Below are 40,880 nucleotides of genomic sequence, written 5' to 3' on the forward strand. Positions count from 1 at the left end.
CTTCATGACCATATTCTTTATCCACCCCACTCTCTAACCTCCCAACATGTACATCGTTTCCGCTACACCCGTTGTAGCATCTGGAGCATCATCATGAGCATTCTTGCCCTCACGTTGGTAGCTCGTCATAGCCTTGTAGTAATCAGGCCATCTATCACGCCAGTTAACCGGATAATAGATATGCTGCATGACCCACGTTGCATTTGATGTGATACGGGCCACTTTGTTTTTGGATTGATGGAACCAGCTCACATCAGTACGATTACTCTTAAGCTCGGTTTCCAGGATCCTCTTTACATTCCGCGCAAAGGATCGACCGCCGCTATTAGATTCAATGCGCTCTTTATTTACCTGAAAATCAAAAAGAGCCTGCGCTGTGGCTGGCTCCGTAATCTCCATCGGTTGTTTGGTGTATATGATATCCAGGACATAGGCTTCGCGCAGATACACGCCCCAGATGATATTGCACAGGTAATCATCGCCCTGATCGGCAGAGTCACAATAAGAGTAAATGCCTGTAAACAGTGGTTCGCCATTAGCATCGGCGGGAACCTTCTCGTAAGTCTTGAAGCTACTGTACAGTTTACCCTTAATATCGATTGGTTCCTGCTGATAGTTAGCCGCTGCTATGTCCTCACCCATTGCCCTAACCTTCATGTCATAGGATTCACGGGATAGGATCTCATCACAAAGCATTGTGCCATCATCCTGCAGCGCCTTCATGGTCAGCAGCCGGACCTTCTTCTTCTCCTGGGCAAAGTGTTCTAAAGCTCTCCCTGCAAGATCACCAGAAGCCCAACGGGTCATGATAATGATGATCTTGCCACCCTCTTCAAGACGGGAAAGCATCGTATTAGTGAACCAGTCCCAATGCTTCTCTAACACATCGGCGTTATTCGCTTCAAGGGCTGATTTGATAAGGTCATCAATCATCAGGATCGTTGCACCAAAGCCAGTAGCCGTACCCGTAGGAGATGTAGCCAGGTAGTTGTTATAGCCACCCTCCAAGCTCCATAGGTTCATAGCACCGTCTCCGCGCTGGATCTTCACTTGCGGGAAAATATCGCTATAGACGATCACATTTGGATCCGCCTTAATGGTGCTGATCCCGTTACGAACCGCTTTAGAGAATGTCGTTGATAGAGTCTCGTTGTATGAGCCTGTCATGACCTTTTCCTGCTGATTCTTACCGAATATCCACTGCGCTAGCATAGAAGCTGTTCTGGATTTACCGTGCCGAGGGGGCTCATTGACAATCAAGATATCATCGTCAGACTCGTAGAAGTCTTGCATTTCGTTACAAAGATCGATCAAAAATTGACGATCATTTTTGTAGAAATCTGGAGCCATTGCCTGGCAGAAATAGAAGAACTCACGCCTTGCTAACTCGATCCGTGCGCCACGCTTGATAACCTCTATATCAACCATCGCTAATCAACTCCCGTAATTGTTCGGCAGTAAGGTCCTTATATGGATTATTGACGTCTACAGAGCCACTGTGCTCCACCTTGTCCTTGAACATCCCTAAGTGGCGCCCCATCTTTTCCAAAGCAGATACCTTGTCATGAAGCTTTAATGCTACTCCGTCTTTTGTCTGCTTGATCTCGGCAACTGCGTCAAGTTTACTGCGCGCTATGTTGTCGGTATCAAACAGTTCAACAGCTTGAACAAAATCGAATATAGGCGTATGTGTCTTGTTACCCTCTTCGTCTGTTTGCTCCTTGTATTCAACTACCCTCTCAGCCGTATTCACTTTTAAGTAGTCGGATATGTTAGCAAACCCGATCTTTGCTAACTCCTGCAGCACCCGATCCGCTGTAATTTCAGTACGTTCCGATCGCTTGTCCATGGCCTTCTCGATGGCTTCTGCAATCTTAGGTTTTCTCAGGTTCTCGTGCCCTATGGCTTCGGCTGTTTTAACGCTGTATCCTGCCCTTATTGCTGCCTGTGTGGCATTGAGGTCAACCAGGTACTCTTGCACGAATGTTTTCTGTTTGGGTGTCAATGCCATCACAATCAGCTCCTTTCATGAATACTTAAGCGGAAACTCGTTATATGTCTTACAAATAGGACATCTTGTAACTGGATCTGGAAAATCATCAAGATCAAACCGTTTTGAAAACCACCTGCTACACTTACCACACTTAATATCAAATTTAGGACTCTTTCCGAATATCATACTGACTGACATGTTCCATCCAACAACATCTCGCGCTCGAACGAATTTCACATGCCATCAGCTCCTTTATGTAAAATAGAAAAAAAAAGAACTTAAACTAGTGCTTAGTAATTCTGGATTATCTTCAAATACCGTTGCTAACCCTGCCCCTAACTTTCTAACCTGAGACTCTTCTAAATCAATCCCTATGAACTCATCAAGTCCATGGATTATCTCATGCAACAATGTCTCTCTCTTGTCTTGATCAGTCATATCCTTATCGATTCGAATCTGCCTTTGGTATAGATCGATCTCACCCTTTCGGGGCTCGAACTTATTCACGCTCTCAACTTCAACTACTTGATACTTCAAATATCCTATTTTCACCTGCTTCAACATTACGTCTCTCTCTCCTTCCATATTGGTAATATTTATGAAACTCTCTCACTATATTCTCGTATTAGAAGATAGGTACATAGAAGGGGGTGAAAAGACATGGTTGAGAGATATAGACCCGGACAGAAACCACCAGATTCTGCTCAGTTTAGAGAAGGTGGTCCTCGCGGCGGCATCGTAGGAAAAACAGAAATTACAGGTATTGAAAACAAACCCCTGCCGCCTACGAGTAAGCCAGGTAATACTTGGGTTCCAGTAGACAAAACTATACACAAAAAATAAGCCGATAGTTGTTCGACTTAAATCTGGAGGTGAAAATATATGTCCACTACAGGCGAAAAACCAGGAGCTGGTTCTTACACTTGCAATAATTGTAATACAGTTGTGTATCTTGATGACAACTCTGATAGACTGCCACCTTGCCCAAAATGTTCTGAAACTGAATATACTCCATAAACCACTAAGCAGCCTCCGCAGGCTGCTTTTTTACTGTAATAAAATACCGACATCTGTTCAGGATGCTTAGTTTCGTGCTACTCCGGCATTAGCCCAGAATACCGCTTGCTCCAAGTTAGTCAAAGCTAGTGCTTGCTCACGACTTTTTGGCACATGCTCGTCAATCAGGATCGCTAACTCCTTGGCTTTCTCTCTGATCTCGGTATAGATTTCAGGCTGCCCAGATTTCGGTGCGTGATAAGTAAAGTTGTTCTCAATTTGTGGATTTGACATATGAATCACTCACTTTCAAAATAAAAATACCGACACCCGTTAAGATGTCGGCTAGAAGGGGGAGGGAAAGGTTAGCGAATAATCCGAACGGCAGGATTTGAACCTGCGACCTCTTGATTCCAAGTCAAGCGGGAACGACCAAGCTTCCCCACATCCGGTTAATGGAATATCGACGTCAGGAATTGAACCTGATGCCTCGGAGTCTGTTCTTGCGGCCGCCTCCGTGCTCTACCGTTGAGCTACATCGATATAAATCAGGGGCAGTAAGCACACTACTACATGTAATCAACTGCCCCTATACATCTATCCCACAGTATCATTTTAACATGTGGATTTTAGCTTTTGTTCCCTTTTTGTTCCCGTTATTTTCCCTACTTTTTCCCACCCTGCTAATATGGCGTATTTCTTTACCGCTAAAGGACGCCAACGATAAAACACACTCTTGGATATATCCATTTGGACTATGGTCTTATCCCAAGTCAATCCCCTGATGTAGTGAAGCCTTAACAGGTTTGCATAATGTCCATGCTGCTCAGACATCACTTCCAGAATCCCATCTATTTGTGCCTGTTCGGTTTGAAGGTCCTGTAACTCGGTAAGTCGATCCAGTACTACGTCAATGTCGTCTCTCAAATCGTATCCTCTAGCCGCAATCACCTTTTGAATCTTACTTCGGACATCTTGAAGCATCTTTCTGTCCTCTTCATCTGCCACATTTACGGGCACGGCCCGTTTCTGAGCCTTAACCCCTGCCGGTAGTCGGGTAAGGTAAGCGCTGGCTGCTTGTTCTAGCTTTTGTTCGTATCCGGTGAGATACATGTAGCTAGGTAGACCTCTCAGTTCACGATGTAAAGCTTGTAACTGGTCGTCCTCGTTAAGTCTACTCACGGTGATTCCAGCACCAATGTTGTAAGTAGACAACACTTGTATGCGTCCAATTAAGTCACCATATCCTGTCAACTGCTCAACTACTTGTTGTTCGTTCGTCACGTAAACAGCCTCCTTCCCGTAACACTTGCATAACTGTGGCTGCTGGAATCCCGTATCGTTTGCTGTACCGAACTGAGAAACGCTCTGGTGATAGGTCTGAATATATCTGACTCAGTTCAAGAATGCTCTTACGGATCTCATCCTGCGTACTTTGTCTGCTCATCTCTCTTCACCTCACTTCTTTGGTGGCGGTTCTGGTAGGAGTATATAAACCTCTCCCACCAGCTTACCGTTTTCGTCATATACCAAGTCCCAAGGGATGTCTTGAAAGTACGGATCGGCTTTATGCATAATGATCTAAGAGGATGTAGTGACAGCCTGCACTCTGATCAGAATGAATGTTATAACGTCGAGTTGGGACTTTCTTTTGATTAAGCCACGATGCCAATCGTTTATTAACCAAACGTAAGCTGCCATTTTTATCACCGCTTATTTCACGGAGTTGCATACCATTATTCCCAACTCGTATAAGCAATTTATTCCCTGTTGAATCAAAGCCAATCTGTAAGCACTGACCAGCTTTACACCCTATCGCATGTGCAGCCCTACGATTCAAATGAATACCTTGAGCATTTATGCCTACAGTGGGATTGGTTGGAACCCCTTCATCGACAAACCATTCAATACTGTTGTTTTCCGGAACTATTGCATCTACCTTTCTTGGTCTACTCATAATTATTTCCTCCGTTTCTTTTTTCAAATTTCCTGATTGGAATTTTAAATATTTGTCCCCGATCCGCAGGAGTATTCGACTTACTTGAACTTGTGAAAGTCTTACCTTTCCAGCAATGTCGCTTTGCGTAATCCCCTCTATTCGCAAAAGCAGAACCGTCTTTTCTATATGGCTGAGATATGATATAAACTCTTGAACGTCAACTCCGCTGAAATCATCCGTACTCGGAATTAAATTTAACAAAGCCACTTCATCCACATTCTTACTGGAAACAGACACAGTCTGATCTAGCGAAGCAACTGACCATCCCTCTAAAAATTGTTTCGCTTCTTCAACTTCCGAAATACTCCAACCACTCATTTTTGAAATATACTCAGCCGTTCCTTGCTCCCATCCCTGCTTCAGAATCGTTGTCAATTTATCTTGAATGGAGCGCGGAACCCGAACGGAGTAACGCTTTTCTCTTAAAAATAGCTGGATACTCCACTTAATCATAGGGAAGGCATATGTTGAAAACGAAGTAACCTTGCCGTTAAAACGATCAGGATCATAATTGCGAAATGCTTTTATCAATCCAATGGTTCCGACTGAGATCAAATCCTCGTAATCGATTCCGGCGTTAAGACTGCTGCGGTATTTATTAGCTACAGAACACACCATTTTCTCGTAATCTCGTATCACATCAACTTCATAACCAAGATGAGGGTTATAACCAATATTCAAAGGGTCTACCTCCCTTCCATCCTCCACCATTTCGCTTTTCGCCCATGCCTCCGGCTATATTCTTCCGCTGCCTGCTGAATCAAAGATAACGTCACACCTGACTCATGATAGATGATCTGCAACAACTCTGAATCAGACGCCTGTTTCCAGTTCATTTAGGCTTCACCTGCTTCTCATAGACCTCTTCCAGCCATTCGGTCATCATCATCATCTGTTTAATCGCTAGCCTGTTGTCCTGATACTTCTTGCATAATGCACCGGAAGAGTCAGCAACCCATTGCCAAAACTCTGGTTTGTCCATGCCGTATTGCATAGCTGCCTGATTAACCTGGCCGATCCACGCCTGCACGTCCGCAAAGAACGCTCCATAGTCCATGGCTACAACTCCTCAATCTTGATATAGATTCCTGGAAGTGCTGCCCAGAACTTCTCCACGATTTCTGAAGCGACTAAAGCATCGTCTTTCCAGTAACCACAATCTGTCATGCAATCCTTTAGCAGCTTTTGCAGGTTGTCTGTATCAGGCTTCGTGGCTTTATATTCTCCGTCTTGATGTTTCCCAGCAATCGGGAAGCACCACTTCACCATAAGCCTAACTGCTTTGTTATATTTTCGATCTGGCGTATGTTGTCCTAGATGGGCCATCAGCTTTGCTCTAGCAGCTTTTAATTCATCAGGCTCATAAAACACAGGCTTATTATTAACGACTGACACCTTCTTTTGCTGATGTGTGACTGTCGGCACCTTTTTCATTGGCATGAAGAATTCAGTCGTCATTGTGCTGTTCCTCAATCATTTCTTCCCAGTCACTTACCATTTGACGGAGATACCCCGGAGCTTCTTCGCTGGAAAACAACTCTTTCCGATCGATAACAAATTTGACGATAAAGTTCCCGTTTAATTTTATTCCGAATTGGAGTTTACCGGCTTTGTCGTAACAGCGCATGAAGTTATTTCCGAATTCGATTGTTTCCGGTGTTTCAACTTCCCAATATTTTTTCCCCACTTTTTTCATCCTCTTTTCTCTTTTTCTTTTTCCTCTTGCGCAACCGCTAAGGCGGTGGGAGGAAGGGGGCGCCGCGAATCAGTGGCGGCGACCTTCTCTCTCCCTACCGGTTACCTTAGTAGATTAGTCATTAAGTTTATACATACAATCACGTGTATATATAAGGGCATCGGCAAGCACCATGAAATTATGGTTGATGCCGTTCGGCACGATGTACATTGACCATGATCATTGCCGTACGGTATAGACCATGTTTTTATGATGGTTGCCGTTGATCGGCAAGAAAATCAATCGGCATTAATCATGGTTGTTGCCGTTGTCATCATCGGATTTAATGACGACATTTCCGTTGTTTCGATCAATCCTGAAACCAAATTTTGTTACCCAACTTCTAACGGTCCGATCAGAAACTTCCTTTCCCGTAGAAGAAAACCACTCTTGCAGATCTTTCACTGTTGGGGGTTCACCCATGTTGCAATTAGCGACGGCGTCTACGAACTCATCTGCCTTGCTCCGGCGCTCCTCCTTGGCTCTCTCCTTACGCTTGCCTGTCGCCTTCTGCCAAGGCGGCTGTGATTCACCTTCTGGATCAATGTCCTTCAGGCTGCCAACGTCATCGACCTTGTGGATCGGATACTGGAACCACATGTTCACCGGTTCAAACTTCGGATATTCCCGAAGCGTACCTTCCACGCGCCATGCTGAACGTATATTGACGCTCTTAATGACTCGTTCGATTTCCGGCATGATATTCGTCATGACCTGTGGTATAGCTCGTTTGGCGTGGTCCTCCATCGCCTTAGCACTTAGCTGATCATCCTGAGAAACATGTTCCTGCAGGTATACCGGATTGAATTTTTCAAAGAGCTGCTGATACATGGCACAAATCGCCTTGTTTTCTTCCTGATTCCTCAAAGCTTCCGTTATATCCAATTCCACCAAGTCAATCAAAGCGTCTGGATCGCGGGCAAATACCCCGCTGCCACTGGCTCTATCCATTGACTTTTTCCCACCTTGTGAACCTTTAGAGTGGTGGTGACAATAGATAACACTTGCGCCCAGCTCCGTTGCCACTTTGTCAAATTGGTTCGTGAAGTGGGCCATCTGATCGGCGCTGTTCTCATCACCGGTTAAGACTTTATAAATAGGATCAATAATAACTGCAATATAATTTTTCTTTGCCGATCGTCGGATCAATTTAGGAGCTAGCTTGTCCATTGGAACTGTCTTACCACGTAGGTTCCATATGTCGATATTACTGATGTTTTGCGGCGGCAAACCCAAGGCCTGATATACCTCTTTGAAACGGTTCAAGGCGCTAGCTGCTTGTAATTCCAAATTGACATATAATACTCTGCCTTGGGCACACTGCCATCCTAACCATTTATCTCCTTCGGCTATTGCAATAGAAAGTTCAATTAATGCAAATGACTTACCAGCTTTAGATGGGCCAGCCATCAGCATTTTATGGCCTTGTCTTAATACCCCATGAATCAATGGAGGGGATAATGGCGGCATGTTGTCCCAATAGTCTGCCAAGCTCTCCGGATCGGGAAGATCGTCATTGACTCCCTCAATCCATTCGTGCCACTCTGTCCAACTCGCCTTACCGATACCAGTATCCACGATGAATTGCTTCTTACCGTTGCGCTCGATCCCCGGCATACGTGAAAGCCTAGAAGGATTTCTGTTTTGATTATCGACTGATAACCCATTCTTTTTGCAGACGTTATATAGGTAATCCACACGCTTGCGATACTCGTCATAGCTGGATGCATCGACCTTGACAATGGCGTGGATACTCTTCCCACCGCTATAGACCATTACAGCGATCGGCAACTCCAACTCACGCATGATTGCATTTTGCTTTTCAATGTCCATAGTGTCTGATTCGACCAAAGCATACCGAAATTCGCTGACATTTTCGTTTTTTACACCTTTTCCGTCTAATGGGTTGAAACGTATCCACGCCCCAGCAGCCGGATCATAATCACCCAAAACAGAGCCTATGTCACCGTTACATTGATTAAGCAATTGAATCAATTCGCCTGCAGTACGATCCCATGCACCCTTGGTGGGTAGATATTTTCCTTCATCGTTCTGCCAGGTATCGGTGACATATCCAACTTGCTCCGACGCTTCAAACAACGTACTAAGGTATGTGGTTAGCTGCTGAACGGGATTCCATAAAGTAGGTTCATGGATTTCCTTGCCTTCAATCCAGTTCTTATCGACCACAACGTATTCACCGGCAATTTCGTCATCCCAACCCAGTTCATGGTGGTCATCACGATCGTACATTGAACGTGGCATCCAACCATTGTCTTTAGCCATTTGCGTGATAGTAGCGCCTGTTACTGGAGAACCGGAACCCTCGAATGTCGTCCATTTTTTGAAGCATTCACCGGGATGATAACGACCTCCATCCCCTTTACTCCAATCATCCCAATCACTGGCTGTATATCCTTCGTATTTTAAGGCCATGCCTACGTTGACCCATTCTTGATAACTTAGATAAGACGGATCGACATGACCAAGCAGGGCAACCAAATCCAGTTTATGTTCCACGCTCGTTCCCCCTTGTTACGCTTAATTTTTCGAACTATGCAGCAATCGAATCCTTAATTTCGTCATCTTATGTCGACATCAGGTACGATAGATTGCGGTTTAAACGTAACTCGGTAATGATAAGTGCTAACATTTACAGGCTCCAACTGCTCCGCAAAGTAGGTCACATTATCAGATAGACCTAAAAAATGCTTTTTATATTGATTATCTCCTGTCTTACATGTCACTGTTACTTGTGTAGATCGGTCATCTTGATTACCAAGTGAACAACGACCCTCAATGGTCAACATGTAACTATCTGTGATTCCATTGTAAAAAACAATTCGTCTATCGATCTCAAAATTATCAGCGGCTTTGGATAAGTTACTCGATGCAATATCAGCATCAGTACAAGCGGTTAAGCTGATTGCCAAAATTAGTAGGATTAGTAAAAGTGAAATCTTCTTCATGTTATACACTCCTTCTTTCGCTCTTTGTGTCTTTAACTAATCTCCTTGAAAAACACCGTAACCATGTCCATCGGAATTTCAATCCATACACTTCCGTCTTCAGTTTCCAACCGCACCTCTCCACCAACAAGCCTAAATTCTTCTACTTGATCAATCCAGATCCCACCTGGTGAGATTAATACGCCATTTTCTTTGACAGTGAAACCGTCACCGTCACATTTATCAAGGCTAAATCCTTTAATGCACTCATATTTTTTCAATTGTCCTGCCTCCTTACCTAAACGTGTCTACTACTCCCAACGATATTCTGTAGGATTAATGTCAGATGGTGTTTTCCAGCCATTAGCTGCTATACGATCAATTAGCTTCCGTGCTGCTTCAAAAGGCCATGTCCCAACGTGCTGAAAACCTCGATTCTCTAATTGACGAATCTGCTTAGGCGTAGTTAATCCCTCAGCCCGACGTTTATCCAGCCTTTCAAGCAATTTTGAAGCCTTGCCGGCATTGTCAATTTGTTCAGGCAGAATACCCAACTTTTCCAAAGTCTTGACTTGTGCATCGGACGGCGGTGCCATTTCCCAACCAAATGAAGGGACATAACTAGATAAGTCCTCAGCCTGAATACTCATTTCGAATTGCAATGGATCAACAAGAGCACGCTTACGGCGCTTCATTTCCTCAAGTTGCTTCGCCAGCGCTTCTTCACGGGCGGAGACAACATCCTCAGTAGCTGTTTTCTCCACGGCTTCCAGATCCAGAGGTATTCCGGCTTCCTCAATCTGCTTTGTCATGGCTTGGGCAACTTCCTCATTCTCAGCAATCAAATGAGCAGGATGGCAAAGTTCATGCCGCTCGGTATGCCATAAGAAATCTAGCAATAATAATTCAGTTTTTCCGGGAAACAATCGGGTACCTCGCCCGACCATCTGACTATATAAGCTGCGAACTTTAGTAGGACGCAAAACAACGACACAATCCACACTTGGGCAATCCCATCCTTCTGTGAGTAACATTGAATTACAAAGGACGTTGTACTTGCCAGCGTCAAAGTCGGCCAATACTTCCGCCCGATCCTGTGACTCCCCATTTACCTCTGCAGCTTTAAATCCAACTTGATTTAATAGATTCGTGAATTTCTGACTTGTCTTAACCAGTGGTAGGAAAACGACTATCTTTCGATCCTGGGCAACTCTCCACATTTCAGCAGCTATTGATTCCAAGTAAGGATCCAATGCGGTACCTAAATCGCTAGATTTGAAATCACCTGCCTGCTGACTTACTGCGGAAAGATCAAGCTTTAGCGGTATTGTCATTGCCTTGATCGGGCTCAGGAATCCTTCTTTAATTGCTTTGGGCAGCGTGTATTCATAAGCCAGGCTCTCAAAATAGGAACCCAGATTTCGCATATCACCCCTGTCCGGTGTGGCAGTTACTCCCAATACATTAGCTTCTTCAAAATACTCCAATACCCGCTGATAACTATCCGACAAGCAGTGGTGCGCCTCATCAATAATGATGGTGTCAAAAAAGTCCTTATCAAACTGTTGTAATCGCTTTTCACGCATCATCGTCTGCACGCTACCAACTACCACCCGGAACCAACTGCCTATGGATGTCTGGTCTGCCTTCTCCGTCGCCGTTTTCAGCCCTGTCGATTTCTCCAACTTGTCGGAAGCCTGATCAAGTAGTTCACTTCGATGGGCTAGGACGAGCACACGCTCGCCTAGCCTTACCCGATCCTCGATTACCTTACTGAATACAATAGTCTTGCCGCAGCCAGTCGGGAGAACCAGGAGCGTCCGTTGGACGCCCTTTTCCCACTCTGTCTGAATCGAATCACGCGATTCCTGTTGGTATGGTCTAAGTTCCATGGCCATTGCAGCCTCCTAAAACTGTCCCGGAACAAAACCGCCGCCTTGTGGTGGAGGAGAAGTTGGGAACGGTGCTTGTTGATTTGAGGGTTGTTGATACTGTGGCGACTGTCCTGCCGGCTGTTCATCAGCAGCATAAAAAGTTTGCACTTCATTATTTGTACGCTCTACGCCATCTCGACCAGTAAATTTATTAATTTTTAACTTCAATTTACCTTTCGCTCCAACAACAGCATTCCAATTCATACGAAGTTTTTCGCCTTTTTTCTTTTGTCCGATTCCAGCGAAAAAGCTTGAAAGGAATCCTTCTGTTTTCGTATGGAGTAATAAAGTATGAAATACAGTAACATCACCCTGTTCAGGTGAGTGAACTGCGATTTCCAATTTCGCTTGATTACAAGCCGGCATCTTCTCACTGCCAGCAAACCGTCCACGTTCAAACTTCATGACCGTAAAATTGTAGTCACCTGCAGGGAGGACAATAAACTCTCCACCATCCTTTTGAATCTCATCGTCCCAACCAAGTTCTCTTTCGTTATTCTGATTCATGTATAATTCCTCCAATGTTAGTTATTTAAAATGGCAGATTAGCTTTGAAATCTTGAATCATCTTATGCACTTGTGTCCAGGCCCCAACGAGCACCCCATTGATAAAGCCTGAATCGTAATTAGTGATCGGCGTATCCATTGGATAGTAGCCCTTTTGGCTAACGACAATTTGGATATCTTTCTCGGTGACTTGATGTTGCATCATCAAATCACGTAATGATGCAGGAATGTTAGGATCAAGTTGCTGACTCGTCTGAGCTGCTAACTGTTGTTGTACAGGCTGCTGTGTTGGCTCCGTCTGAGACTGCGGTTGTGGGCTTGTTTCTACCGGTGGTGGCGTAATCGATGTTGCTGATGTTGTCGTTGTTACTGGAACTGCAGGTGTTGAACTATTAAAAATATGAGCTATTTGGGCATAGTCCAACGGGAACTCGTCCGGCAGACCATGACGGTTTTTCGCATCCCATGCAGGATGATGTGTAGCGTAAACTGTACGAACACCGCCTTGCCCCTTATGCTTGGTACCTTTAGCATCAGCAGCGACACTGAATGTCTTGTAATTGATGAAGAGGACCATATCAGCCCATTCCTTTGCTAAAGCGGCTGTTTTAGCAGTAGTTTTATTTCCAAGCTTTAATTCATAACGATCGTAAGCTCCCATTTCGTCTGGTTGTTCAAATTTTGTAATCTTTGCATGCGCTGTGAGTACAACATTAATGCCGATCTCAACTAAATCTGACAACTTATTTAAGAATTTACCGAACTCTTCTTCGAGTTGAATAAATCCTTCACCATAACCAAAATTAGTAATACTTTGTTTATTCGATCTACTAGTTACAAAATCAATAGCAAGACGCTCGGCCCAGTCGACAGTATCAATAATTAACGACTTATATTTTCCTGATTTTCTTACCCATTCGACTTGCTCAAGCAGCATTGTCCAACTGCTTGGTTTAGGTAAACGATCCACTTCCAAGTTTGAGGTTGATCCTTCCGTGTCGATAAAAATAGGAGAAGGTAACTGTGTAGCTAAAGTACTTTTTCCAATCCCCTCAGGACCATAAAAGACGCCTTTCTGCGCTTTTTTCAATTTCCCACTGATGACTTGCATCAAAATTCACCCGCTTTCCATGTTGGCCCTGGATCTATTTCTCCTGGTGGTTGTTGTAATTGAATGCCTTCTTGTCCTGCTACATAGCCGTCTTCAATGATGATGCTGCATTCCTCGCCAGTACTTACTCGAGTTGCGATAGCCTGCAGACCTTCCTGTTCAAGCCATTGACCAAACTCATTCAGTGAATCAATATCCATTTGCTCCAGCTTATCCAGCAAGATAAATCCGCAATCTGGCTTAAGCTTACGAACAATGGCTGTGGCTACTATCAATTGATCCGATCCGCTCATGTTATCCCATTGCTGACCCTCGTAAATCAACTCACCGTCTGCAACAGATAAGCCTGGTAATGGAAGATTGGCATTAGTCAGCAGGTCAGTTTTTTGCTGGCGAACCGTATTGATTTCAGTAGTTAACTGGTCGTATTGCACTCGGTAATCACTGGCGTCTGTTTCAGCCTTGTCCTTGTCCAGATTCGCCCGTACCTTACGGTTTATCTCATCGATTTGGCGAATGTTAGCTTCAAGTTCGGATGTTGATTCGTCGTGTAGGTCGATGGCATCTGTTTGTGCAATAGTCAGGTCTTTAGTGAGTGTTGCAAGCTTATTCTTTGCCTCGTTCAATAAAGTTTCAAGTCGTTGGAACTCACTAATTGCTGCTGTGTATTCTACTTTTATTTGCTCGACTCGCTGCCTTTTCCGTTGATTCTCACCGTTTCGTACAAGTATCTCTTGCTGCTGCTTGATCAAGTCTGAAGCAGAGATAGGCTCCTTTGGCGCATCCGTAAAATAGGCTTGTTCTTTGGCATACTTCTGCTTTTGATCCGCAATCTGCCCAATGGTATGGCGACGGTTGTAAACCTCCTGCTCCTTGACTTCCAATTCGTGAAGTTGGTTACCTACTCCAATGATTTGAAGAAGGATGTTTGCTTTCTCCTTAGCAGAAGAGTTCATAAACTTAGGAAGGTTAATAGCCAGTTCTTCCACGAAACTATCAAGGAGCTGCTGCCCACCTTTTACTCCATTCGGATCGATAACCTTAAGGTCGCTGTTCTTGCCTTTACGTTCGACCACTAGCCCATTGGAAAGGGTAATACTCAGAAAAGGTGGTACTACCGATCCTTCACGTTCTGCTTGGGAAGGGCGATATTTATTACCACCTAGCCCCCATGCAATAGCGTCCAGAACGCTAGTTTTACCTTGTTTGTTCTTGCCACCGACTATTGTTAGTCCGGATGTTGTCGGCTCTATTTTCACGGCTTTTACCCGTTTGACATTCTCGATTTCTAACTTGTTAATTTTGATCATGCCGATTCTCCTTTTATATGAAAGGCGGCGCTATGGCCGCCCGATTCATAAATTATATTTAAGCGATAACAACGACTTTATTGGCTTCGATCAACTCCGACAATTCTTCTGCCAAATATGTTGAAACAGCATCAATCGCAATATTTCTCCATGCTCCTCCATCAGCCTCAAACAGCGCTGCAGAAGGTCCGTTTTGCATACGGAACACGAATGCAGATTCAGGTTGATTCACATCAATAAATGTCCGATATGGAGCTAATAGTACAGGATTAGGAACTTTTACATCTTCAACCGTAGCAACGCCCGTCTTGGCTACAACCGATTGAGAAACACCGTCGTCTCCAACTTGACGTACAGCCTCTTCCTTGATATTGCCGACAACCTTCAATAGCTTCGTGCGATCCTCGTTTTCCACGAAAACAGATTGCAATTTGATGTTAAAGCTCTCTGCATCGTAGTAACTTCCAAACCTGAATTCTGGCAACAGCGCTTCGGCTTTGATGATTTCACGCCGCGCATAGTCATTGTTATAATAAGAAACGACAGTAACCTGAGTTGGCGAGACTACGTGTACAAGCAATGGAGCTTCTTTATCGAACTCAGATTTCAAGTAATCCACCAGTCCCGATAGGTTGCGAACAACAAGAGCTGCCGGAGTTGGTTCCAATACCTTGTAAAGTTGGTGAGTTGAGTATTGTTGCCCATTCACTTCAATGACTTCCGGTTGACCTTGCTCAGATAAATATTCCAATGCATCACGATTAAACATTGATAATTCCTCCTATTATTTTGGTTTTGGATTAATAGATACGTTTGATTTTGTGGCCTGTGTCGTCGGCTACGTCACCTTCATTATCAATGTAGGTCTGACCGCGTTGCCCTGACTTCAATTCTGCAGCTGCTGGCTTGCCGTCATTATCACGATCCATAATGATAGTGGTCAGAACTTCCTTAGCCGGTGCTAGTGTACTTGTGGCACTGATTGATACCTCAGCTGTTTCGCGGTTTTCATTCGGCTTAATGGTTAACGAGATCGTAATTTTACGAGTTGTCTTAGCCTCCGTGTTAGGATCAGCGATATTGACCAAGACCTTCGCCAGCTCCTGTTTGAAGCGTTCAGAAATGCTACCATCGGCGAGTGATTCTAATTTAATTTCAATGCTTTTGCTCATGAGATAACCTCCTATTTGATAGATTTATGAATAAAGGAATTACTAAACGCGAATCCCGGTAATTTCCTCGAACACATCAGCATCGAAATTTGGGATAGATTGAACAGTGATCTTTTCTGAGTTGGAAAGTGACTCCCACAAACGAGACCATGCCTGTTTGTAATCAATCGGGTTTCCCTCATCATCGGTGACACGAAGTCTGCGGCTAATGTATCCAGCCTCACTACATCTAAATTCATCGCGTGAAATCGAGCTGGGTTTATTGAATAGAAGGAACTCTGGTTCAACGGAGCAAAAAACTCCAGAAGAATAATTGCATGAATTAAAATCACCACTGTTGTAGTGACCACTGTTGCGGTTACCACTGTTGCGGTTACCACTGTTGTAGTGACCACTGTTGCTGTCACCACTGTTGTAATGACCACTGTTGCTGTCACCACTGTTGTAGTGACCACTGTTGCGGTTACCACTGTTGTAGTGACCACTGTTGCGGTTACCACTGTTGCGGTTACCACTGTTGTAGTGACCACTGTTGCGGTTACCACTGTTGTAGTTACCACTGTTGTAGTGACCACTGTTGCGGTTACCACTGTTGTAGTGACCACTGTTGCTGTCACCACTGTTTGATAAGCCGGTATTTCCACGCCCTAGGTTTACCAAGTCAAGGACCTCATGCCATGTAAGCTCACGAATAATACGAATCTTGTTGGTTACCGATTTATCGTCGCCGTGTTCAACCTCTCCAAGCACTTCAATTTCAGCTACCTTGTTTTCCGGATTAAAAGAATAGTATTCGAAGCAATCTTTCAGGTTTTTGCAGAAGTGAAAACCTGCGCTACATAGGCCCATATGGCCTTCGTGTGTATATGTTTTACCGACTTTGTATTGAAACGAGCGGCAAGTCCAATCCGAATTGAAAACTTTGAAACCTTTTTCAGTATTAATTTTTGACATTCGCTAAGCCCTCCTTGATCTTGTCGCTATATTTAGCTACTTGCTCCACGCATTTATCGCAGATTTGATGCCCATAGAACGGATGGAGCTTGTCCTCTACACTGCTGCAAATATGGCATCCAGGTTGATACTTTTTAAGAATGATCTTGTCGCCTTCCACGAAGATCTCTAACGGATCGCCTTCCTTAACTCCCAGCGTGCGACGAATCTCTTTCGGAATGACCACACGGCCCAAATCGTCAATACGACGAACAATGCCAGTACTTTTCATTGATTTTCCCCTTCTGTCAGTGTTACACTGACCTTAGAATGTTTTGATTGTGCAGCTTATTACGGGTTAGGAGCCGTGATAGGCTGTTTTTCATTTAATCTCGAAATCGTATTAAGGTACTGATCTCCGTAACATTTCCTCAATTGTTCAGATACTGCCGTGTTCGCCATCTGCAATAAATTACAACAGACTCTTAAACGTTGCTTGCGTCCCAAATCCCTCACCCCCTCTCAAGCTAAGTAGCCCATTTTCTCGACTTGGATTGATGCCCAGACAACAAATGGAAATCTAGCAGAATCAATGCAGGAACGATGGTAACGATCAGCTAGGTAGTCTAGCAATTCATCGGGGATTGGCATCCTTACCTTCCTCCTCCGCTATCATCATTTTCTTTGTCTCTTCCAAAGCCCAGATCACGACATCGATTGACTCTACTTTTTCAAAGGTCATTCTTACTGGTGTATTTTCGGCGGAAATTAGTAGGTTAGGATCATGATCAGTGTGGGATCCAATTGGATTCTGATGATCACGTTGAAAGAAGCACACCGCACCTACAACATCCGCACTAATCAATAGAGCCGGACATACATCAATATCGCCGTATCCAAATTCTAGTTGAGTCGATTTCTCAGTTTTGATAATTGCCATTATGATTTTCCTCCTGCCCCGCGATCACTTTATTAGCACCTAACTCATGTCCTACTCCATACTGCTTGTCCAAAGTGGATGCTGGAATCACATTCCGGATTAGTACAGTAGAAAATGACTGCAGATTGGTTACTTTACTCATGGGTTGATACCTGCTCACGTTCGTAATCATCAATCCAATCTGCCCTGGTGTACCAGCGACCGTCATTCTGAAACCCTTTAATTTTGCCGTTGACGATCCACTTACGAGCTGTGCGGATATTAACTTCATACCGCTCTGCAAGCTCCTTATCTGAATAGACTCTCGGCACAGTATCCTGAAACCCATAATCTTTGTTGAGCTGTTGAATCACAAACTGACGATCTGGCGTATCGAGCATGTCCAGCACTGTCTGTAAAACCCTAGTAGATTGAGCGGTCGTCATGTCGCAACCCTTTCGGTTAACCCCACAAGGTCAAGCAACTCAGGGAATCTATTTGGATAGTAATGCGGTGCTGTTTCTCTAGGGTTATTAGGGCTGATAATGTTTTTCTCATACTCCAGTCCCGTATCGGTCAGAGATTTGTACGTTTTAGTTCCGCTTCTACTGGAAGGGCGTTCTTTCTCCTCCAATATCCTGCGATTCAGAAGTAACATATTAAACGCCTTAGTCTGAATGCCAACCCCGTGCTTCTTTAGCAGCTCTGTTGCAGATTCGGTAATAGGTTCGTCTGCATATCCTGGTAGCGGTAGCGCTAGACCGTGCTGCTTAATAAAATCACCTAGCAGCTTTAATCGCCCGCTCTCTGGAAGGCGCAGAACATTGGCTGCCACTTCTACCATGTACGCTTCTTTTTTAAAATGGAGTAATTCAGATTCAATAATAGGTTGTTGAGAAGATGCCTCTTCTGTATTTAGCAGATTGACGCGCACAGCTCGAGCGACTACGCTATCTCGTAGCAGCATGCCGATTCGAAGGATTGCACGGCGCGGGATTACGGTAAATGAACGAGCCATTTTGCTAATAATTGCCATCTCCTTGAAGGAGAACAGTTCATCACCAGTCAAAACCCTCAGTCCATCACTCTCCAACTCGTCTCGGTTGTCAAAGATTAAGCTATCGATTGTTTTTCTTGTAACTCCGTAATATTCAGAAACTTGTTCAATGCTTGCATTCATATCACCCGGAAGCAGAATGAGTTTTTTTACCTTCTCTAGAACATTTGCCCGGTCGATATGCGATTCGCGAAGTGAAACACTTTTTAATAAAGCATCACTCTTGCTCATTTGGTTACCTCACTTCCGACAATAGGTTCTCCCAAAATAATTAACTTTGCTTCATCTAATACAGTTAATACTCTGCCGATACTAGAACCATTTTCTTTTGCAATCTTGAGTAGAGATTCAGAAGTGAAGGATTCGCGTCGTTCGTAACCCTGTAACAGGAATTCAATTGAAACCCCAAAACGTCGAGCTACTTTTAGGACTTTATCAATACCTGGATTGTTTGTGTCCCAGTTGTAGATCGAACCGCGTCCAAAACCCAGTTCATCTTCTAACTTAGGGATAGATATACTATGTTGTTTACAGAGTGCTTTTAGATTCTCGACTATTGCCATATATTACTACTCCCTTCTAGAATATTGAAAAATATACAGCTTAATTATTGACACTCGACTGAAAATAATCTATTATCAGTAAAGAAGGCACAACAAAATAAACGTCGTTGGGGAACGATTTTTCAATGGGTGATATACCCTCTGGTCTTTTATTGCCTTTTTTGTCTTTTATTAAGCTGTTGGGATAATATTAACCGATTATTATCTATTGGTCAACATTAAAATTGATTATTATCGGTTTTGGTTTGATTATTATCTATTTAGGGGGTTTTTTGGTATGGAAATAGTCGATAACATTAAAGTTTTGTGCATAAAAAACAGTACGACAATACCGAAACTAGAAAAAACACTGGGCTTTGGTAATGGCACTATCTATAATTGGTCAAAAAGTTCGCCTTCATTGGAAAAGTTACAAAAAGTAGCGAATTTCTTCAAAGTCGAAATAGATGAACTGGTAGGCTGGGGAAATATATTTGATATTGGGTGGTTTATTGAGGAGGAAAGAGTCCAACAAGGAATGGCCTTAGAAGAGCTTTCACACAAACTTAATATACAACCTGAAACACTATCGCAAATAGAAGAAAATATCATTCCTATATCATCCGAACTTTTAAATGCCATAACTTCCGTATTTGGTATTACCGTACAGGAATTTTTAATTAAGTATGAAATGTATGACGAAGCAATAGATGAGTACTTTAAAGGTGATGTTAACGCGTACTTAGAATTCAAAAAGGCAGAAGAGCAAAACGTTCTAAGCAAATCTTACGAACCAAAAACAATCGCAGCACCAAAAGAACAACCATACTATGCCCTTACAGATAAAGACGAGCATGACATTGCGAAGATGCTAGAAGAGATGATGGATGGCCTTGGTAGTGGGAACCAAGCATTTCAATTCATGGGAGAGCCTATGGATGACGAGGATCGGGAATTACTTCGCATCTCATTAGAAAATACGCTCCGCATGTCGAAGCAAATGGCCAAGAAAAAGTTTACACCTAAAAAATATAGAAACGAAGAATAGCATTTGGAGGACAAGTCATGGAGAAAAAGCTTGCTCAACGGCTTAACAGAAAACATGAGACTAATGACCCCTTCGAACTTATAAAACTAATGGACATCACGATACTGCTTGAAGATTTAGGTTTTAACACATGGGGATATTATACTAATGTTTGTCGTATTCCTTGCATTCATATCAATAAGCTTATTGCCCATTATCAACAACGCTATGCCGCTGCGCATGAACTTGGACACCATTTGCTGCACAAAGGAATTAGTACTCCTTTTCTTCGAGCGAATACGCTACAGTCCGTTGATAAAATCGAGTATCAGGCTAACCAGTTCGCAGTGGAACTACTTATACCGGACAAGTTGCTTCTTGAGGGCGCAACGATCTACGAAGCGGCAGCGATTTGCGGCGTGCCGGAAGAGGTAGCCCTATTGAAAAGGCCACCTAAAAAGGGGCTTTGGACAGACGAGTGCTCATTTATTAATATCTAACCTTCGTGCTTTCCAGTCGCAAGGCTGTTTAACTATAGATAAAAACAGAACATACATTCGCTCGGAAGGAGGAATAAGGAAATGGCTAGAAAAAAGAAAGAGGAATTGCCGCCTAATGTGCGTAAACGAGGAAAAGGTTATACGTATCGTTATGATGTGCCGATCACCAATCCTGATGGCTCAAAAGGCCGGAGTCAAAAGGACACAATATCGTATCCAACCCCCCAAGAAGCATACCAGGCAGGAATTATCATCGAAGCAAAGCTCATCGAAGGTATTTACGTTGACGAAAAAAACATTCTGTTTATAGACTGGGCTGAGCAGGCCATAGAGCTATATGCCGCAGAGAAAAAATTGAAGCCTGGAACAATCGAGGGTAAATACGCTCATCTGAAATATGCAAGGAAAGAATTCTTGGGTGTAAAATTAAAAGATATCACGCCTTTAGGAATTCAGAACTTCTTCATATCACTGCGAGATGAGCACGAGCTTAAACAAAGCGCGGTTAACGCTATTTACTCCACAATACGTATGATTTTCCAACTCGCTAAGCGGATGAAGGTTATTGCAACCGACCCTACGGCTGAGGCTGTTAAACCTGCCGTCAAACAAACATTCGATGACCTTGAAGTTTTAGATGCAGATGTTGAATTACCTGACTACCTCGAAAAGGAAGAAGTAATTGAGCTGCTTAAGACCATTAAGCAAATGGCCTCAGAGGAAAACAACCCAAAGATTGCTTTTGGTCTTCGCCAACTTTACCGTGTTGTGTTTATTTTGACTTACACTGGTTTGCGAATCGGAGAATTGTGTGCCCTTGACGACAACCGGGTTGACACTAAAAAGAGGACACTACGAGTTATAGCAAACCTGTACGTTCCAAAGGGAGGTATTCAAAAATATGAGCTGGTAACACCGAAGAATGCCCCATCAATTAGGACTGTCGATTTCAGCGAGACTGTAGCATCAGTAATAGAGAATCAGAGATCAGACCTGAGAGCTTTCCGGTTGCTTAGTGGTCCAAGTTTTTACACGCATGAAAAACGCAAGTTTCTGTTCATAAGTTATAGAAACAATCCTGGCTACCCGTTAGCAGTATCGACGGCAGAGTACACCTTGAAGGGCGCTTTAGAATCAGCCAAACTTTCGCCCGCCATTACCCCGCATAGTTTAAGGCATACATTTACGAGCCTAAGCGCAGAGGCTGGCGCGACACTGGAAGACATTCAAAAACAACTCGGACACGCTACAGACGAAATGACAAAGCGAGTTTACTACCACGTAACCGAGGCACGCAGACGAGCTAATGTCGATAAACTCGATAACCTCATGCAAGACCTCATCTCCACCATATAATCGCCCTTTGTGGGCAATTTGTGGGCAACCCCTCGAAAACACCGCGCCATTACAGCGTTTATCATAAACTTCATTTGTCTAGTGAACTAACAAAGGTTACGTGAAAATGCACAATGGCGCATGTTTTCCCTGTAGCAATGCACCCCAAAACACCGCATTACACGGTATGTTTGTGGGCAAGTTGTGGGCAAGTTAAATTTAACCAAGGAGCGATACGGATATGAAAGAAATGACAGTCGGTGGCGCAATGCTAGTTTTAATAGATGGAATCTGTCTTGCGAATACGAAGCACATTCAAACCACTGAGGCCTATCATTACTTTGTTAAGGGCGATAAGGAATGGCGCGTGGATCGTGTTTCACGGAGTGATGGAAACTATTATATTCAGTCGAGAAATAAAGGGTCAGATTATTGGCATTACGTAGATAGCGTATCATCGGACTGGGCGATAGAGGATTAACTAGAAAAGGCCCCCGCTAACCTAAACTTGTTGGCGGGGGCTTTACCGATGCTATCGGATTTGAGAAGAGTATAAATCATTTGGGATATGTTGTAAACTACTTCGTGATCGTTGCTGTTTTACTCTTATTATCCCAAGCTACCTTTGCCCCTAGTGCCTCACCCACTGCTCGTAGAGGGACCAGGGTAACACCATCTAATAACTTACCATCTGCCACTCGTACACCATTTACAATTATAGTAACCTTATCTGAGTTGGACACTGGTACAACCTCCTTCTTGTTTAATCCTAGGTATTTAGCAATCCCTGAGACATGACCACTAACAATAGCCTTGATAACGTCAGCTCGCTTAAGTTTAGCCGCATCACTCACCACATCTATAAATAGGTTCTCGGTCAGTACAGCCGGCATTTTACTCTCCCTGCACATATGAAGGTCCTTAGATTTCAGCCCTCTATCGTTTACACCGTACGGTTTTAATTGTGCCATAATCTCCGTATGCAAGACGTTTTGAAGTGCAGCCGATGCAGCCGAAGCCGACGTATACCGAAACGTCTCAAACCCACCTGCGCCTCCTCCTGCATTGCAATGGATAGATACCAGGATATCTGCTCCTGATTTATTAGCGGCGTTGGTACGTGCTGTTAGGCTAGGAAACACATCGATACTACGGGAGAGGATTACTTGCACACCTTCATACTCAGATTCCAGCCGCTGCTTAATCGCTAGAGACACCGCAAGAGCGATGTCCTTTTCCTTTAATCCATTACCAACTGCTCCGGGATCTGTGCCGCCATGACCAGCATCTATAAATACTTTCTTCATTATAGTGATTCCCCTTTGCGCGATTCAGCGCGCTTGATTTTATTGTCCAGTTCGCTTCCCACAAAATTGATTACGAAATTAAGAGCAGAAATAGGCAACCGGTTACCCCATCCTGCCCGAATTGCATTAGCTGTCATTGATTTGAGGACGTGGAATAGTAGTCCACCCGCAAATAGTCCAAACACAACACCAGGTAAGGTAAATAGCTGGTCAACGAAGTGACCTCCCGCGGGGAGAAGTAACATGAAGAAACTCCGAAAAACTCCGTCAATCCCATATTCGCTGGCATAAGTATCATCTTTTTTAGCAGCCCTTACCCCGCTAATCCAATCCATACCGATAAAAAATAACAATGCAAGCATGCCATAATACACCACATCACCCGATCCGTATAAAAATTCAAAAGCCGGAACCAAAACGGCACCGGCGATCGATACTAAATATTTAGATTTATCCACTTTTACCATCCTCTCGATAATATAAATAGCCCCCGTATCGGCTACGAAGGCAAAATAAAAACGCCTATGATGGCGTTAGTTGTGTTGCGTAGTATCGTCCTACTCCGTCATATAAGGATCGTCCGTGATCTCCGCGTACTGCTCCGCTGTGATTTTTCCAGCGGTGACTCCATCGGCGACCATTTGCTTAGTCCATAGATTCGCATCATAGAATTTCTTTATCCGATTAAACCACACCATTTTACATACCTCCCATCATGACTTCGTACCATAATGCCGATATTTCAGTTTCATTCGCTTCGAATTTTGCTGATTGAAGCATACTTTCATACCATAACTCAGCGTTTTCCGCTATTAACTCATCAATCACGCTAGGCTCCATCGGGACAGATACGGCATCATCGTCAATTTCTTGCTGATCGCGATCAATCAACTTGCCGTCAACAAATTTATACCTACCCTGCTCGCTGATGCATGATTGCCAATCATCTACGCTAATTTCTACAGCATCCTCCGGGATCTCTGCGTGTATGTCATCGTTGTAAAAGGCTGTCGGCTTGCCCAAGTCGTTTAATTGTGCAAAAAATTTCAAATTGATCCCTCCCTAGTATCCAATTGAAAACCACATAATGTTTTTGTTGCCAGTGGCGTTGTGAGCAATACCAAGTTGTGAGTTTGTTATAGAAAACACGTTTGCGACTGGGCCGAAACTTACACCTGATATATCCACGACAGCTGATGCATGTAGGCACTTATTAGGATAAGTTAACGGGAATAAAGGGTGAGTAGCGACAGCGCTGGCGGCATTAACAAGAGTGCCCCATTGTAAGATAAGTCCACTAGCTAGTTTTTGATAACCATTATCGGTTATACTCGCCGGATTACTACCGGTTATAAGTACCTGCGACCAATCACTCCAATTTGGTGCATCAAATACTCTAAAATACTCACTATTTGCATTAACCCCCGCATTATATATAATCCTTTGCTTAAAAAAACCACTGGGATCAGCCTCTACTATAATAGTTACACGTCTTGCTCCTGCACTAGGATATATAGGCTCGTGGAGGTATGCAACGTTTAATACCCCGTGATATGTCCCAGGTGTAGTTAGGTTGTTAAAATCCGTAAACACGGGTATTGGTTTAAACGTACCAACAAATCCACTATTCGCAATATCCGCCAACTGCGCATTAACAGCAATGATATCCTCGGCGTTACCTTTCACGGTTTCAGTAGTACGCCCTGCTCCTGCTAAATCATTCACCCCTTCTTCCAAGACCGTAATAGCCGTCGCATGTTCTTCTAACAATTCACCATGTGCGACGATCTCAGCCAACCTAGCAGCAGACAACAAGCCTCCCTCGGTAATCGTTGCATTAGGGATTGGATCCGCCCCATGCTCAGTGTGTGTCTCACCGTGTGCCCCTGGAGCCGCTTCACCCGTAGCGGTTACAGTTACCTCTCCACTAAGTGGGTTCGTGGTGACCGTGATCCCCACTCCACCAATGATATAAAACTGTGATGATGGATCCGCAGCGGCAATGTCGTTGACCTTTGCAAATGCGTTTTGATTTGGCTCAGCTCCGTCCGTTATCCCATCTAATTTATCATGCTGGGCTTGCGTTACGTGGGCCACCTGATCGGCTTTATGGGCTACCAGGTCGGTAGCTGTACTACCTGGTGCCTTACTGTCCCATTCTGCCTTCTTAGCTGCAGTAACATGGATATTGGCATTTGCTATATGGTTAGCTGCAACAGCATCCCCCGCGTCCATTTCAGCCTGTACACGGTCAAATCCAATGTTGATATTATTAAAGTCTTCACTTATTTTCTTGCTTCCCACTAGGTTCGCGAACCGATTCGCCATGTACTTCATCTCCTTTCTTAAGTTGTGCTAGTCGCTGCTCTATAGCCTCTTTAACACCAAGCAAAATAGCTTCTTCTTGTCCATGATGATATGGAGTTACGGCCATGATCACCGCGCATATTTCAGGGACAGGGTTCAGCGGATCAAGTTCTACTTTTACTACCGGTTGTATGTGTGCCAAGTCATTCACCTTCTTTCTAAAGGAAAGACCTCCCAAAATGTCGAAATGTAGGATTGATGTCCTATAATCGATAGAAGGGAGGTTTTAATATTGTCTAGCTTCGAAAATCGCATAGACCAGTTAGCTCTCTTATATTTGGAAAAGAACTATGATATCCAATCGCTGTCACCAAAAGAATTTTTAGAAAAATTCAATGAGATCAGCAAAGAACTTGTCCACGCTTATCAAAGTACTCGTCAATCCTGAGTATCGGGTTGATACGAGCTTGGTATCAATGGTTTCCATGTTTTGTTTAGCCGTTCTTCATGAGCGGCTATTTCCTCTCTCACTATCTGACGGATTTGTTCAGCGAGACCGCCATTCGTTTTATCGGCAGTAATTCCGTAGTACCTCGTTTGACATCCAGTCATTTCCTCCAGCTTTGATAATGGTGAAATGACTTCGGGACCATCAGCCTCTTTGGTAGCTCCTATCATCGGAGGTAGTACCTTCACAGTGTCCACCAATAACGTTACTAAAAGTTGAGCACCGTGATTAACAGAATCCTCAAGCTTGTAATCAATAACCCCCTTCAGCGGAACGCCGTCCAGATAAATTGATCTATCCTTGATTTCTAATGAATGCATCTTCCTTCACCCTTTCATGGCATAATAAAAGGCCCCACCATAAGCGAGACCAAATGTAGTGGTATGTTATTTGTTTAGTGCTTCTAACTTTGTATCGATGTCAGCAAGTTGCTTCTGTAGATCGGTAAGTTCGGTTTTGTATTGATCCAACTGTTTGACTAGGGTATCTAGGAAATCTGTCCGCTGATTCTTTTCCACCTCAGTTATAGAGCCTTCAGCACGTTCCTTTGCCCGAGGTATCGCATCAGTTTCATATCGAGTTACGGCAGCTTGCGAAACCTTGATTTTATCAAGAAGGACATTTTTTTGACTCTGCAGTACATATAACTGCTCATCTGCTTGTAGCTCACCCAACGTAATCACCTTGCCTTTCACATCAAGATCGGTTCCGGTTGCCTCGGCTATTGCTCTTACTGGCACGTACGCCGATCCGTTAATTACAGCACCTTCGGCGATCTTAGTTCCATCCGCTTTCTGGACTGTATAAGTTCCAGTAACCTTTTGACCAAGAACACTTTTAACTTGTGCCGCCATTACGGGCATAGCGCCAAACAATAGTGCTCCAACAATAATTCCAGCAATAAACTTTTTCAATTCACTTTCCCCCTAGTACTTAATCTATTACTTATATTATCGACTACTAGAGGAAGAAGTTTCAAGTTATTTCGGAATATTAACTTGAGCAAGCAAAGAACCATTCCTGCTCCATAGCTTTAAATTCCTTGTTGCGTTATCAAAAGTCATGTTATACGCAAGATCATTCATTCTGTTAAGTGCTGATCGCATGGACTCACCATCATCCTCCGACCTAAGTCTGTCCCACCCCGGTACTGTTACACCGTTATACCCTCGCATATATATTTCCATGAACTCCATTGTCAATCTTGATCCATCTAATAACAAGCCCGAACCAGGTAAGCTCATAGATGCAAATGCGCCGCCATTTGTAAAACGAAGCTCTGACAGTGAATTTGAGCCTACAGAACGCATTTCAATGCCGTTGTTGCTTGAAGACCAAGCTCCAAACATACGCTGAGAACTACTCATTTCCGCCCGAGGGTAACTTCCTTCCGAGGTCATAATTTCAGCGCCCACAATTCGGGTCCCGTTGATCTGCCCACCTATGATGGTTGAAGCTGTAATAGTGCCTGAGAAATTGCCATCAACTCCGTCCAACGTTCCGGTAAATGTTCCCCCGGCTGCTTGCAAGTTACCCTTAAAAGTTCCGCTTGCAGCTTGTAAGTTACCACTGAATGTACCATCAACGCCCTGTAAAGTTCCGGTAAATGTGCCTCCGGCCGCCTTAAGATCTCCACTGAATGTGCCCGTTGCGGCTTCAAGGTGTCCTGTATACTTTAACTTATTTGCCTGTGCATCATAATACAAGCTAGATTGACCGTTTACTCTCCAGTCCATCACATCGGAGTTAAGTGTTAGCTTACTTTTATGGTCTTCTCTTTCAACGACAATACCCTCAGTGCGTGAGTGAGTAATCCCAAAGTATGGCTTCCCATAGCGAATTGCATTTTCGTTGAGCTTGTTCACCTGCTGGGTAAGCGACCCTTCAAGAGCGAATTCGCTTTGCTGCTCTGAGGTTGATGGAGCTTCGATTTTATGGGTAAGGCCGCCTTTAAAACTGTATGTCTGCCGTAAGATGAAAGATGTATACCTCATAATGCCATCCCAGGGAATATTCATCTCCTGCCATGGCGTATTGGTATCAATCCAGCTACCACCTTCACGCTGTTCGAAGCCGATCATATCTCCCTGGTCGAGTTGAGGAAAACCACGGGAGTCCATTGTAAGCGGTAGATAAGATAAGCCATTCAAAGACACAAACAACGCATTAACCATGCTTTGCGTCATAAACGGATTTTCAAGGTAAAGTGTGTGGTTATCATCACCAGTTCCTGCCTCAAAGGTAAGCTTGTCTTCCGTATTGTAGGTGACCACGATTCGAGTATAGGTCTTAACTGGATTGGTTTGCTTAACCCGAATATAATCGGCTGTTGTCATCTCGAATACGGCAGGAGCCGAAGCGCTGAACCGTTTGAATCGCATGACGCCATCCTTGCCCATAAAGATACTAGCGCTATTAGCCCCTGCAATATAAGCAAGGACCTGTCTGCAACTATAACCGGCTGGCCCCGCCTGAATTTTGTAGTTAGGATTAATAACTACGCTGCTGTCATAGACAAGACCTATCCGGTTACATATCTCATCAAACACGGCTTTTTGAGTTGCTGGGTAATTAAGTTGAGAGATATAGGCTACCTCGGTAGTAATCAACTTGTCGCAACAGATATATGTCCAAACGTCATTGATCTTCTCTCGACTATCTACATAAAACTCCCCTAATGGTAGCCACTCAGTTGCTCCTGCCGTCCAGGGTATATCCATTTGCTCCCACGGGTATACGGCTTCAAGCCAATTCATGCTATCCAGCGACAACGACAGATAAGGGATAATTTTAGCATTAGGTTTGATCGCATCAGGTAGACGAAGCTTTATAGTCAATTTGGACGGGTTTGCCGTCCCGATCTCAAATTCTTCGCCGCCAGCCATTACGTTCTCAATACTAAACTCAACGATACTAGCGCTGCTATACTCGGTACCGTCAATAACCGCCTTAACAATATACTGCTTATCATGCCGTTTTAGATAATCGGCAAATATCGGTGATATTGGATACATAGCATCACTTCTCCGTTAGGGTTACTTTCAACCCGTTCCACATAATTTCCGATCCTTTGGCAACGGCGAATGGTGCGGGACGGTTACCTACATAAAAGGTCTTGGTCTCATATTTGCCTGTCATGGGATCGGGATAAGTTACAGGAAAGAACACATCTTCCATTTCCTTATACAAAGCCGACATTTCAGACCATCTGAGCATTCCCCAAGTCGCCTCAATTTGCCGTTTAACCGCAATCCGATCACGATTTAAAGAACCATCAGCTGTTCTAACAGATGATTCACCGTCATCTAAATCCAGTACTGTGACAGTTAGAGAAGAAGGCGAGGGGTAATCTCCAGTCTCCTGTCTGTTAATTCTAAAATCTAAACCCATAGTGCCCTCCTATCTGGCGAACAGCGCACGCCCAGCCTGACGCTCCGCACTACCAATAGCCCGGGCCGCCATGCGCCCGAACTCTGCTTCACCTATTTTCAATATTGTCTCCTTGTCGCCCTTATTGATTAATGCATCGTAGAGCATCATGATCGCTTCGACTACAGCCTGATTGCTAGACCCAAGCATATCTTGGAGTGTAGACAATGGACTAATTACCTCTGGATCGGCACTAGCTCCTTTGTTGTCTCCGACCATAGCAAGTGTTGGTCCATAGGCTAAGCCGCCTTTAGCCAGCTTCGGAATAGTAGGGATGTTAAACCCAATAGTCCCCCCCTCAATTCCGGCTAACTTAGCCATCCAGTCCGGAACGTCGACTTTTATTTTGTTTATTTGGCGAACCATGAAGTTAATTACATCAATGATTAGGTTTATCGCACCTTTAAAGATACCAACTATGGCATCCTTTAGCCCCTCCATGAAGTCTTTTATGCCGTTCCATGCTTTCTCCCAGTCTCCTGTAAATACCCCAGCTATAAAGTCGATTACGCCACCTAACGACTTGATCAAGCCTTTTAGTACATCGGCAATGACACCTACAACGGTACCCACAACATCACCGATAAAGGAAAAAATATTACTGAATGTAGGCCCCAGCTTTTCGACGAGGTAATTGACTATCGGCATAATAAATTTGTTGAAAATATCTAATGCAGCTGTAACCAACTTCCCCACAAATTTACCGATCTCTTCGACAAGTCCTTTAAGATGTTTGTCCCAAAGCTGTGTGAGCATATCAAGCATATTAGTAATAAAAGGCTTGAGGAAGTTATCCCATAGGTTATTCCAAAGCTTTTTGATATTATCTAATGCCTCTTTTATACCATCGACAATTTTCTTCCCCCACTCGTCCCACCAATCAAAAATGATATCTAGAACATCTCTAATGATCTTTGACACAAGTTGCATAGCGGGGTCGATAGCATCTCTCCAAATGTCATCAAATATTTCTTTAACTAGATCAAAAAGCTTACGTAATATTTCCTGTACACCTGTAAGAAACTCTGTGAGTCGAGGCAATCCCTCCGTCACAAACTTATCAATGATAGGGAATACCGCTTCCCATATACTAGATACGACCTTTTGCAAACTATCGCCAAGCCCAGCCCATATGTGCCCTACCAATTGAATGCCATTTTGCCACATAGGTACCAAATCGTTATTGATCCAGTTCTTTAAGGGCTCACCTAATGTCATTACATCATCAAACATTTTTTTGAATTGCTCTTTCCATCGATCTAGTACAGGAGAAATCTCACCCCAAGCAGTCTGAAATGATGGTCCAAATGTTGATACTACCCAGTCCCACCCCTGTTTAACACCACCCCACGCCTTATCAAATGTGGATTTGATACCAGCTGCCAAAGTATCCATTTTCCCTTGTATCCCTGTAATGTCCATATCAGGCGTAGCCATCTCAAAGCCTTCACCAGCTCCGCCCCCAGCGGCATCTGCTCCCGCATCGTCAGGGCCTGCGAAGTCAAGAGTGTTAAGATCATCAAATCCAGCAAGAGCGCCCTTGGCTTCCTTACCTGCTTTCTTCGCGGCTCCACCGTACCCCGCCATGGCTTTCTTTGCTGATTCAATTCCCTTAGCAGCTTGATAGGACTGTTGATATGTCTTACCAAATAAGGCGCTAATAAAAGCAGCAATATAGGCTGTGATCTTAGCTAGACCAGCCATTAACGCATTGAGAGCCGGGAGTATGGCTTGATAGATTGGTGAAAACGCCACCGCTAGATTGGTTTTGATCGCATTGAGAGACGCAGCATACTGGGCATTAGTTTTAAGAGAGCTATTAAGATACTCCCCAAATCCCCGGATGGCCTTATACAACACAGCAAAGACAAATACCTGTTTAAGGATACGAGCAAAAGCACGAGTAAAGGAGTTACCCATCCCGCCAGCTTTTTTTCCAGCGCCGTCCATCGCTGCTCCAGTATTTGTTGCTGCCTTTGCCGCTTGTTTCAGGTTCCCACTTGTGGATTTTAAAGGCTTATTGGTCTGAACCAACTTACTTCCCAATTTGGCGACTGGTTGTTCTACAGCCTGTGCGGCTTGCCCTACATTCTTAAGACTGTCTTCTAGATCCCACATCTTTTTTGCGGTCTTGTCACTCGTATTAGTTAGTCGTAACAGTGTGGCCTCGGTGTTAACAATCTTCTCTTGCAGTGCGTTCTTCTGCGTATCATTGAAAGTGTTAGCGTATGCCTCTTTCAGATCGCTTAGTTTCCGTTTCTGTATTTCGATCCGGGCGTTAACGTTGTCCAATACGTCCGTCAATCCGCTAATCTGAGCCTTTACAGCTTCCGTGTCAATCTCTGGCTTAACCTTTGTCACTGCTGTTTTAGGTGCTGTCACATTTGGGTTAGCTGCGGCGGCTGCAGCCGGTTGCATATTGGGTACTAATCCTTTAAAAAATGACGGTGCCTTTAGCGTGCCAAGCTTAGCCGCCACGCTGTCGATCGCACTTTCAGCAGCCGCCTTATTATCATTAATAGATTTCAGCATGGCATCGTTAGTAACTGATACGGTTTTAAGTAGCCGCCCCTCTGCAGCGGATACCGATTCCTCCATACCTGTGATGATGCCCTTCATGGCCGTTTCAGTCGTTGATTTTAGAGTCTGCGATATATTCCCAGCAAATCCTTTTAGACTGAATCCTCCAAAGGTAGACTGTAATGACTTAGTCAACTGACCGCCTATTGTTCCAGCAGCAGCTGTAATCTGCTTGGTAAGATCGTTACCGCCTACAAGCTCCAGTCCTAAACTGACTGTGCCGACTGTTTCATCTGACATATGTTCACCCCCTCGCCAGACAAATCAAAAAGGCACCCCTTATTGAGGTGCCCCGGATAATTCTATAAACATCTGTTGTACTTCCTGCATTGCCTTAACTTTATCCGCCTCTGTCCATTGGACTTCTTTAACCCCTCTTGTTCTCCACTCACTTCGGATCCGCCGTTGCTCAGGTGACATAGCCTTGATCTTTTCGCGGTCATTCTCGCTGCGTATATTTACAATCTGACCAAGTGGAGTTTCTGGCATGATTCCGGCTAACAAAGTGCAAAACTCATCCCATGACATGTCCGATACACTCCGTAGTCTTATCCCATATTGAGCGGCAATAGATGCCTCAATCAGTCCCCAATCATCATATAAATCATACCATTGTGGTATCTTAGACTTCTTGGCGTCCCCGTTGAAATCGGGCCTCAATGACCTTTATATCTTCACCTGTAGCCGCTGAACATGCGGCAAAGAATACATATAGATAGTTTTCAAATGACAAATTCAATGCTTCGATTTTTTCAACAGCTTCTTTGCCCAGTAATAGTTCTAACGATTGCTCTAAACCGCCATCTTCTTGCATTCCAAGTACAGTATTCTTTCCATTATCAACTTCAAATTCTAATCCCTCACCTAGTTTCAATACCGGACGGTCATTGGTTAATTTGCTTGTAATATCAATTGTCTTCTTCGCCATTGTTTGTTATCTCCTCATCGATCGTATTTTGTGCAAGGGATTCACCTTCCCCATCCCCCTGCAGATTAAACGGGGAAGGCTCTATTACTCCCCCGTTGCTGGTGTATACACGGGCTTCCCGTCGCTCATAAGTTCACATTCAAGTGCTGACACCGCCGTACTGTCCCCACCGTTCGGAGCCGACACGCTAACGATACAATCAAATACCAGCTTGCTTCCATCTGGGAATACAATCTCTGCTTTGCTGGAGCAATCAAGGCCGGACTTCCACGCTGTATTTGCTACGTAGTCATTACCTGGATCGCCTACATGTCGCTTACCATTCAATGTGATTGCAAACCCTTTACCTGTCGCCAGTCGCCGTGTCCAGCCCTCTGTCTCCATTGGGGTCCACTCTTCTACGTTCGTATCAATCGCAATCTGAAATGTTTCCATATCCTTGATTATCAACATTTCCAGCTCCGTACTAGCCCGGCCTTTAGTTCCGATTTTAAATTCGATATTAAAAACCGGAAATACTCCACTTGTTACTAATGGCATAATTTCAACCTACCTTTCATGATAAATGTGTGTTTCAATTACATATTCGTAGATTCCTTCTGAGTCAGTACCGACATTAACCGGCTGCGGCGAGACCATTTTAAACATGATCACTCGCTTACCGCCGATCTCTGCAGACTGACAAAACAGGGCGTTATATACTTCCTGAGCTTTGCGCTCTGCAATGTCTGAATCCCTGCCCCAATGGACGAGAATAGAAATAGGCTTGATAACATATCCGGTAGCTTCCAGTCCGCCTATAGCGATACGTGGCTGGGCTCCAGATGTGTTATACAAACCTATACATTGTGGTTTCTTGCCGTCGATTTTGCCAATATACCAAAACGGGGAATCAATGACCGTCTCGAACCAATCAACAACATCGTTTAGCGTCATTTGATCATCCCCTTACTGAGCTGCTTTACAAACTTACCGAATGTATCACGGACAAATACCTTCTTCTCGCCTGATTTATAAGCTTCCATCCATTTACCACGAGCGTTAGGGTTCTTGTCAGTCCTAAAGTCGTACTCTGGATGCCAGTACAAGCGACGGGCATATGGAGTGTCATAGACTAGTTTAACTTTGCCATTGGACACGACGACGACGTGACCGCTAAGCTCTAATGTCCCTCTTTGCTTCGGAACGACTTGTGATGTGACAATATCAGTCCTAACCGCTTCGGCTGTCATTTCAACGGCTTGTTGGCTGATCAGCTCTAATTGCTTAAGAGCTGCCGCATTCACCGTAACCTTAGTTGATACCTTCATCAGTTCAGCTCCAACTCGGTACTAAACACGGTACCGTCAGGGTTACGTGGTCTCTTTGCACGATAGATGTTCTTACGCTCACCATCGATGATCACATATCCCTCTATCAATACGCCTGGGTTAATGTCACCCTCTATGAGAATCAGCCCTGAGAGCAGCACCAAACGGCGTTCAGCGTCCATAACTTGGCGTGACTTCTCGTCGTAAAAGCACTTCTTATCATAGATAAGTGTTTCTTTCTCGCCAGTTCTACCCTGCTCAGTTTGATAGACTTTGACTGGGGTAACCTGATTCCATCTTGGAAAGGGGAAGCGCATCAACAGAACCCCCTATTTGCCAAGCCTGTAGGCATGAGCAAGTCAATCACGGCATCTGTAGTTTGTACTCCTCCAGCTCCGGTTGTAGCCTTAAATGACATGCTGGTGCTTCCTGCGCTGTACCCTGAGAGTGGCATGGTCAAATATTCACCGTATTTAAAAGTAAAGTCGGCTTGTTGACAAACAGCCTTAATCACATTGGTACGCTGAAAAGGCGAAAGGCTATCAAAGCCCCTCGCCACAATGCGATTATATGTCAGGCGGTCTACCTGGTCGGTTGCCCGATCCAGTGCCTTATCCAGTTGTTCCGCTGGAATTGAACCGTCCCCGTAACGATCATAATCCGCTGTAGTTGCGTAGGCCATATGATCACCGCCTATTCTTCTGTTTCTTTACCAGGGTCTGGTACTTGTTGAACGCTCTGAATGACCTTCAAAATGTCCTCTTTCTTGGATGCTTCTCCAAGATCGATTTCATTCTTAGTGGCGTATTCTTTAAGCTGCGGAACCGTCATTTTTTCTACAGGAATTTCTTCCTGTTCTGGCTCTAGTTGCTCAACCTCATAACCTTTAGATTCAAACCATTCCAACAAGTGAGTGTTATCCGTTTCCCCTACTCCATTTGCAAAGGCTACCCCTGCGGATAGCCCTGTGTACTCCTTATTCGGTGCAATTACTTTCGCCATCATTAACCCCTCCAGTCTAGCGGCGCAACATGGATCACGTTCACCGCTGTTTTAATCTCAAAAACATATCTCCCATGAGGGAGCGACTTGTTAAACCACAGTGTCGAGTCTGCATCCGGTTTGAGTTCCTTACCATCGCGGGTAATGTACGTAAGGTTATCTTCGTCTAATGGTATTACGTTGTCATCAACGTCCAATAACTCATACTGTACATATACTACTCCTTCATGTGGTCCCTCTTCCCCTGTAGCTTTCCATGATACTAGGTCTGCTGGAACAGGTGAGTTAGGAGTGGATCCATCTTGTGTAACAGTTCCTACATGCTCAAATGACCTTACATTTCCAAGGCCATCATTAGCATTAGGGGCTAGACCATCAACAAGTCTAGACCCCTCACTTTGTCCGACATAATAACCATTCACATATCCTTTTGCCAGATCATCCTTGTATCTCATATTAAGATACCTTGATCTTACGCATTACCCCTGCGGCTTTAGTAGCCTTGAGCGCTACTGCTGCTACCATTTCAACTTCACCTGTTTTAACAGCTCCCGAAGTAGAGTAATCAGGCAACCAAGTTTGTACAGGGGATACACCAGCCATAGACACGCCATGGAAACCATCTAAGCCAAGACGCGGAACATAGATGCTTGTTTCTCCCGAAGCATTGGTAGCGACAACAGGGTTATTTGATCCCGCTTTCGCCCCAAGATCAACTAATGGAATTTCGTTGTACTTCTCAACTTGCTTGCCAAACTCATCTAGCGTAGTGGTGTAGGCACTGGATCGACGCGCGCAAGCTCTGATCTTGGCAATCAACTTAAGATTACCCATGATAGCGGATGGTGCTCCGTCCAACCCCATCAGGAATTCATCTAACTGATCAAGGAACGCCTTATAGTTAGTGTCAATCGCCGCTGACGTTGATAGGTCGATTGCGGCAGTTGGCACATACTCAGTACTGGAACCAGTCAGGGCTTTATCCAACCCATCAAACGCCAATGCATCAACCGCACTATCTCCGTTGATTACATTGTCATTGAATACTGCCTGAGCCGCCTTTATCTTTTGTTGCATTTGCAGTGTAACCTCGTTGGCTAGACCACCCATATTGGCGATTACACGGTCGATTTTATACGTCCCACCGAATACCTTAAGGTCAACCGTATATCGCTGTTTACTAACCTCTTGCGGCGTGTACTCAGTGTTAACAGCGCGGAATCCGGCTGTAGGTTGAGTGATCAACCGAGTGTAACCATATGTTAGGGTAGCGCCTCCACCAGTCGGTGAAACTGCATCATCAAAGATGAGATTTTCCAAGAGGAAGTTATTCTTCCGGAACTCATCGATAACACCCAATGTAATATGATCCTGTACGTTTTTCTTTGCTTCTGCCAATGTTACTGCCATTTCAAATCATCTCCAATCTTATTTTGTGAAGTGTGCGGCAATCGCATCTCCTAATGAGAGTTGACCACCTGCAGGTAGCTCAGTTCTTGGTGCACCTACCCTAATACCTGGTGGCTGTTGCTGTTGTTGGCTGTCCTCTTTGAAAAGGAATGCCTTGGATGTTTTCAGAGTTGTAATCTGTTCATCCAGACCAACGACTTTACCATCATCACTAACGACAAGCCTTGTAGCGTCAAGTTGAGAAATAGCCATATCCTCGTCATGAACCTTGCCTGTGATTGCAAGCTTAATGGCGTTATCCAACTTTAGCTTTTTCAACGTGGATTCATGCTCGGTAGCAGCTGTCTTATTCTCATCTTGTAGTCGTTGAATCTCCTTCTGTAGATCCTCGGATAATCCGGCCGTCTTACCTAATGTTTCAAGCTGCGTTCCATTCTCCTTAACCGTAGCTTTCAGAGTCTTGTTTTCCTCCGTCAACTCGTCAAAACGGTGTTTGGGGATAAATGTCTTCAACTCATTTAGTGAAGCCTCTGCCGCCTTTGTAGCCTGTTCTTCCGTAAAACCTAATGCTATAAACTCTTCTTTAGTCATGATTAATTCCTCCATCTTCGCTTAGGTATCCCGGTCTCGTCCGGTGATGGTTTTTTGCCCAGTTTTAAGCCGTATGACAGGGCATAATAAAAGCACCCCCGATTATTCGAGAGTGCCTTAGTTAATAACTTCTATACCTTTAATATCTGGCTCATCGATCATTGCAATATGCGTGCCTTGATCAAGTCCAATTGAATCATAGTCCCGATCCTCCATAATGCCGACATCGTAGGTGATAGCTTCACCCTCAAACATTTCCCCTTGCTTGGTCAGAATGCGAAGTCGCTTATGCATATAGCTTGTTAATGGATCCACCTTACTCACCTCTTTTTGCTCGGATAGTCAGGGACGATATGAACGCCCTTCTTACCGTAATGGATTTTAAATACAGTCGTCTCAGCTTCCATGCCTGTCCGGTTATCAACCACAGTACCCACGACCCGATCATTGGTAATAATTAGTTCTTTGTTATCCCAGCCATTTTTACCGATCGTGATCTTTCCCGTTCCTGCGTACTGATTGACTAAGCTTTCAACTTCATCAGGACTTAAATCAATCCTAGCGGGACCGTATTGCTCTATGGCTTTCAGCTTATCCACATACTGTTTATATTCATGCGTACCAGGTACGTGCTTATTATGCTGGCCTTTTAAGATACTCTTAGGTTGCTGATCGGATCGAATGTATGCCTTTGTTTCCTCAATCTTGGCATTAAGCTCAACATTTTTCAAGCGCTCTTTACGCTCAGATGCAGGAACTTCACCGTCAATGCGTTCACGCCTTTTGTCACGGCGGAGCTGTGGGTTCTCTCCAAGGTGCAGCTTAAGGAGTTCTTGCCATTCAACAACTTTCGCACCATACTTTGCTTGGTTAGCTTCGTCTATGGATCCAATCTCCAAACGCTTATACTTTCGAATCATACGCTCCATGTACCGCTGCCGCTGTTCAGCATCATAATTGGTCTTTGCCGTTTCCTCATCTGCAGGCTTAGGTAGCTGAGTAATACCAGGAAAGAACGTAGCCAATGTATGGCGACAAGATGGATGAAAGGCATTGTCCTTCATAGCATCGGATAGCAATCCATATCCGGTATCCTTCGATAGTTGTGCCGCTTGTTCCTTGCTCAGTGACGTATACACATCATCAATCATGACAGTACCCTGATAAGGCATGCACCAAGGAGAGCAGTTATCATGACTACTCATTACTACGGTGTAGATACCCCATTCGTCTCGCTTTTTACCTTCACCCAAGAACGTAGCCCGTTGCGACGCTGTACGAAGTGCCATCTCAGCATATGTGGGAATAGGGACACGACGGCCATTCTTATACACGATGACATCAAGCCCACGTTCCAAAAAGTCCTTTGTTGCTTTGTCTATGGCCTGATCAAGCGTCATAAACCCACTAGCCATATGCGCCTCGGCTTTAAAGATGGTTTGCCTATAGACATCATCCATCTTGCGTAATACAGCCTCTCTACCTTCTTTAAGATCACCTTTCACACTGTCTTGCAATGCTCCCAGTTTCTTCTCATTCATGCCAAAGAAATCTGATTCAGGCGGTGCCTTGGGTAGCTTGCTATGTGGCTTGGGTAACTCGGGAAGAGGTCTGTCCATATCAGGTACAGTTTTGGAAGGATCTACTTGCAGAGGTCTTACCCGCTCCCTAGCTGGCGGCTTAAAGTCCTTCGGAAAATCAATCTCTCCTTTTAACTTTACGGCCTTCTCCGCTACGATCTCTACGCTATCCTCTCCAAATTTAAACTCCTGCTGCAATACTTCATCAATCAGCTTGTTGGCTTCCTTTCCTGCATCAATAATGATTTCCTTGTTCTTCTTGCGAAACCATTTCAAGTTACGAAGTTTAGCTAGCTGCCATTGATCGAACCTAAAGCCTACCTTGTCCTCTTCAATCTCATGACGGGACAGGTTACGCTTCATACTGGCAATCAGGTTAAGTGTCATTTCCTCGAAAATATCACGTAGGCTGTACGGGTCTTTCTTGGACATTATTCCTCACCGTCCAAGTCCTCATCTTCGGTACCTGGTGGATCGTCCTTCTCACGAGTCTCGGGTTCTTCCTTCTCAATTAATCCCTGCTCAATTTTAAGCCGCCGCACCTCTTCGGCCTTCTGCTCCTTGGTCCAAGTGTCACCATACATTTGCTCGACAGATTGCTCAATGGACATGGTACCGTTTAATCTTGCCTTGCCCACTGTTTCAACCACGGAGTCAAATGAAGGAGAAGCGTACTCCCCAAAGGTTACTGTGACTTCATAGTCACCAGGAGTCTTATCTTGCATGTTGTCATAAACTTTAAGTACCACAGACACCAATTGTGGAATCACTTCATTCAGCCGCTCAATGATCTTTCCACGGGTATACAGCGTGGCTTTCTCCTTCTCCCGCTGTGCTTCGGCGTTATCGGTCTTTTTAAGATCGATCCCCAGTGTGGCCGGGCTGATAATTCCCTGTAGGCACATATCCAATGCGGAAGCATAAGACGATACAAAAGCCTCATACAATATCTGCGGTTGGACTAATGCTATTTGGTCTTTCACATCCTCCGAAAACGATGATTTACCAGCCGCTATAAAGTCCATATCAAAAGGGTTAGGCTTGATCGGTAATCCATTTTCAGGGTTTCGCGGCAATAGGTCCTCTGGAATGTACTTCTGTACACGTCCTGACCTAATAGCGTCCCACCACTGACTTATAACCTCATCCAATGCATCGAATGAATCAGCTTTGGAATCAAACACGCTTTTTCCTCTGTCCGGCCATTTAGGAGATTTGAACACAGACAACGGGACACCCCATATATACTCGCCTGTGAATGTTGTCTCATCAAGACCTGATAATTCAGGAACCATGGATAGTGGAACTTCTTTGCCATCATCACTCAGGAGCTTATATCCAATCTTACCTTTGCCGAATGTCTCCTCAAGTTGGTAATCCTTGTCGTTATGTCGGTAGTCCGTGTAGTAGATGATCTGTTGAAGTCTTCCGCGCTCACGCTTGTATTTGACCTTATCACCGGCGTAAAACTCAATAATAGGGTAGTCGCTTATCTCTGTATCGACGGTCACCTTAAAAGCTCCATCACCTTCAACCAATGCCTCAATAAGACTGCTACCCAGCAGCTCATCAAAACTATTGTCCTCGCCGATCTCTTTCCATAGTTCAGTTAGAGCCTTATTTGCTAATTCAATCTTATCCATATCAGATACGACGATATCGGCCAAACGTTCAACGATCATAGCCGGCAATCCGCTGTGGATCTTTCTGATTTGTCGATTCTCACTAGGTACGGCTGCCCAAAAGCGTGAACTACTCACGTTGTCCATTGCTGATTGCTTATAAAATTGCTCCAGCTCTGACGGATCGCCACGATACCACAGCCTATTACGCAAGACGTTAGTACGATAGCTAAACGGCTCCCGAATAATAAACGTCTTGTTCTCCGGTGCGGGTTGTATCCTGAGTAC

59 protein-coding genes and 2 tRNA genes are annotated in these 40,880 nt (G+C 44.3%); 6 read left to right on the forward strand and 55 right to left on the reverse strand.

Translation table 11 applies throughout. From position 1 onward, the window contains the following. Positions 1 to 33: 33 nt before the first annotated feature. From terL to NST85_RS28955, 3 genes are all read right to left on the reverse strand, one after another. Positions 34 to 1,428 (reverse strand): phage terminase large subunit, encoded by a 1,395-nt coding sequence (terL, locus tag NST85_RS28945; protein WP_341191191.1) that lies wholly within the window; start codon positions 1,426 to 1,428, stop codon positions 34 to 36. After that, a complete protein-coding gene (locus NST85_RS28950; protein ID WP_341191192.1) occupies positions 1,421 to 2,011 on the reverse strand; it encodes a terminase small subunit in 591 nt (196 codons plus the stop codon). The genes terL and NST85_RS28950 overlap by 8 nt, the downstream gene beginning before the upstream one ends. Before the next feature lie 234 nt (positions 2,012 to 2,245). Further along, on the reverse strand, positions 2,246 to 2,557 hold the full coding sequence (locus tag NST85_RS28955; protein ID WP_341191193.1) for a hypothetical protein: 312 nt from the start codon (positions 2,555 to 2,557) through the stop codon (positions 2,246 to 2,248). Between the two features lie 96 nt (positions 2,558 to 2,653). Here NST85_RS28955 and NST85_RS28960 point away from each other — a divergent pair, with 96 nt between their 5' ends. Beyond that, positions 2,654 to 2,836 (forward strand): hypothetical protein, encoded by a 183-nt coding sequence (locus NST85_RS28960; protein ID WP_341191194.1) that lies wholly within the window; start codon positions 2,654 to 2,656, stop codon positions 2,834 to 2,836. 39 nt (positions 2,837 to 2,875) lie between these two features. Further along, entirely contained in the window at positions 2,876 to 3,010 is a 135-nt protein-coding gene (locus NST85_RS29425; RefSeq protein ID WP_445671193.1) for a zinc ribbon-containing protein, read from the forward strand. A 66-nt stretch (positions 3,011 to 3,076) separates the two neighbouring features. Here NST85_RS29425 and NST85_RS28965 read toward each other — a convergent pair whose 3' ends face one another. From NST85_RS28965 to NST85_RS29095, 27 genes are all read right to left on the reverse strand, one after another. Further along, positions 3,077 to 3,283: an Acb2/Tad1 domain-containing protein gene (locus NST85_RS28965; RefSeq protein ID WP_341191195.1), complete on the reverse strand. Its 207-nt coding sequence runs from the start codon at positions 3,281 to 3,283 to the stop codon at positions 3,077 to 3,079. An 82-nt stretch (positions 3,284 to 3,365) separates the two neighbouring features. Then, positions 3,366 to 3,441, reverse strand: a tRNA-Pro gene (locus NST85_RS28970). Between the two features lie 9 nt (positions 3,442 to 3,450). Continuing rightward, positions 3,451 to 3,532 (reverse strand) — tRNA-OTHER (locus NST85_RS28975). A gap of 72 nt (positions 3,533 to 3,604) precedes the next feature. Next, complete coding sequence (locus NST85_RS28980; RefSeq protein ID WP_341191196.1) at positions 3,605 to 4,273, reverse strand: RNA polymerase subunit sigma-24; 669 nt, start codon at positions 4,271 to 4,273, stop codon at positions 3,605 to 3,607. After that, on the reverse strand, positions 4,248 to 4,436 hold the full coding sequence (locus NST85_RS28985) for a hypothetical protein (protein ID WP_341191197.1): 189 nt from the start codon (positions 4,434 to 4,436) through the stop codon (positions 4,248 to 4,250). The genes NST85_RS28980 and NST85_RS28985 overlap by 26 nt, the downstream gene beginning before the upstream one ends. Positions 4,437 to 4,556: 120 nt before the next feature. Further along, positions 4,557 to 5,669: a sigma-70 family RNA polymerase sigma factor gene (locus NST85_RS28990; RefSeq protein ID WP_341191198.1), complete on the reverse strand. Its 1,113-nt coding sequence runs from the start codon at positions 5,667 to 5,669 to the stop codon at positions 4,557 to 4,559. A gap of 5 nt (positions 5,670 to 5,674) precedes the next feature. Then, complete coding sequence (locus NST85_RS28995) at positions 5,675 to 5,824, reverse strand: hypothetical protein (RefSeq protein ID WP_341191199.1); 150 nt, start codon at positions 5,822 to 5,824, stop codon at positions 5,675 to 5,677. Then, positions 5,821 to 6,045 carry a hypothetical protein gene (locus NST85_RS29000; protein ID WP_341191200.1) on the reverse strand — a complete coding sequence of 75 codons (225 nt, stop codon included), beginning with the start codon at positions 6,043 to 6,045 and terminating at the stop codon, positions 5,821 to 5,823. Before NST85_RS29000 ends, NST85_RS28995 begins: the two co-directional genes overlap by 4 nt. Positions 6,046 to 6,047: 2 nt before the next feature. Beyond that, a complete protein-coding gene (locus NST85_RS29005) occupies positions 6,048 to 6,446 on the reverse strand; it encodes a RusA family crossover junction endodeoxyribonuclease (RefSeq protein WP_341191201.1) in 399 nt (132 codons plus the stop codon). Further along, positions 6,436 to 6,684, reverse strand: a complete 249-nt coding sequence (locus NST85_RS29010; RefSeq protein ID WP_341191202.1) for a hypothetical protein — start codon at positions 6,682 to 6,684, stop codon at positions 6,436 to 6,438. The genes NST85_RS29005 and NST85_RS29010 overlap by 11 nt, the downstream gene beginning before the upstream one ends. A 288-nt stretch (positions 6,685 to 6,972) precedes the next feature. Continuing rightward, positions 6,973 to 9,159, reverse strand: coding sequence for an AAA family ATPase (locus NST85_RS29015; RefSeq protein WP_445671194.1), 2,187 nt, complete (start codon positions 9,157 to 9,159; stop codon positions 6,973 to 6,975). A gap of 146 nt (positions 9,160 to 9,305) precedes the next feature. Beyond that, entirely contained in the window at positions 9,306 to 9,692 is a 387-nt protein-coding gene (locus NST85_RS29020; protein ID WP_341191204.1) for a beta-sandwich lipoprotein, read from the reverse strand. A gap of 32 nt (positions 9,693 to 9,724) precedes the next feature. After that, positions 9,725 to 9,952: a hypothetical protein gene (locus tag NST85_RS29025; RefSeq protein WP_341191205.1), complete on the reverse strand. Its 228-nt coding sequence runs from the start codon at positions 9,950 to 9,952 to the stop codon at positions 9,725 to 9,727. Between the two features lie 30 nt (positions 9,953 to 9,982). Further along, complete coding sequence (locus tag NST85_RS29030) at positions 9,983 to 11,563, reverse strand: DEAD/DEAH box helicase (RefSeq protein WP_341191206.1); 1,581 nt, start codon at positions 11,561 to 11,563, stop codon at positions 9,983 to 9,985. Between the two features lie 15 nt (positions 11,564 to 11,578). Then, positions 11,579 to 12,112 carry a hypothetical protein gene (locus tag NST85_RS29035; protein WP_341191207.1) on the reverse strand — a complete coding sequence of 178 codons (534 nt, stop codon included), beginning with the start codon at positions 12,110 to 12,112 and terminating at the stop codon, positions 11,579 to 11,581. Positions 12,113 to 12,137: 25 nt separating this feature from the next. Further along, positions 12,138 to 13,223, reverse strand: a complete 1,086-nt coding sequence (locus NST85_RS29040) for an ATP-binding protein (protein WP_341191208.1) — start codon at positions 13,221 to 13,223, stop codon at positions 12,138 to 12,140. Next, complete coding sequence (locus tag NST85_RS29045) at positions 13,223 to 14,533, reverse strand: AAA family ATPase (protein ID WP_341191209.1); 1,311 nt, start codon at positions 14,531 to 14,533, stop codon at positions 13,223 to 13,225. The genes NST85_RS29040 and NST85_RS29045 overlap by 1 nt, the downstream gene beginning before the upstream one ends. A gap of 58 nt (positions 14,534 to 14,591) precedes the next feature. Then, positions 14,592 to 15,302, reverse strand: coding sequence for a hypothetical protein (locus NST85_RS29050; protein WP_341191210.1), 711 nt, complete (start codon positions 15,300 to 15,302; stop codon positions 14,592 to 14,594). Positions 15,303 to 15,333: 31 nt separating this feature from the next. Next, positions 15,334 to 15,705 carry a replication terminator protein gene (locus tag NST85_RS29055; RefSeq protein ID WP_341191211.1) on the reverse strand — a complete coding sequence of 124 codons (372 nt, stop codon included), beginning with the start codon at positions 15,703 to 15,705 and terminating at the stop codon, positions 15,334 to 15,336. A gap of 42 nt (positions 15,706 to 15,747) precedes the next feature. Next, on the reverse strand, positions 15,748 to 16,659 hold the full coding sequence (locus NST85_RS29060) for a DUF7666 domain-containing protein (protein ID WP_445671195.1): 912 nt from the start codon (positions 16,657 to 16,659) through the stop codon (positions 15,748 to 15,750). Next, positions 16,646 to 16,930: an AbrB/MazE/SpoVT family DNA-binding domain-containing protein gene (locus tag NST85_RS29065; protein WP_341191213.1), complete on the reverse strand. Its 285-nt coding sequence runs from the start codon at positions 16,928 to 16,930 to the stop codon at positions 16,646 to 16,648. Before NST85_RS29065 ends, NST85_RS29060 begins: the two co-directional genes overlap by 14 nt. 230 nt (positions 16,931 to 17,160) lie before the next feature. Then, positions 17,161 to 17,289, reverse strand: a complete 129-nt coding sequence (locus tag NST85_RS29070; RefSeq protein WP_341191214.1) for a hypothetical protein — start codon at positions 17,287 to 17,289, stop codon at positions 17,161 to 17,163. After that, positions 17,273 to 17,578 (reverse strand): hypothetical protein, encoded by a 306-nt coding sequence (locus tag NST85_RS29075; protein WP_341191215.1) that lies wholly within the window; start codon positions 17,576 to 17,578, stop codon positions 17,273 to 17,275. The genes NST85_RS29070 and NST85_RS29075 overlap by 17 nt, the downstream gene beginning before the upstream one ends. Continuing rightward, a complete protein-coding gene (locus NST85_RS29080; RefSeq protein ID WP_341191216.1) occupies positions 17,559 to 17,720 on the reverse strand; it encodes a hypothetical protein in 162 nt (53 codons plus the stop codon). Before NST85_RS29080 ends, NST85_RS29075 begins: the two co-directional genes overlap by 20 nt. Further along, positions 17,713 to 18,003, reverse strand: a complete 291-nt coding sequence (locus tag NST85_RS29085; RefSeq protein ID WP_341191217.1) for a helix-turn-helix domain-containing protein — start codon at positions 18,001 to 18,003, stop codon at positions 17,713 to 17,715. The genes NST85_RS29080 and NST85_RS29085 overlap by 8 nt, the downstream gene beginning before the upstream one ends. Next, positions 18,000 to 18,845 (reverse strand): hypothetical protein, encoded by an 846-nt coding sequence (locus NST85_RS29090; RefSeq protein WP_341191218.1) that lies wholly within the window; start codon positions 18,843 to 18,845, stop codon positions 18,000 to 18,002. The genes NST85_RS29085 and NST85_RS29090 overlap by 4 nt, the downstream gene beginning before the upstream one ends. Further along, a complete protein-coding gene (locus tag NST85_RS29095) occupies positions 18,842 to 19,177 on the reverse strand; it encodes a helix-turn-helix domain-containing protein (protein WP_341191219.1) in 336 nt (111 codons plus the stop codon). Before NST85_RS29095 ends, NST85_RS29090 begins: the two co-directional genes overlap by 4 nt. 277 nt (positions 19,178 to 19,454) lie before the next feature. Between NST85_RS29095 and NST85_RS29100 the strand changes: the two genes are divergently transcribed. The 4 genes from NST85_RS29100 to NST85_RS29115 all read left to right on the forward strand — a co-directional run bounded on the left by NST85_RS29100 (position 19,455) and on the right by NST85_RS29115 (position 22,499). Beyond that, positions 19,455 to 20,204: a helix-turn-helix transcriptional regulator gene (locus NST85_RS29100; protein ID WP_341191220.1), complete on the forward strand. Its 750-nt coding sequence runs from the start codon at positions 19,455 to 19,457 to the stop codon at positions 20,202 to 20,204. A gap of 17 nt (positions 20,205 to 20,221) precedes the next feature. Beyond that, positions 20,222 to 20,683, forward strand: coding sequence for an ImmA/IrrE family metallo-endopeptidase (locus NST85_RS29105; RefSeq protein WP_341191221.1), 462 nt, complete (start codon positions 20,222 to 20,224; stop codon positions 20,681 to 20,683). 81 nt (positions 20,684 to 20,764) lie between these two features. Beyond that, on the forward strand, positions 20,765 to 22,039 hold the full coding sequence (locus NST85_RS29110) for a tyrosine-type recombinase/integrase (protein ID WP_341191222.1): 1,275 nt from the start codon (positions 20,765 to 20,767) through the stop codon (positions 22,037 to 22,039). A 220-nt stretch (positions 22,040 to 22,259) separates the two neighbouring features. Further along, positions 22,260 to 22,499, forward strand: a complete 240-nt coding sequence (locus NST85_RS29115) for a hypothetical protein (protein ID WP_341191223.1) — start codon at positions 22,260 to 22,262, stop codon at positions 22,497 to 22,499. Between the two features lie 97 nt (positions 22,500 to 22,596). On the opposite strand, the gene NST85_RS29120 is transcribed toward NST85_RS29115, so the two are convergent. From NST85_RS29120 to NST85_RS29240, 25 genes are all read right to left on the reverse strand, one after another. After that, positions 22,597 to 23,325, reverse strand: a complete 729-nt coding sequence (locus tag NST85_RS29120; protein WP_341191224.1) for an N-acetylmuramoyl-L-alanine amidase — start codon at positions 23,323 to 23,325, stop codon at positions 22,597 to 22,599. Continuing rightward, complete coding sequence (locus NST85_RS29125; RefSeq protein WP_341191225.1) at positions 23,325 to 23,783, reverse strand: phage holin family protein; 459 nt, start codon at positions 23,781 to 23,783, stop codon at positions 23,325 to 23,327. The genes NST85_RS29120 and NST85_RS29125 overlap by 1 nt, the downstream gene beginning before the upstream one ends. A 99-nt stretch (positions 23,784 to 23,882) precedes the next feature. After that, positions 23,883 to 24,023 (reverse strand): XkdX family protein, encoded by a 141-nt coding sequence (locus NST85_RS29130; RefSeq protein ID WP_341190698.1) that lies wholly within the window; start codon positions 24,021 to 24,023, stop codon positions 23,883 to 23,885. 1 nt (position 24,024) lies between these two features. Further along, the gene (locus NST85_RS29135; RefSeq protein ID WP_341190699.1) at positions 24,025 to 24,375 is read right to left on the reverse strand and encodes a hypothetical protein; all 351 of its coding nucleotides are present in this window, start codon (positions 24,373 to 24,375) and stop codon (positions 24,025 to 24,027) included. A 12-nt stretch (positions 24,376 to 24,387) separates the two neighbouring features. Further along, on the reverse strand, positions 24,388 to 25,653 hold the full coding sequence (locus tag NST85_RS29140; protein ID WP_341191226.1) for a pyocin knob domain-containing protein: 1,266 nt from the start codon (positions 25,651 to 25,653) through the stop codon (positions 24,388 to 24,390). Further along, positions 25,607 to 25,834, reverse strand: a complete 228-nt coding sequence (locus NST85_RS29145) for a hypothetical protein (protein WP_341191227.1) — start codon at positions 25,832 to 25,834, stop codon at positions 25,607 to 25,609. Before NST85_RS29145 ends, NST85_RS29140 begins: the two co-directional genes overlap by 47 nt. 236 nt (positions 25,835 to 26,070) lie before the next feature. Beyond that, positions 26,071 to 26,460 (reverse strand): hypothetical protein, encoded by a 390-nt coding sequence (locus NST85_RS29150; protein ID WP_341190702.1) that lies wholly within the window; start codon positions 26,458 to 26,460, stop codon positions 26,071 to 26,073. Positions 26,461 to 26,526: 66 nt separating this feature from the next. Then, entirely contained in the window at positions 26,527 to 27,054 is a 528-nt protein-coding gene (locus tag NST85_RS29155; RefSeq protein ID WP_341191228.1) for a hypothetical protein, read from the reverse strand. A 66-nt stretch (positions 27,055 to 27,120) separates the two neighbouring features. Then, complete coding sequence (locus tag NST85_RS29160; RefSeq protein ID WP_341191229.1) at positions 27,121 to 29,154, reverse strand: polymer-forming cytoskeletal protein; 2,034 nt, start codon at positions 29,152 to 29,154, stop codon at positions 27,121 to 27,123. Positions 29,155 to 29,158: 4 nt separating this feature from the next. Next, positions 29,159 to 29,530 (reverse strand): DUF6711 family protein, encoded by a 372-nt coding sequence (locus NST85_RS29165; protein ID WP_341190705.1) that lies wholly within the window; start codon positions 29,528 to 29,530, stop codon positions 29,159 to 29,161. A 9-nt stretch (positions 29,531 to 29,539) separates the two neighbouring features. Then, entirely contained in the window at positions 29,540 to 32,389 is a 2,850-nt protein-coding gene (locus NST85_RS29170) for a phage tail protein (protein WP_341190706.1), read from the reverse strand. 39 nt (positions 32,390 to 32,428) lie between these two features. Next, positions 32,429 to 32,809: a Gp15 family bacteriophage protein gene (locus NST85_RS29175; RefSeq protein ID WP_341190707.1), complete on the reverse strand. Its 381-nt coding sequence runs from the start codon at positions 32,807 to 32,809 to the stop codon at positions 32,429 to 32,431. After that, complete coding sequence (locus tag NST85_RS29180) at positions 32,772 to 33,077, reverse strand: hypothetical protein (protein ID WP_341190708.1); 306 nt, start codon at positions 33,075 to 33,077, stop codon at positions 32,772 to 32,774. Before NST85_RS29180 ends, NST85_RS29175 begins: the two co-directional genes overlap by 38 nt. 84 nt (positions 33,078 to 33,161) lie before the next feature. Beyond that, on the reverse strand, positions 33,162 to 33,617 hold the full coding sequence (locus NST85_RS29185) for a phage tail tube protein (RefSeq protein WP_341190709.1): 456 nt from the start codon (positions 33,615 to 33,617) through the stop codon (positions 33,162 to 33,164). A 9-nt stretch (positions 33,618 to 33,626) separates the two neighbouring features. Further along, the gene (locus tag NST85_RS29190; protein WP_341190710.1) at positions 33,627 to 34,013 is read right to left on the reverse strand and encodes a phage tail terminator protein; all 387 of its coding nucleotides are present in this window, start codon (positions 34,011 to 34,013) and stop codon (positions 33,627 to 33,629) included. Then, positions 34,010 to 34,387 (reverse strand): minor capsid protein, encoded by a 378-nt coding sequence (locus tag NST85_RS29195; RefSeq protein ID WP_341190711.1) that lies wholly within the window; start codon positions 34,385 to 34,387, stop codon positions 34,010 to 34,012. Before NST85_RS29195 ends, NST85_RS29190 begins: the two co-directional genes overlap by 4 nt. Further along, entirely contained in the window at positions 34,387 to 34,704 is a 318-nt protein-coding gene (locus tag NST85_RS29200) for a hypothetical protein (protein WP_341190712.1), read from the reverse strand. Before NST85_RS29200 ends, NST85_RS29195 begins: the two co-directional genes overlap by 1 nt. Next, positions 34,704 to 35,069 carry a hypothetical protein gene (locus tag NST85_RS29205; RefSeq protein ID WP_341190713.1) on the reverse strand — a complete coding sequence of 122 codons (366 nt, stop codon included), beginning with the start codon at positions 35,067 to 35,069 and terminating at the stop codon, positions 34,704 to 34,706. Before NST85_RS29205 ends, NST85_RS29200 begins: the two co-directional genes overlap by 1 nt. 11 nt (positions 35,070 to 35,080) lie before the next feature. After that, positions 35,081 to 35,392: a hypothetical protein gene (locus tag NST85_RS29210; RefSeq protein ID WP_341190714.1), complete on the reverse strand. Its 312-nt coding sequence runs from the start codon at positions 35,390 to 35,392 to the stop codon at positions 35,081 to 35,083. Further along, entirely contained in the window at positions 35,392 to 35,844 is a 453-nt protein-coding gene (locus NST85_RS29215; protein WP_341190715.1) for a hypothetical protein, read from the reverse strand. Before NST85_RS29215 ends, NST85_RS29210 begins: the two co-directional genes overlap by 1 nt. A 1-nt stretch (position 35,845) precedes the next feature. Then, positions 35,846 to 36,799 (reverse strand): major capsid protein, encoded by a 954-nt coding sequence (locus tag NST85_RS29220; RefSeq protein WP_341190716.1) that lies wholly within the window; start codon positions 36,797 to 36,799, stop codon positions 35,846 to 35,848. Between the two features lie 18 nt (positions 36,800 to 36,817). Beyond that, positions 36,818 to 37,390, reverse strand: a complete 573-nt coding sequence (locus NST85_RS29225) for a phage scaffolding protein (RefSeq protein ID WP_341191230.1) — start codon at positions 37,388 to 37,390, stop codon at positions 36,818 to 36,820. A gap of 117 nt (positions 37,391 to 37,507) precedes the next feature. After that, on the reverse strand, positions 37,508 to 37,705 hold the full coding sequence (locus NST85_RS29230) for a hypothetical protein (protein WP_341191231.1): 198 nt from the start codon (positions 37,703 to 37,705) through the stop codon (positions 37,508 to 37,510). 5 nt (positions 37,706 to 37,710) lie between these two features. Beyond that, positions 37,711 to 39,402, reverse strand: a complete 1,692-nt coding sequence (locus NST85_RS29235; RefSeq protein WP_341191232.1) for a phage minor capsid protein — start codon at positions 39,400 to 39,402, stop codon at positions 37,711 to 37,713. Beyond that, positions 39,402 to 40,880 (reverse strand): capsid protein (locus NST85_RS29240; protein WP_341191233.1); only part of this gene is annotated, 1,479 nt, incomplete at its 5' end. The genes NST85_RS29235 and NST85_RS29240, both read right to left, overlap by 1 nt.

It is taken from the genome of Paenibacillus sp. FSL K6-2524 (assembly GCF_038005525.1).
GTDB classification, from domain to species: domain Bacteria; phylum Bacillota; class Bacilli; order Paenibacillales; family Paenibacillaceae; genus Fontibacillus; species Fontibacillus anaericanus.

Bases quoted from the DNA above. Each gene is read 5' to 3' on its own strand.
- terL (WP_341191191.1), bottom strand. From the start codon at position 1,428: ATGGTTGATATAGAGGTTATCAAGCGTGGCGCACGGATCGAGTTAGCA.
- NST85_RS28950 (WP_341191192.1), bottom strand. From the start codon at position 2,011: ATGGCATTGACACCCAAACAGAAAACATTCGTGCAAGAGTACCTGGTT.
- NST85_RS28955 (WP_341191193.1), bottom strand. From the start codon at position 2,557: ATGTTGAAGCAGGTGAAAATAGGATATTTGAAGTATCAAGTAGTTGAA.
- NST85_RS28960 (WP_341191194.1), top strand. From the start codon at position 2,654: ATGGTTGAGAGATATAGACCCGGACAGAAACCACCAGATTCTGCTCAG.
- NST85_RS29425 (WP_445671193.1), top strand. From the start codon at position 2,876: ATGTCCACTACAGGCGAAAAACCAGGAGCTGGTTCTTACACTTGCAAT.
- NST85_RS28965 (WP_341191195.1), bottom strand. From the start codon at position 3,283: ATGTCAAATCCACAAATTGAGAACAACTTTACTTATCACGCACCGAAA.
- NST85_RS28985 (WP_341191197.1), bottom strand. From the start codon at position 4,436: ATGAGCAGACAAAGTACGCAGGATGAGATCCGTAAGAGCATTCTTGAA.
- NST85_RS28995 (WP_341191199.1), bottom strand. From the start codon at position 5,824: ATGAACTGGAAACAGGCGTCTGATTCAGAGTTGTTGCAGATCATCTAT.
- NST85_RS29000 (WP_341191200.1), bottom strand. From the start codon at position 6,045: ATGGACTATGGAGCGTTCTTTGCGGACGTGCAGGCGTGGATCGGCCAG.
- NST85_RS29005 (WP_341191201.1), bottom strand. From the start codon at position 6,446: ATGACGACTGAATTCTTCATGCCAATGAAAAAGGTGCCGACAGTCACA.
- NST85_RS29010 (WP_341191202.1), bottom strand. From the start codon at position 6,684: ATGAAAAAAGTGGGGAAAAAATATTGGGAAGTTGAAACACCGGAAACA.
- NST85_RS29015 (WP_445671194.1), bottom strand. From the start codon at position 9,159: ATGGCCTTAAAATACGAAGGATATACAGCCAGTGATTGGGATGATTGG.
- NST85_RS29020 (WP_341191204.1), bottom strand. From the start codon at position 9,692: ATGAAGAAGATTTCACTTTTACTAATCCTACTAATTTTGGCAATCAGC.
- NST85_RS29030 (WP_341191206.1), bottom strand. From the start codon at position 11,563: ATGGAACTTAGACCATACCAACAGGAATCGCGTGATTCGATTCAGACA.
- NST85_RS29035 (WP_341191207.1), bottom strand. From the start codon at position 12,112: ATGAATCAGAATAACGAAAGAGAACTTGGTTGGGACGATGAGATTCAA.
- NST85_RS29040 (WP_341191208.1), bottom strand. From the start codon at position 13,223: ATGCAAGTCATCAGTGGGAAATTGAAAAAAGCGCAGAAAGGCGTCTTT.
- NST85_RS29045 (WP_341191209.1), bottom strand. From the start codon at position 14,533: ATGATCAAAATTAACAAGTTAGAAATCGAGAATGTCAAACGGGTAAAA.
- NST85_RS29050 (WP_341191210.1), bottom strand. From the start codon at position 15,302: ATGTTTAATCGTGATGCATTGGAATATTTATCTGAGCAAGGTCAACCG.
- NST85_RS29055 (WP_341191211.1), bottom strand. From the start codon at position 15,705: ATGAGCAAAAGCATTGAAATTAAATTAGAATCACTCGCCGATGGTAGC.
- NST85_RS29060 (WP_445671195.1), bottom strand. From the start codon at position 16,659: ATGTCAAAAATTAATACTGAAAAAGGTTTCAAAGTTTTCAATTCGGAT.
- NST85_RS29065 (WP_341191213.1), bottom strand. From the start codon at position 16,930: ATGAAAAGTACTGGCATTGTTCGTCGTATTGACGATTTGGGCCGTGTG.
- NST85_RS29070 (WP_341191214.1), bottom strand. From the start codon at position 17,289: ATGCCAATCCCCGATGAATTGCTAGACTACCTAGCTGATCGTTACCAT.
- NST85_RS29075 (WP_341191215.1), bottom strand. From the start codon at position 17,578: ATGGCAATTATCAAAACTGAGAAATCGACTCAACTAGAATTTGGATAC.
- NST85_RS29080 (WP_341191216.1), bottom strand. From the start codon at position 17,720: ATGAGTAAAGTAACCAATCTGCAGTCATTTTCTACTGTACTAATCCGG.
- NST85_RS29085 (WP_341191217.1), bottom strand. From the start codon at position 18,003: ATGACGACCGCTCAATCTACTAGGGTTTTACAGACAGTGCTGGACATG.
- NST85_RS29090 (WP_341191218.1), bottom strand. From the start codon at position 18,845: ATGAGCAAGAGTGATGCTTTATTAAAAAGTGTTTCACTTCGCGAATCG.
- NST85_RS29095 (WP_341191219.1), bottom strand. From the start codon at position 19,177: ATGGCAATAGTCGAGAATCTAAAAGCACTCTGTAAACAACATAGTATA.
- NST85_RS29100 (WP_341191220.1), top strand. From the start codon at position 19,455: ATGGAAATAGTCGATAACATTAAAGTTTTGTGCATAAAAAACAGTACG.
- NST85_RS29105 (WP_341191221.1), top strand. From the start codon at position 20,222: ATGGAGAAAAAGCTTGCTCAACGGCTTAACAGAAAACATGAGACTAAT.
- NST85_RS29110 (WP_341191222.1), top strand. From the start codon at position 20,765: ATGGCTAGAAAAAAGAAAGAGGAATTGCCGCCTAATGTGCGTAAACGA.
- NST85_RS29115 (WP_341191223.1), top strand. From the start codon at position 22,260: ATGAAAGAAATGACAGTCGGTGGCGCAATGCTAGTTTTAATAGATGGA.
- NST85_RS29120 (WP_341191224.1), bottom strand. From the start codon at position 23,325: ATGAAGAAAGTATTTATAGATGCTGGTCATGGCGGCACAGATCCCGGA.
- NST85_RS29130 (WP_341190698.1), bottom strand. From the start codon at position 24,023: ATGGTGTGGTTTAATCGGATAAAGAAATTCTATGATGCGAATCTATGG.
- NST85_RS29140 (WP_341191226.1), bottom strand. From the start codon at position 25,653: ATGGCGAATCGGTTCGCGAACCTAGTGGGAAGCAAGAAAATAAGTGAA.
- NST85_RS29150 (WP_341190702.1), bottom strand. From the start codon at position 26,460: ATGCATTCATTAGAAATCAAGGATAGATCAATTTATCTGGACGGCGTT.
- NST85_RS29160 (WP_341191229.1), bottom strand. From the start codon at position 29,154: ATGTATCCAATATCACCGATATTTGCCGATTATCTAAAACGGCATGAT.
- NST85_RS29165 (WP_341190705.1), bottom strand. From the start codon at position 29,530: ATGGGTTTAGATTTTAGAATTAACAGACAGGAGACTGGAGATTACCCC.
- NST85_RS29170 (WP_341190706.1), bottom strand. From the start codon at position 32,389: ATGTCAGATGAAACAGTCGGCACAGTCAGTTTAGGACTGGAGCTTGTA.
- NST85_RS29180 (WP_341190708.1), bottom strand. From the start codon at position 33,077: ATGGCGAAGAAGACAATTGATATTACAAGCAAATTAACCAATGACCGT.
- NST85_RS29185 (WP_341190709.1), bottom strand. From the start codon at position 33,617: ATGCCATTAGTAACAAGTGGAGTATTTCCGGTTTTTAATATCGAATTT.
- NST85_RS29190 (WP_341190710.1), bottom strand. From the start codon at position 34,013: ATGACGCTAAACGATGTTGTTGATTGGTTCGAGACGGTCATTGATTCC.
- NST85_RS29195 (WP_341190711.1), bottom strand. From the start codon at position 34,387: ATGAAGGTATCAACTAAGGTTACGGTGAATGCGGCAGCTCTTAAGCAA.
- NST85_RS29200 (WP_341190712.1), bottom strand. From the start codon at position 34,704: ATGCGCTTCCCCTTTCCAAGATGGAATCAGGTTACCCCAGTCAAAGTC.
- NST85_RS29205 (WP_341190713.1), bottom strand. From the start codon at position 35,069: ATGGCCTACGCAACTACAGCGGATTATGATCGTTACGGGGACGGTTCA.
- NST85_RS29210 (WP_341190714.1), bottom strand. From the start codon at position 35,392: ATGATGGCGAAAGTAATTGCACCGAATAAGGAGTACACAGGGCTATCC.
- NST85_RS29215 (WP_341190715.1), bottom strand. From the start codon at position 35,844: ATGAGATACAAGGATGATCTGGCAAAAGGATATGTGAATGGTTATTAT.
- NST85_RS29220 (WP_341190716.1), bottom strand. From the start codon at position 36,799: ATGGCAGTAACATTGGCAGAAGCAAAGAAAAACGTACAGGATCATATT.
- NST85_RS29225 (WP_341191230.1), bottom strand. From the start codon at position 37,390: ATGACTAAAGAAGAGTTTATAGCATTAGGTTTTACGGAAGAACAGGCT.
- NST85_RS29235 (WP_341191232.1), bottom strand. From the start codon at position 39,402: ATGTCCAAGAAAGACCCGTACAGCCTACGTGATATTTTCGAGGAAATG.